We start from the raw sequence: 57,671 nt of genomic DNA, 5'->3' as shown, positions 1-57,671 counted from the left end.
TCTCGATCTTCCTCTTCTACCAGTACTTCGACTCGATCCCGAAGGAGCTGGACGAGGCGGCGAAGGTCGACGGCGCGGGGTGGTTCCGGATCTACCGGAGCATCGTCATGCCGCTCGCCGGGCCGGCCGTCGCGACCGTCGCGATCCTCACCTTCCTGCCGACGTGGAACCAGTACCTCTGGCCGCTCATGTCGGTGCAGAGCGAGGAGCTGCGGCCGGTCATGGTCGGCATCGACTACTTCAAGCAGCTCAACACCTCGTGGGGGCAGATCATGGCGTACGCGTCGATGATCACCGCGCCCGTGCTCATCCTCTTCATCGCCTTCCAGCGGTCGTTCATCAACTCCATCGCCAGCTCCGGCGTGAAAGGCTGAATCGTGTTTCGTCTCCCCGAGGCGTGGGTGTGGGACTTCTGGCTCGTCGACGACGGCGAGCAGTACCACCTCTTCTTCCTCTACGCGTCGCGGGCGCTGCGCGACCCGCACGCCCGGCACTACAGGGCCTCGATCGGGCACGCGGTGTCTTCTGACCTAGTCCACTGGGAGCGCGTGGTGGATGCGCTCGTGCGGTCGGACGCGCCGGCCTTCGACGAGCTCGCGACGTGGACCGGGTCGGTCGTGCGGCACCCGGACGGGCGGTGGTTCATGTTCTACACCGGGGCCCGCCTCAACGAGCACGGCGCCAACGTGCAGTCGATCGGGTATGCCGTGTCCTCCGACCTCTACACATGGGACAAGGCGCCGGGGCCGGTGCTCGAGGCGGACGGTCGCTGGTACGAGAAGTACGCGCCGCCGCCCGAGGGGAACTGGCACGACGAGGCGTTCCGCGACCCGTGGGTGGTGGCTGATCCGGACGGTGATGGCTGGCACATGCTGATCACGGCTCGGTCTGCTGCGGGGCCGGCTCACGATCCGTCGGATCGGGTGGACCGCGGTGTGGTCGGGCACGCGTGGTCGGCGGACCTGGAGAACTGGGAGCTGCGGGCGCCGTTGTCTGAGCCTGGGGCTGGGTTCGGGCAGCTCGAGGTGTTTCAGACGCACGTGGTGGACGGGAAGCAGGTGCTGCTCTTCAACTGCGCGGTCGGGGACATGCCCGAGGCGGCACGGGCGGCCGGCATCACCGGCGGGGTATGGATCGCGTCGGCCGAGTCGGTGCTGGGGCCGTACGACCTGGCCGGCGCTCAGGAGATCGACGACCCGACCCTCTACGTCGGCAAGTTCATCGACGACCGCGAGACGGGCGACACCAAGTTCCTCGCCTTCCGCAACGAGACCGGAGGCCAGTTCATCGGCGAGATCACGGATCCGTATGCCGTGCGCTGGGACGGCGACTGCCTTGCCCTCACGCCTGCGCCTTGACGGATAAAGCGCGCAAAATGCGTCGAGGGACTCACGGCTTGTATTCGCAAGCGACGCCATCGTGGTCACGGTCGAGGCCGGACCAGCAATCGGGGTCCTTTCGGTGTATCGGCGCGACCGCCGCAGCCTACGCATCGGGTCGCCGGGGCCGGTGCTGTCGGCGGACCCGCGGTGGATCGAGAAGCATGCCGACGGGCACTGGCACGACGATGCGTCCGTGATTTGTGGGTGCTACCCGACCCGGACGAGAGCGGTTGGCACGTGCTTGTCACGGCGCCAACCACGGCGACGTTATGGATCGCGGCGTGGTCGGGCACGCGTGGTGAGCCGACCTGGAGCGCTAGCAGCTGCGGGAGCTGCTGTCGTCACCGCGGCACGGTTTCGGGCAGCTGGAGGTGCTGCAGCCCTTCGTTGACGGCCGCCAAATGCTGCTCTTCAACTGCATGGTTGGTGACATGCCGGAGGCCGCTCGGGCCGAAGTGGTCACGGACGGGGTGTGGATCGCGGACGCGAAGTCGCCGCGCTGCCCTACGACACCGCCGGCTCCCAGGCCTTCGACGACCCGTCGCTCTACGCTGAGGTTGACCATGTCGGCAAGTTCATCAATGACCGCGAGACCGGGGACCAGGTTCATGCCCATCCGCACGAGACAGGCGGTAGTTTCTCTGCGAGACCACGACCCTGTTGCTTTAGCTCACGTCAGAGCAGGCCTCGCCCAGTTGGCGGAGGGCCAAGCTACCTGTGATTTGATTGTGCCGATACGGGATCGCTGGGAGGAATATTGTCCACTGGGTTTGGGTTTGAAACGAAAGACTTTGTGGCCTCGGCCTCTGACTATGCGTATGAAGCTATCCAAGATTATGAGCGTTCAAGATGGAATCTGCTGCCCCTTCATGCCGGCGCGGCAACGGAATTTCTAGCAAAGGCAGCGCTCGCTAAAGTCAACCCCCTTCTACTTGCGGACAGCGGTGGCCAACTGGGTCATTCGCTCGTTCAACTTTCAGGTGTTGATGGCCGGAGAACTCAGGAAATACGGACTGTGGGACTGCGCGAAGCCATTCACAGGCTTCGACTCGTGAAACCTAGTCTGCGCGTGAAAGAAGAGCAATCTGCCTTGCTCGCCGAGGCGCGCAACTTGGCAGCCCATATAGGTGCGGCGAGTGACGGTGGCGGAAGAACGTTTCTGGCGTTCTTGTGTGTGGCCAATGCCATTCTCCCGCACTGTGGAATCTCGGGCCCATCGTTCTGGCGAGAATATGACAAGGCTGTCAACCAGGTGGCCACCTTGCGCTTCGGACAGGAAGACTTTGACGCCCTGTCGAGGATTGCTCTCGCAACGGCACATGCCTCGAAAGCTGACCATTCTCGAATTCGTGTGGCCCGTTCTGAGGTCGCGGTGCGGCAAGTTCTTGGCGACCATCAGGAGGCCGGCGACTGTCCTATCTGCGAGTGCCAGGCAATCTTTGACGGCAGGTATGAGAAGAATTGTGACGTATGGATCTTCATTCCAGAGTCTCTGGATTGCCATGGCTGCAGAGTGAAGTTGCGCGCCGCCGACGTGGAGGCAGTGCCGAGTCAGACGATACGCGGGGCGCTAATGCCTCGCGCACCTCTGAGGAGCGCGTCGGAGTTGGCCAGTCCTCCGGAGCTTTGGCGCCAGAGAACGTCCTAAGTGGGTAGGGAGAGATCAATGGCGGGCTGAGTGCTTGAGGTACGGAGCCTCACCAGATCAGACCTGATTTACCAGTATGGCTGCTCGCAACGCCCGATCGTCCAGCGAGGTGGGTCCCCTTGTCGATCTCTAGTTGGGGGCGCTGAACTCAACGTTGAGCTCGGCGGGGACTTTCACGAGTGTCCTTCTCGCGATGTCATAACTCTGCGACAGGACGCTGGGGGTGAGCGCCGGTCCCGTTCAAGGGCACATTGGAGGCTCTGTGGCCTGAGAGCCTCCTTCAGACCGGACCGAGACAAAGAGCCGATCCCTCGCGGACCCGCACCAGTCGAAGCGTGACCTTCCGGGCCCCATCGGCGCTCGCCCCGTGATGTTCGGCCGGCTTCTTCCGTCTGGGCGAGTCACTGCCGCCTGCCATCACGGTTCTTGCCCTCGTTGATGTAGACCACGCCAAAGGACTTCACCTGGCGGTACTGCTGTAATCTGACCGAGATGTCGAAGGCGTCGCTGGACACGTACTGGTACATGTCCAGGCCTCGGCCTAGGTTGATGCGCCAACCGTTATTCGCGACGATCGAGCGGTCGTGGATGCTGGAGTCGAATGACACATCGAAGGTGATACCCGCCACAGCGGCTGCCTGCTTCACCTTGATCAGGAATTCGTATTGCTTCTGAAGCTTCTCCGCTCCCTCGGTGGTCTCGGTCGTTACGAGGCAGACCTTCATCTCGTCAGCAGGATCCTTGGCTGCGGCCAGTGCCTCGACGAGCTCCATGAGGTTGCGGGCCTGGTGGAATTGGCGAATGTACGGATCGGTAATGGTAATTTCAGACGCGTCGCGCAGGTAGGGCAATAGCAGGGTCTCGTACGAGACGCCGCGCTGGTTCTCCTGGAACTCGCGATGGCCCTCGAACAGCGGCTCGGGCCGTGGGTTGGATTCGACCGCGGGCGCCGCCGCAGTAGCTGTCCCGGTCGTCGTGCCCTCGGTGAGCTCCTTGGGCTGGCTGCCCCCACAAGAGCGGTGGTAGTAGTCCGGGTACTCGTCCTCCTCCAGCGTCGTGACGACATGCCACTCGCCGGCATGGTCCGAGTAGCCGAATCTCACCTCGCCCATGGTCGAGTCGATGCGCAGGATCTGGTCTTTGACTCGCTTGCGGCCCTCGATGGCGAACTGGAGGATCTCCTCGACCTCCTCCTTCGCCGCGTCGCCTTCCGGATGGATGACCTTCATCAGGCCGGAGAAGGTCTTGTGGATGCCGTCTCGATCGCGGGTGGAAATGTCTGAGCCGAGTGTGAAGTGCTTCTGGTAGCGATCGGAGTAGTCCGAGTTGCGCATCGACTTGAGCACCTCGGCGATGTAGTCGACGACGAAGCCGTAGCCGTCCGAGAACATCTCGCTGCGGATGGTGTCGACCTCCCAGCCCGGGATGTAGAAGTGCAGGCGGTCGAGGTAGGCAGAGTCGTGGTAGCTCTCGGGGAGTTCATCGAACAGGTCGGAGTGCTTGAGCATGTACGGCACGTTGTGCGACGTGTTGCCGACGAAGACCATCGACGCCTCTGCCCCGAGCGTCTCGATGCCACGGCTGAACGACTTGTTCGCCATGTAGTTCTTCATGATGTCGACGAGCGCCTTGTCGGTGCGCTTCTTCTTCCCAGCGAACTCGTCGAAGGCAACGACATCCCAGTAGCCCACCAGACCGATGCGACCGTTGGAGTTGTTGACGAAGAGCTTGGGTACGGTGACCTCACCGCCAGAGATGAGCATCCCGTGGGGCGAGAACTCCGAGAAGATGTGGGACTTGCCCGTGCCCTTCGGTCCGAGCTCGACGAGGTTGTAGTTGCGCTCGACGAACGGGATGAGGCGCACGAGCTGGATGAGCTTGGCGCGTCGGCCGAACAGTTCAGGATTGAAACCGACGGACTGGATCAGCAGATCGATCCACTCGTCGGTGGTGAACTCGCGGCGAGAGGTCACGTATCCGTCGAAATCGAAGTTGGAGAGCTGGATCGGCTTGATGGAGCCGAGAATCCACGGGACCACGCGAGGGTTGTCGCTGTGCTGGTACTCGATGTCGCAGATGCACCACACTCCGCCCACCAGGAGTTTGGGGTGGGCCTTGATCGTCGACGGCGAGACGAGCACCTGCTTGATGCCGAGGTTGGCGAACTCGGCCTCGTAGGTGTCGTCCTTCTCGTTGAGCTGGACCTGCACCTTGTCGATGACGCGGTAGCGGCCCTTCTCGCGGATGTTCGACTTGATGAGCTCGGACTGGCTCCGGTGGACGTAGTGGTCCGCGAGGATCTTTCGAACGCTCTCGATGCCGGACTGGATCGTCGCCTCGTCGTCGGAGGCGGCGTACTGGCCGAGGAGATATTCCAGGACGAACGAGGGCACAATCGCGTTGCCCTTGACCGCCTTGACCAAGTCCTTGCGCACGACGGCTCCGCCGAAGACGTCGTTGATCTTCTGGTCGAGGGCGGACTTCACGGGCGCAGTGGCGGGGGCTGGCGCGCCGCCGGGGCTTGAAGGGGTGTCGTCGACCACGGCAAGATCGGCCTGTTCGGTCATCGCAAGATTCTCCTAGAAGTCGAAGTCCGTCGTGAACGAACGCTTGATGGTGTAGTTGCCCTTCGAGAAGGACTTCCACTGGGTCGTGTTCGGAATGGGCTCTTCGAGCCGCAGTTCCACCTGTCGGTTGTTGAAGTCGTCGGCCTCTTCGCTGAGGTAGAGCGTTGCCGACTGATAGCGCTCCCGCTGGTCGTCCGAGGTGCTGTCGAAGGTCAGGATGGGCCGATCAGATATAGGTGTCTCGCCGGCGTACAGCCCAACGCGTACCTGGCGCGACTGGATCTTGTCCGTCACGGCCTCGCGTTGAAGAAGTTTGACCGTGAGCTGGCCCGTCGTGATTTTGTCGGTTTCTGGCATGAGGTCGACGGTGACCGGGCGTACGTCGTTCTTGCGCTTCTTGTTGACCGTGATGACGGGGACGACGATCTCTTGGAGCGAGGCGCCGCCGTGAACGTAGCGGGTGCCCGCTCCCGCCAACGGAATGCGCTGGATCGACTTCGGGATCTGAACGTCGACGTCTCCCACAAGCCCCACCTGTGCCGACGTGAACGTCATGAACGATGGGGACGGCTTAAGCGACTTGCCGAGCACATAGCGACGGTTGGTCTTTGTGACCGCGTCACCTTGGGGCTTCTCAGACACGTAGTACGCCGGCTCGAGTGGGGTGTCTTGGTAGAGGAAGCCGTGGTCTGCGGTTAGCAGGATGTTTGTCGCATTGGCGCTCGCCCACTTCTTCACAAGGAGCAGCAGTTCTCGAAGCGATTCCTGGGCGGCCTCGAAGACGGTGCGCTCCGTCGCGGCCTTGTCGCCGGCAGCGTCGATTCGGTCGTGGTAAACGTAAAAGATGTGGTGCTGCTTGTATAACGCCCGCAGCTCGTCGCTGGTCATCGACAGCACATCACTGGCGGCGAGTGCGTGACCGTTGACCGATTGCAGGACCTTGTTGCGGTTGGCCGTGCCGTTCGTCGGCTTCCCGTCCGCAAGTACGGGCAAGGCGCTCGGGTCGAGTTGCAGACTCGAATGAGGAAGCAGCGCTGCCATGCCGAGCTGGGTGTAACTGGGCAACGATCCGAGCACGGCCGACATGGAGGCGTCGAAGCGGTCCACGCCACGGATCATCGATGCGAGCTCATCCGCGATCTCGTAGCGCATGCCATCCGAGATGATCACCACCGCCTTGCTGCGTCCGTCCTTGACGACGGGGGCGACGTATCGGTCGAAGAACGCGGCTTGTGGCATGAGGGAGGAATGCTTCCACTCCTGGGTCTTGCCGAGAGCCTGCTGCCACACCCCACCGAAGTCGTATAGGTACTTATTCGCGTATTGCTTATCGACCGCGGTCTTGAGTGCTGCAAGTGGCTGCTGGAAGTCGGCGGTCTGGCACGCGTAGGTGAAGCGACGGTACAGCTGGTCGATGCGGAACCAGTCATCCCGGTACAGCTCCAGCCCGGTATCGGCCGACACAATCGCCTGAGGTAGGGCGTTAATGGCGGCGAACAGTTCCGACGCGCTCTGGATAGCCTTGTACACCTTGGCGTATGCGGCGTTCCACAGGCTCTCCTGGCGCTGTCGCACGATGTCAGACACCTCGCGTGGTGTCACCGACTGAGCGGCGACGTCGGCGGCGAGGTCGACGATGACCCGCCGGTCGACTTCCTCGAAGATGGTGACTCCGACAAGGTCGCGGGCGCTCCGGCTGGAGATCTTCGACTCCAGGTCGAGTGCTTTGCCTGCGCGCTCAGCGAGCGTCCTCATCGTGTCCTGGGTGCGCACGTCGTAGCGCAGGCTGTTGAAGTCGCTGCGGATGTTGCGGAGCGCATTGGGGGTGGGAGACGCAAAATCGACGAAGGCCCGGCTGAACATCCAAAGGACAAAATCGTCGATCGAGGGGGACTCGCTGGTGTACCTGTAGATGCTCGCTAGCCCGTCCCAGAGGAACTGGTCGAGGCCGAACGTGACCAGATCGTCAAACTTCGCGGCCTTGCCTGCGGCGTTCTCGACGAGGAGCTCTTGCGTGATGTCCGTCAGCTTGCTTCCGGCCGCCTTGACCAGGACCCGGCACATCTTGGCTCGGACGCGGGTGGCGTCGTCCCCGTCGGCTAGGAGCTTCTCGAGTGCCTGCTTCCGGCTCGCGGCCCCAAAGAACTTCTGATGCTGCTCGATGAGCGGCCCGAAGGCCGGGTCCTCGAGGCCAAGCTCGCGCTGCAGCATCGAGGTCTTGTCTGCAGTGAAGACGCCGTAGGCGAGCTCCAAATCGAGGAGCCAGTTCGCCGTGCCGCGTGGGACATCTCCGGAGCGGTACACGAGGTGCTTCGTGACTCCATCGGCGAGGACGGTGCTTTTCACACTGAACTCGTTGTCCAGCACCCGAATCACGTTCACGTCGTCAAGATCGAGCGCGTCGAGCTCCGAATCGTAGTCACCGGCCGGGTCATGCCAGAACACGACCCGTTCGGCGTCGAGTCGACGCAGGAGGACATCTCTGATGGAGCTCAGCTCACTCACCGGATGCCTCCAAGCCTGCGATCGTCCTCAGCGCAGTGCCGAACTTCGGGTAGTTCGCCTTGACCCCATCGTCGAGGTCAATGACGACGTTCTCGGACGCCTTGGGGTAAAGCGTGTCGTGCTCGTACGCGTTGAGCTCGACGAGGATCTTACGGAGCCGGTCGGCTTCCTTGGCGTTCCCGGCGCGCTCGGCGTGCTGGAGTGCCGACTCCAACTTGGTGATGAACTCACGCAGGTACGTCAGCACCGTCGAGACGGTAGACGACGTATAGCGGTGCATGTAGATCAGGGCGTTGAACGACCCCTTGGGGCTGGAGAAGAGCCAGTAGATCGGCCGCTTCTTGTACCGCTGAACGTGGTCGTCGTAGAACTTGGACCGCCCCGCCCGAGTGATGAAGTAGTCCCGCAAGTTCTTCACCCCGAGTGATTCGGTGACGAACGTGAGGTTTTCCTCAAAATGCTGATCACCGAACGTCGCCCGGAGGAACCGACGGAAGAGTCCACCCATGTCGTCCTCGAACCAGTCCCCGTCCACGATCGGAATGACGTTGTCCGCGTCCGGAGCGAACGTCGGGCTCGGCACCTTCGCGAGATAGTCCTCAAGGGTCGCGCCCTGGTCGGCGACGATCAGCCCCTGCTCATCGAGACTGTAACGACCGAACATGCAACCGACGGCATACGAAATGAGGTCGCGCACGAGTCGCGCGTTCAAGGCCTTCCCGGTTGCCGCGTCGGCACCCGACGCGAAGCGCAGCGTGACGGCCAGCTCCGGCCCCGGGGGGAGCCCGTAGAGCGAACTGACCAGATTGTCCAACGCACTCTGAAGCGCAGTGACCCGCTCGGCGTTGGCGAAGGCGCGTTGCGCGGAGATGGCGGTAATCCTCCGGAGCGACTCCATCGCTGCGGAGGGAACCAACATACTTTCAACGAAGCCAGGGGCGGATTCGTCGGCGTTCCAGTCTTCGCGATGGATAGCGATTAGCTCCTCCACCAGCTCGTGAAGACTACTTTCGGCTTCGCTCGAAACTGCCGCTGGCAGCGGAATGTCTCGCAGTGAGCCAACGTTGAAGTCGAGTGTCGCGCCCATAAACTCGAGCAACTCGCCAGCAACCGACGAATTAAAGATTGCCAGCACGAGATCTCGGGCGAGCCTGTCGGTCGGAAAGGCGCAGGCTCCCTTTGCGCTGAAGGTGCTCCCGATTCCCGCGTAGCGGGCCCCGAAGTCTCCCGAGGAAAGGGCTGACCAAGTTATGCTGTCAAGAAAGTATAGCGACCGTGACGGTAGCTTGTTTCCGAGCTTGCTTAGTGCGGAATAGGACGCAGGATCAAACGCAACGACGTACTCGTCGTTACCGAACCACTTCCGGAATGACCCGCCTTTGAGGTATGGAGCAAACTTAGACCCAGAGGAGCGAAAATCGGCGGTAGAATTAGCGTCGAATCGGATTGTGTTGCGAGACACCTCGTACCAAAAGCGCATGAACCGGTCATTGTCGCCAGTTTGGAAGCCCTGACGAACGGGGCAGACGTCTTCGACGCGTCTACCACTTTTGAAGGTTCCCAACAGCGCGTCTGACGCCCAGTATGCGATCGGTGCTCCCGGAATCTCCAAAAAGCGCTTCTGGTTTGCCGTGAACTCGTGATCGACAGTGCTCCCCATGGCGGCAGAACGGATTATGCTGGCCTTCTCAATGGGCGAATCGATATCGACCAACCTGAGATATCTTCCAAGCGTCGTCGACCTGCTCTTCGCCACGCACGTGGCAGCAACTTGAACCACTTCTCCGCCGATACTCTCGAACGCACGGGATCCGAGATGTACCATGCTTTCGATCGAGTAATGATGCAGTAGATCGGTTCGGAAATCACTGTAGCGTGCCAGGAACATCCACGACTGCATCGTAACCATGGCCGCGATGCCATGGGGCGAGACGAGTGCAAGGCCGCGCTCGAAGAACATGGCGAACAAGTCATAGCGGGTCTTCGGATACTCGCTTTGCGCCCATTCTTGGAGGCGGCCTCCCATGTTCTTGCTGCCCATATAGGGCGGGTTCGCGACCACCACGCTGTACCTCGGGGAAAGGATCTCTGCCTGGTGGATTGCCTGCCGAGCCCAGTCGAGTGCGTCGGCTTTGTACATGTCGCCGTCGTCACTGAGCGTCTCCAGGTGACGCGAGAGACGCTCAACGAGAGCCGGGTCGGGGGTGATGAGCGATCCGAAGGTGTCGGCCTCGGCCGATTGGTTCCAGAAGGCTTCTTCTGCGTGGCGATCCCCGTCTGTGGTGACGAGGTAACTCAGCTCGTCGGGGGTGAAGGAGATCGGGTCGAGCACGCAGATGTTCGGCTCGACCGGGTTCTTGAGGAAGAGCTTGCGTTTGGCGGCGGCCTTCATCGTCAGGGCGAAGGCTGCGAGTGCGCCGGCTCGCGGATCGATCTCGGTGCCGTAGAGGTTGTGGGTGAGTATCAGGCCCGGGATCTCCGACGGCGCGTACCCCTCCTCCTCGTAGATCGCATAGAGGAGGTCGAAGGCGTAGGTGAGCATGTGGCCCGAGCCACAGGCAGGATCGATGACCTTTAGCTCTTCGGGCCTGGTGATCTTGAGGAAGTCGCTCTCTTCGTCGACTGGGGCGATGTAGTAGTCCATCTGGCTGGCCAGACCGGACGATGGGCGGTTGAGCAGCCAGAGGCGGCCGAGGGAGTTCTCGACGAGGTAGCGGACGATCCAGTGCGGGGTGAACAGCTGGGTCGCGGCCGGGATCTCGTCGGCGCCGGCCTTCTTATTCTTCTGGAACCCGGCGAAGACTTCGGCCTTCCGCTCCGAGATGTAGAACTGATAGAGCCAGCCGATGACCTCGACGTCCTGACAGACATCTCCGGTGAGCACCGCGACGGAGCGGCTGAGCACGGAGTCGTCGGCGAGCAGGTTGGCCGGAATGAGCAGCTCGGTGTAGTCACCTTCGCGTTCGAACATGAAGGGCATGGCGGTGTTCCAGAATCGGCAGTAGTCCGCTAGGAGCAGCGCGTACGCCTCAGCCTGGGCGTCGACGCCGGGGCGCGGCTGGCGGGTGCCGTTGAGCAGCCCCGTGATGGTCGCGGCGTTCGCGGTCTTGACGATGGTGGTGTCGACCTGGCCGCGCTTAGCGGCGGACAGCACCTCGGGCTGGCCGACCTGGTCGGCCGCTGGCGAGACGACGCCGATCCCGGTGTAGCCGTTGGCGTCCATGAACCTCAGCGCGATGATCCGGTTGAACCAGGTGTAGGCCACCTTGTCCGCGACATTCGCCCTGCCCGAGTCCCCACCACCGACCGCGGCTATGGCCCGCTCCAGCGCCACGACAGCGTGCGGCCGTTCGACACGTTCGGGAGACCCCTGGGCGAGCACGGCCGTAACCCGGGCCCTCACCTCACGGATCAGCTCCGTGCGCGCCGAGACAGCAAACGACTTCAGCGGTCCAGTCTCCATCAGTTGTCTGCCTCCAAGCCTGCGATCTTCCTTAGCGCGGCGCCGAACTTCGGGTAGTTGGCCTTAACGCCGTCGTCGAGGTCGATCACAACGTTCGCGGATGCCTTGGGGTAGAGCGTGTCGTGCTCGTACTCGTTGAGCTCGACGAGGATCTTACGGAGCCGGTCGGCTTCCTTGGCGTTCCCTGCGCGCTCGGCGTGCTGGAGTGTCGACTCCAGTTTGGTGACGTACTCACGCAGATAGGTCAGCACCGTCGACACCGTGGATGGCGTGTAGCGGTGCAGGTAGATGAGGGCGTTGAACGACCCCTTCGGGCTGGAGAAGAGCCAGTAAATAGGGCGCTTCTTGTACCGCTGGACGTGGTCGTCGTAGAACTTGGACCTCCCGGCCCGGGTGATGAAGTAGTCCCTGAGGTTCTTCACGCCGAGGGACTCGGTGACGAACGTGAGGTTCTCCTCGAAGTGCTGCTCTCCGAACGCGGTCCGGAGGAACCGGCGGAAGAGCCCGACGAGGTCGTCCTCGAACCAGTCGCCATCCACGATCGGGATGACGTTGTCCGCGTCCGGCGCGAATGTCGGTGATGGAACCTTTGCCAGGTAGTCCTCCAAGGTCGCGCCCTGGTCCGCGAGGATCAGCCCCGGCTCGTCGAGGCTGTAGCGGCCGAACATGCAGCCGACGGCGTACGACACAAGATCCGAAATGAGTCCTGCAGACGACCTGCTGTCTGTCACTAGGTCTGAGCTCGTCGGCCCCCGCAGTCCGGTTGCCAGCAGCGGGCCAACAATCGCGTCGATCTCGTCGGCAACCTTGAGTTGCATCGATTGACGTTCAGAATCCTCGGTCAGCACGAACTCAATCGCCTCGCTCACCGAACCGCCGTTGGCGACCGCGAGCATCCTGGGGTGCGCGAAGTCATCTGCCGTCTCGCCGGATTCCCACTTGCCCTTGGCCAAGTCCAACATTTTCTGTCCAAGTCGCGTCAGACCAGACTTGGCGTTGTCCGGCCAATCAGGCTCGGGTAATTCGAGAACGTTCGCCACCTGGGTGTTTATCGTCGGGTTGAGGACGGCGACGAGAGCGCGCACCTCGCTTGAGTTGAGGTACGCCAACAGCGGTAGGACATCGTCCTCGCAGGCAGGCAGCAACGTCGGCGATGCCGAATCGAACTCTTCGTCCGCGTTCTTGATGCGGAAGCTTAGCCGCCCGATCTTCGTCCAGCAGATTCCCGCAACACCTCGGTTCTCATTGGGGTACAGCCCGCCATGGCCCCGGTAGAACTCGACAGCTGCTGACGAAAAGTCGACGACGAAGTCGCGGTTCCCGTAGAAGGGCTGGAAGTCTCCCCCCTTGATTAGAGGACGCCACCTATCGCTGTTCCTGCAGACCTCCCACCAGTACCGGATGTAGCGCGCGCCGTCGTGTGTCTTGAGACGCCCGCCAGAGCGCCAACGTGCTGAGACGCGCGGGCCACGGAAGACTTCGAAGTTCTGAATCGTGTGCGCGAAAGGGGCACCGGGAAGTTCCAAAAACCGTTCGGCGGGCAACTGGCGCCTCAGCACTGAGGTCTCCGAGTTGACTGCCTCTGCAAGTGCGCGACTCTTGGCCCGCTCGTCCCTTCCCGCAGTCAGGTCGACAAAGACTGACTGGCGCTTCCCCCCTGGGGCGTTCTCGATCACGAACGCAGCAGTCGACACGACTGCTCCGCCGATGCTGTCGAAAGCGGCAGTGCCAAGCTGCAGAAGGCCAACGACATGCCGTCGTTCCAGAACAGACCTGCGGAGCGCCTCGTACGTCGCGATGAACAGCCACGACTGCATAGTGATCATGCCAACGAGAGCGCCCTGTGTACTCAGCGCTAGGCAACGCTCGATGAACATGGCAAACAGATCTGCCTTGGACTGGCGATACTCCACCGTCGCGAACTCACTCAGAACCGAGGACATGCTCCCGCTGCCCATGTAGGGCGGGTTAGCGACCACCACGGAGTACCTCGCCGACAGCACCCCCGCTTGGCGGATCACCCGCCACGCCCACTCGATCGCGTCGGCCTTGTACATGTCGCCGCCGTCGTCGAGCGCGTTCAGGTGACGTGCAAGGCGAGCACACAGCGCGGGATCGGGAGTGATCAGCGATCCGAGCGTGTCGGCCTCTGCGAATTGGTTCCAGAACGCCTCTTCGGCGTAGCGGTCTCCGTCCCTGGTCACGAGGAAGTCCAGCTCGGAGGGGCTGAAGGAGATCGGGTCGAGAACGCAGATGTTCGGCTCGACCGGGTTCTTGAGGAAGAGCTTGCGTTTGGCGGCGGCCTTCATCGTCAGGGCGAAGGCTGCGAGTGCGCCGGCTCGCGGATCGATCTCGGTGCCGTAGAGGTTGTGGGTGAGTATCAGGCCCGGGATCTCCGACGGCGCGTACCCCTCCTCCTCGTAGATCGCATAGAGGAGGTCGAAGGCGTAGGTGAGCATGTGGCCCGAGCCACAGGCAGGATCGATGACCTTTAGCTCTTCGGGCCTGGTGATCTTGAGGAAGTCGCTCTCTTCGTCGACTGGGGCGATGTAGTAGTCCATCTGGCTGGCCAGACCGGACGATGGGCGGTTGAGCAGCCAGAGGCGGCCGAGGGAGTTCTCGACGAGGTAGCGGACGATCCAGTGCGGGGTGAACAGCTGGGTCGCGGCCGGGATCTCGTCGGCGCCGGCCTTCTTATTCTTCTGGAACCCGGCGAAGACTTCGGCCTTCCGCTCCGAGATGTAGAACTGATAGAGCCAGCCGATGACCTCGACGTCCTGACAGACATCTCCGGTGAGCACCGCGACGGAGCGGCTGAGCACGGAGTCGTCGGCGAGCAGGTTGGCCGGAATGAGCAGCTCGGTGTAGTCACCTTCGCGTTCGAACATGAAGGGCATGGCGGTGTTCCAGAATCGGCAGTAGTCCGCTAGGAGCAGCGCGTACGCCTCAGCCTGGGCGTCGACGCCGGGGCGCGGCTGGCGGGTGCCGTTGAGCAGCCCCGTGATGGTCGCGGCGTTCGCGGTCTTGACGATGGTGGTGTCGACCTGGCCGCGCTTAGCGGCGGACAGCACCTCGGGCTGGCCGACCTGGTCGGCCGCTGGCGAGACGACGCCGATCCCGGTGTAGCCGTTGGCGTCCATGAACCTCAGCGCGATGATCCGGTTGAACCAGGTGTAGGCCACCTTGTCCGCGACATTCGCCCTGCCCGCGTCCCCACCACCGACCGCGGCTATGGCCCGCTCCAGCGCCACGACAGCGTGCGGCCGTTCGACACGTTCGGGAGACCCCTGGGCGAGCACGGCCGTAACCCGGGCCCTCACCTCACGGATCAGCTCCGTGCGCGCCGAGACAGCAAACGACTTAAGCGGTCCAGTTTCCATCAGTTCGAGATTCGCTTTCCGTCGTTGATCGTCCTAACCAACGCCAGGCGGAGTGCTGCGAGGTAGGCGTCCACGTCCGACTCGGTCTCGATGAGCGTCGGTCCACCGGATGCCTTGATCGTGGCGACGCCCACTGTGGGCTTGTGCGGGTCGTCGTCATCCGAATCCTGGTCAAGCAGCCGCTCGATGAGACTGGGGTAGACAACTTGCTCGAAGCGCGCCTTGCTCTGGTCAAGCACGGCGATGAGCTTCTGACTAGCGGCCTCGGACACGAAGTGGTGCGCTGTGGTCTCGACTTCGACTCGGACGTCCTCGCTTGCCGATGCAAAGTAGGTCTCAAGGCGAAGCGACGTCATCCGCGTGTCGACCTCGGTCTTCACTGCCGCAAGAGACTCGGCGATCCTGGCTTCCACGGCACTGACAAGAGAATCTGACGCGTTCTTGAGCTGGTTCATCTTGTTGCCGCGGAACGCGTTGGGGTCCGCAAGGAGGGCCTCGACCGTGTCAGAGCTCCCTTCCGGGAGATAGCTGAGATTTGCGGTGTTGACGCTGAGCACGGCCTGCGCCTCGTCGAAGATCTTGGCTTGCTGCCCGCTGAGGAACGACTTGATCGGGTCGACGAGGTTCTCCTTGGCCTCGATGAGCTCGTCGGCCTTGTCGAAGTCGACGAGGTACCACTCCGCCGGTTTGCCGGTCACCTGGTCGAGCAGCGTGACCGCCCTCGACAGCTGGCTCACGAACGGGTACCGGCTGCTGATCACCAGAGCGTTGAGCTCTTCCTTCTTTGCGGCGAGCTTGTCCTTGCCGAAACGGGCCAGCTCGGTCGGATCGCTCGGCACTGCCCCGTCATCAAAGAAGTCGGCACAGAACTTCTTGAAGGCAGCGACCTTCGTCGTGTCGTACGCCTTCTGAGGCGCGACGACCGTGTGCGAGTGCTTGCCCGTGTTGCGGATCAGGGCGGCCGCCTCCGTGCGCACGATCGGGTTGGCGTCGACGCTGAGCATCACCTTGCCATTGCCGACCAGCCAGCCCAGCACGACCTCGATGGAGCCGAGATCCCACCCGTAGGGCTTGGACTCAAAGCGATCGACGATCTTCTTCACCGTGACCTGCTCTCCCAAGCTCGTCTGGGAGATGATCCAGGACTCCATCTCGGTGCCGGGCGTCGTCAGCGCACTCAGATTCTCGGTGCCGAACAAGCCGGTCTCGCTCTGGATAACTGCCGCTACCTGTGGTTCGGAGTAGGTCTTTCCCCCGAGCAGCGCCAGGCTCGTGTACGTGCGGCCGACGAGATCCTGGAAGCCGTCCGAGACCCGTGTCACGGCGTCCTGCGACGTCGAAGGCACCTCGGCCGCGTTAATGACTAGTTGCGCCTTGGCGATAGCCTGCCGGAGCCGCTCGATGAGCTCCTTCTCGCGATCCGCGTTCAGCACCTGCTTGGACTGAAGGATCGCCTGCATCGATGGGGTCGCCCCCGAGTTGGTGCGCTGTTTGGTGTACTTCTCGGTTTTGAGGAGAAGCCGGAGGTCGGCAAGCAGTCGCCTGTCGCGGCCGAGGAAGACGCGCAGCTCGTCCTTCCCAGCGCTCTGCATCTTGATCTCTTCGTCGGTGTAGTTCGTCTCCGGCGAGATGAAGTGGATGGTCAGCTCACGCTGGTTGCCGTGGACGATGTCGTCGAGCTTGTATCCGAAGGCGAAGTCTTGACCGTTCTTGAGGTACTTCAGCTTGTTCGCCTTGAGAATGTCCGAGGCTAAATACTTGAAAAGCTTGCTGGAAACCTCCGAGGAGTCGATGTCGACGCCCTTGATCTCCTTCTCGATCTCCTGCTCTTCGTTGGTGAGGTATTCGTAGAGGTTGCCATTTCGCTGGACGTACGACTGAGTCTCGAGAAGGTTGAGTGCCTCCTGCACTTGCTTACCCAGTGCCGTCAGATCGAGCCCGAAGCGGTCGTAGACGAGAACGGTCAAATTGCGGGGCGTGGCCTTGAAGGTGTCGACGTACTTAACGAGGAACAGCGCCTTCAACAGGCGGTTGGCCAGGATGGTGACCTCGGAGGTTGGATCGGGCAGGTGCTTCTCGGCCTGTAGGACGGCACTCTGCGCGGCCGATTTCAGGGCTGCGCTGATGCCCGCGAACATCTGGTCAAAGGTAGCGAGGTACCCGACCCGTTCGGCACCGATGCGCTTTGCAACCTCTTGAACGACACCCAGCATGGAGCGCTCGCCGACCGAGCTGTTCTTACCCTCGAACATGTTGTGGTCCGACAGGCCTTCGATCGCGGCCTGAAACATGGGGATCTGATACGTGACGAACGGGTAGGTGCTGATGAACCTGCCGCCGTCGACGTAGTTGCGGTACGTCTTCGCACCGTCGACGAAGTCGAAGATTGTCTTGAAGTTCTCCGCTTCCTTCGCATGGAGCGCCATCAACTCTGCCGCGCCTTGCTGGTTCTTCTCCAGAAGGCGCTTGCTGATAACCTCCTCTACGTCCTGACTCGTGAGCTTCACCTTGGCGCTGAACCGGGCCTGGATCTTGGAGAAGTCGTTGCCCTGCTGCCTGGTGCGGTCGCCGATGACCTTGTCCATGTCCTCCTGGGAGGTGACGAAGACCCACGACTGTCCCTTGCACTTCGTGTTGAGGGACTCGGCGATGGTCTGGAGGTTGAGCATGAGCTTGACGTCGTCGGCGATGAACTGGCCGACCTCGTCCACGAAGAAGTTGAGCCGGAATCCTGGGTCCTGCGTGTCGATATAGGCCTTGACTGCGGTGGCGAAGTCCTCGATCGAGACCGCGTAGGACTTTTGGTACTGAGCGATGATGCCCGGGTTCGCGTCGCCGTTGACCTCGGCGAAGGCCTTGTCGATGTTGTGGCCTTCGAGCGCAGTCTGCTCGCGCCCTTGAGACCAAGCGATGCCCGCGTGCTTCTGGAAGGCGGTCTTGAAGGCGTCGTACTGGCCGCGCTGATCGAGATCTTCCTCGAAGCGAGCGACTGCGCCGTCGTTTCCGAAGTACCCACGGCTCTCGTCGAAGACCTTGACGAACACCTTGAGGAGGGCATCGGACTGGTCCTTCGCAATCAGCGTCGCCTTCTGGTCGATGTTGAACAGCAGGCTCTTGGCGGGGATGGACGCCGCCTTCTTCAGCGATGCGGTGAGCATCGCGTCGTCGGTCTTGCTGAGGAAGCTGACGCTCACGTGAGCGCGGGGGAAGTCCTGGCCTTCGACATCGCCCAGGAGATGCGCAAGCATCTTCAGCAGGTGTGACTTACCGGAGCCGAAGAAGCCCGAGATCCACACGCCGTTGGCGGTCGTGTAGTTGGTGTACTCCTCGAGCAAGGGAGCGACGCCTTTGGCTGCGTCGTTGGTGAAGACGTACTCCTCGACCTCGACGCCGAGGTGGTCGACGTCGTCGGCCTTGACGACACCCTCGATTGAGCGTGTGACGTCCTTGAGGAAGATCTCGTTGAGTTTCATCGGGTCATGCTTCCTGGTCGAGGATGCGCTTTGCGCGGTAGAAGGAGTCGTCCTTGAGCTGGCCGAAGAGGACCAGCGCTGAGCCCTGAGTGGCCGACACTTCGTAGCGACCGGGGAAGAACATCAGCATCGGCTTGTGGGAGACAACAGTTTGAAGGTTGTTCAGTACGGTGTGCGACCGTACGAACGGGAAGACCTCGCCGATGCCAGTAAGGAAGAGGATCTCAAACGACTCGGCCTCGATGCGCGCCTTGATGGCCGGCGCGAGATGCATTTGGGGGTCGAGCATGTTCTGGAGCATCCGGAGGAAGTCTGCCTTGTCCATGGTTGGCTCGGCGGCTAAGACGCGGCCCCAGACCTTTCGCTCCTTGAGCAGCTCGACGCAAAGGTCGTAGAGGTTGATTTCGAGCACCTTGATTCCCAGTTCGGTGTCGAGCCTGGTCTTAATGCGCTTCCTTGCCTGAGCCACCTCGAGCGCCCACGTGGGGTCGTAGTCGTAGATGAAGTGAGCGACCTCGTTCCCGAGCCCCTCCATTCTGAGGAAGCGTTCGCTGCTGAGCACCCGAAAAAGGTGCCCCTCCTGCTGAGACAATGTCGTCTTGGGCTGCACGGTCGTCAGGCCACCTTGGTCGGAAAGAATCGGATGTCGCTCGGCGTGCGCTTGCTGAGGCATTCGGCGACGCGGGCCGAGAGAAGCGCAGGCTGGATATGACCTTGCTTGGTCAGCAGTGTGGCCTCCGCCATCATCCTGAACAGCACCTGTCGAAGCTTCCTGTACGTCGCTTCGGTGACTTCGTCGAGCTCGTCGTGCCACATCGCTTTGGAGCGGTAGAAGGAGTCGTACTCCTTGTAGGTGACAGTGCCGGCCAAAGTGAGGAAGCGTTCCCGGAGCACTTCCTCAGCGAACTCGCCGATCAGGTCGTAGCGTCGGCACGTCGCAGCCCACATCAGGTGGCTTCGTTCGGTGGACGTGCCCTCTGCGACGATCTCAAGCTCGTCGCCGGTCAAGAGCTCGAGGCGGGGGCCGAGGGCGCGCAGCGCGCGAGTGTTTGTGCTGGCAACTCGGCTCTGGAGCAGGTTGCCTTCCGTGATGACTGAACGCACAGCCGTCCAGTCTCGAGTACGCAGATAGAGCGGGGCTGCGACCGACGCCTCGCGCGCGAGCAATGCGCCCGATGTGAACGACAGGGCGTATCTCCCCGCTCCCGAACCACTTGACACGCGTTCCTCCTCAGATACCGCAAAGTAGGAAAGCGTATCGCTCGGCTCCGACAGTCCCGGGTACTCGCGTCCTCACTCCCTGCCGTCCGATCGAGTGGCAGCGCCGCCGCGCCGGACCCAAGCGTCGACCTCGGAGACCTGGAACTTCCACAGGCGACCCACTTTGTGTGCTGGCATCGCCCGCTCTGATACCCAGGCGTAGACCGTGTCCTTGGTGACCCCTAGGTGAGCGGCGATGTCGTCGGCAGAGAGCCAGGGCTCCGTCATATGTAACTCCAGGTTGGGCGGCAACTAGCGCATTCTAGCCAGTCTGACCCGGTTTCTCAGGGTTTCGTTGGTGCCCAAGGCCGGTAGCCGCGGCATGCACTCGGCCGCCTGGGTTGAACGAGATGCGCCATCAGACCTTCGGAGGTTCAGATTCCCTCGCAATGATTCCGGGTCCCGCCTCGCCGCCCACGAGTTCGGCCAGTCGAGCCACAACTGCGGGCCAGAGTTCGGGTGCCAGCGCTTGGCGGATCTCCGAGGCGAGCATCTCGGCGGCTCCCTCCACCACAGCCCGATTCAGCAGTCCCAGGCCCGTGTGCGGGGCGTAGTCCGGGTGCGCCGCCGCGGCGGCATGGGGCGGCCCGGCGTACCCGGTAGGCGTGGCGACAGATGCTGCCGGATCGTTCCCCTGTGGATCTGAGACGAGGACCGACTGCGGTGCCAGATGTGGCATGGGGAAGAGTTCGCTCTGCTCAAGACCGCGCACCTCCGCGATCTCGAGGAGAGCGTCGGGCACTTTCTCGTCCTCGGGCACCGGTAGGGGGTTGCCAGTGTGTACGACCGTCAGGTACTTGGTGGTTCGTGTGAGAGCGACATATAGGTGCCTCAGCCCCCACTCTGACTCGGCGACGATCGAGGCGGGATCGATGATGACGACGGCGTCGAACTCGAGTCCCTTGGCCTCAGCGGGGCGTGCCACGTTGATGGAGGCGTCCAGTTGGCCGGCACCGACGTTCGCCCACTTGACGTCGTGCCAGGTGAGTTCCTCCTCGAGCTTCTGCCGATACCGGTCCGGGCAGATGAGGCCGACGAAGCGGCCGCTGCCGGCGTGGCTGCGCGCAGCCGCCAACGCGTGCGAGACGACCTCCCATTCGTCGGCGCGGACCAGCTCGGGGTCAGCAGGACCTGATCTAACGACGGTGGGTGGGGTCAGGCCGGGCGCGGTGTACGGCAACAGTTGAGCGGCGAACTCGTAGATCTGGCGTGGCACGCGGTACCCGAGCTCGAGTTGTTCGAAGACGACATCTACCTCGACGGTGAGTGCGACGCGAATGTCATCCCAGTTGTGGCGCGCCCATGGGCCGGTGGACTGAGCGATATCCCCTACGACCGTCATCGACCCGTTTGTCGACCTGCGTCGGATCGAGCGCAACTGCATGGGCGAAAGGTCTTGGGCCTCGTCAACGACGATGTGCCCGTACGTTGCCGTGAAACGTCCGTTGATGAGCTCGTCGGCCTCGTCTAGAAGGGCGACGTCGGCATCGGACCACTGCTCGTCGGACACCTTGTCAGAGGCTGTGCGCGAGAGTCTGCGGACCTCAGCTGCAGTGAACTTGTCTCCCGCAGCCGCTAGTAGCCGATCGCGTGAACCCAACAAGTCGCGCAGGAAAGTCGTGGTCGTAAGCGACGGCCATACTCGATCGACCGCAGCGTCCACGATGGCAGCCGGGATCACCATTCCCCGTGGGGCTCGTGCCGAGGACTCCCGTTGGATGAAGGATCGCAGAGAGGACCGTCCGGCGCTGTAAGAACCTCGGCCACGGTGCCGCGGAAGTTCGGCTTCGATTTCCTCCCGCGTGAAGCGCGGACTGCCGAAACCACTCCCCACCTCGAGCGTGTCGGTGCGTTCCGGAAACCGCACCCGTTGCCACAAGGCAGTCTTAAGTAAGTCGGCCATACGAAGCTCGCCCTTGATCCGCCGCACAAGCGTGGCCTCGTTGCGACCGTTCGATCGCTGGGGTCCCAGCGATCGAAGATCGCGGTACTCCACGTTGTCGTCGCCCAGTCCGGGAAGGACTCCCCGGATGTACTTGGTGAAGGTGTCCGTTGGGCCAACTACCAAAACATCTTCCGGAGGGAGCGCCTCTGCATGGTTGAAAAGCAGCCATGACACTCGGTGAAGGGCCACGGCGGTCTTGCCGGTGCCAGGGCCACCCTGAATGACAAGGAGCCGATCCAGAGGGCTGCGGATGAGCGCGTACTGCGCCGCGTGGATGGTCTGAACCATGTCACGCATCTCGCCGGTACGGCCTGCTTCGAGGTCGCGCAACAGAGCATCATCAACCCCCCATCGCTCCTCGTCTGTGGCGCTCAGCTCGGCCACTCGTCGTGCGAGCTCCTCGAAAATTAGGTCGTCGAAGTCTTCGATCTCGTTTCGCGAGCATCTGAACGTTCGTTTGAGCGCGACGCCCAGGGCGTCTTCGAAGGACGCTTCGAAGTACGGAATGGCAGCGGGAGCCTGCCAGTTAATGACCAGCAGATCCCGCTCGTCGTTGGAGATCGCGTGCCGACCGACGTACAGCGTCTCGCCCTGAATGTCGATGCGACCGACAGCAACCGCCTCGTCGGAGTCGCCGAGCTTCAGCATGGCGGATTCTGCGGCCCGACGTACGGCGGCAGCGGCCTTCTTCGGCCCACCAGCTGCCTCGCCGGCGCCAGCGAGAGTCTTGCGCGTCGTCTCTCGAGCATGCCAAGCTGCATCGAAGTGCGCCTGCTCAGCCTTGAGCACATCCTGATCAACCGCCAACAAAGTCCCCTGTAACTCTTCCACGCTGTTGCTGGCGTCACCGTAACTTGGCCATGGTCAGCTCGGGGGATGAATCGCCGCATCGTGTCGGCCGCTTCGCTGTCGCCGCGTTCTCCTAAGCTCGTGGGGTGCATCAGGGGAAGCTGGTTATTCCGGTCGTCGGGGCCGTCATTCACTCCGACGGCAAGGTCCTGTGTGCCCGCCGGGCAGCACCCGGGAGGCTCGCCGGCTACTGGGAGTTCCCCGGCGGCAAGGTCGAACCCGACGAGTCGCCCCGCGACGCGCTCGTCCGCGAGATCGACGAGGAGCTGCGCTGCGAAGTCGTGGTGGGCGCCGAGATCGAGACGACGCGGCACGCGTACGACTTCGCGACCATCGTGCTCACGACCTTCTACTGCGAACTCATCGCCGGCGAGCCTCGCCTCACCGACCACGATGAGGTGCGCTGGTGCACCCCGCTAGAGATGAGCACGCTGGATTGGGCACCCGCCGACCTGCCTGCGGTGGAGCTCGTGAGGCGTGATCTCACCCATGGCCACTGACTTCAACTGGCTCGGCGACCTGTCACGTGACGTCCAGTTCGGCTACCTCGGCACCGACCAGCTGGCACCCCGGCGGCGCCACCCTCAGCTCGTCTACAACGACGCCGACAACACAGCGCTGCGTGTGATCCGCGAAGAGCTCGCCACGTGCGACAGCTTCCTGTTCTCGGTCGCGTTCGTCTCGCCGCGAGCGATCGCCCTCTTGCTGACGGACCTGCTCGAGTTCGAGGGGGAGGGACGGATCGTCACCTCCGACTACCTAGCCTTCAACTCACCGGCCGCCTTCGCCGAGCTGCTGCGTCTGCAAGAGCACGGCATCGACGTGCGCATCCATCGCTCGCCGGCCTTTCACCCGAAGGGCTACGTCTTCCAGCACGACACCTCAGTGACCGCCATGCTGGGCAGCTCGAACCTCACCGAAACGGCCCTGGTGAGAAATCACGAATGGAACCTGCGCGTCTCGGCCGCGAGCACGAGTGACCTCGGCAAGCAGCTGCGCCAACTCAGCGAGTATCAGGTCAGGGACTCCGTTCCGTTGACGCAGGACTGGGTCGACGCGTACGCGGTCGGCTATACGGCACCCCCGCCCCGCCCACGACGCCAGCCGACCGGTTTGGCAAGCGTCAGCCAGATCGACGCCCAGGATCGACTGGGCCAGAACCCCGACGACTGGCCCACGGCAGACGGCGGAGACGACGGCTTAACTGCCGGCGGGGCGCACCCGCTCGTGCTGCCAAACCGGATGCAGCGCGACGCGCTCGCTGCGATTGCCGACGTGCGAGCCAACGGTGCCCGGCGTGCTGTTGTCGTCTCCGCGACGGGCACCGGCAAGACGATCCTGTCGGCGCTCGACGTTAAAGCGGTGAAACCGAAGCGCATGCTCTTCATCGTTCACCGGGAGCAGATTCTTGACCGAACGATGCTCGAGTACGCCCGCGTGCTGGATCGACCCTTGAGTGACTTCGGCAAGCTCGCTGGGGGCTCACGGGAGCTTGACCGGCCCTTTGTGTTCGCCACGATCCAGTCGCTCTCCAAGGCCAGCACCCTCGCCAGCATCGATCCCCAAGCCTTTGACTATGTCCTCGTTGACGAAGTGCACCGCGCCGGCGCCCAGAGCTATCGCACGGTCCTCGACCACCTCGAGCCAGCCTTCCTGCTGGGCATGACGGCGACACCGGAGCGCACGGACCGTTTCAACGTCTACGAGCTCTTCGACTACGTCGTCCCGTACGAGATCCGCCTGACCAAGGCGCTCGAAGAAGAGATGCTGGCGCCCTTCCACTACTACGGGGTTGCCGACATCTCCTTTGATGACGGAAGCACGACCAACGACTACACGTTGCTGGCCAAGCTGACGTCTCCTGAACGCGTACGCCATGTGCTCGCTGGCATCGAGACGTATGGCCAGGCGGGAGTTGCCCCTCGGGGACTGATCTTCTGCAGTCGCAAGGAGGAAGCGCACCAGCTGTCGCAGGCCTTCAACGGCGCGACCTTGCGAGGACGACGGCTCAGGACTCTCGCGCTCACCGGTGATGACAGCATTCCAGCGCGAGAGTCCGCCGTCGAGCGCCTCGAGCGCGGAGAGCTCGACTACCTTCTGACGGTCGATGTCTTCAACGAGGGCGTCGACATTCCGAGCGTCAACCAGGTGGTCATGCTGCGGCAGACGCAGTCAGCCATCGTGTTCACGCAACAGCTCGGCCGCGGCCTGCGCAAAGCGGCTGGCAAGGACTACCTCGTCGTCATCGACTTCATCGGCAACTACGCCAACAACTTCCTCATCCCCGTAGCGCTTTTTGAAGACGAGTCGCTCAATAAGGAGTCGCTCCGGCAGAACCTCATTGGCGCAGAAGAGGTCGGCGTCGTCGCTGGGCTCTCGAGCGTCCGCTTCGACAAGCTGGCTGAGGCGCGCGTGCTCTCGTCCATCAGCCAGACCAGGCTCGACGACATGCCCAAGCTGCGAGCCGCGCTGACGGCGATGCGCGACCGCGTCGGACGCACGCCGCGGCTGGGAGATTTCTGGCGGTTCAAATCCACCGACCCCGTCGTCCTCGCCACCCGACGAGCCCACTATCCGAGCCTGCTGCAGGCCGCGCTCAAGGAGCCGGCCGACCTGACGCCGCGGCAGGCCAAGGCCCTTGAGCTGCTTTCGCACGAGGTCCTCCCGGCCAAGCGCGCCGGCGAAGCACGCCTCCTTCGGGCCTTGCTCACCACGCCGACTCTGAGCCGGGCCGACGCCCGCGACGCAGTCGGTGACGATGGCGGGACGGTGCCGGATCGGCGCCTCGACAGCATCATCGACACATTCACCCTCCACGGGCATGCGGAGGCTGACCAGAAGCGCTACCAGACCGGGATCGTCGAACGCGGCGACGACGGCCGCATCGGCCTAACGCCGGAGTTCCGCTGGGACTACGAGCGATCGCCGTCATTCCGGGCTCACGTCGACGACATCGCCGAAACCGGCAATGCGATGGCCACCGCTCTCTACGAGTCGTCGAGCCCCTTCACGGCAGGCCGGCAGTACTCGCGCAAGGAAGTGTGCCGGTTGCTCGGGTGGCCGCGGAAGTTCACGTCAACGATTTACGGCTATCGGGCCGATCCGGCGACCGGGGACTGCCCGATCTTCGTCACCCTGCATAAGAGCGAGGGCATCACCTCGAGCACCGCCTACGAGGACGCCCTCCTCGACCAGTCGACCATGCTTTGGTACACCCGCGCTCGGCGCACGCTGGCCAGTGCAGAGGTCGACAACATCGTGAAGGGCCGGGTGAAGCTCTACGTCTTTGTGAAGCGGGACGAGGCGGAGGGATCGCAGTTCTACTTCCTCGGCGGGGCGACCCCACTCGACTTCGAGGAGACGACCATGCCTGACGACGACGGGAAGGCCCTACCGGTCGTGCGTATGCGGCTGGAGTTCGATCAGCCCATCCCGGCCGGGCTCTTCGACTACTTCCATCCCCTCATCACGGTGTAGGCCTTCCGCGCTCGCGCGCAAGGGGTGGCCTGCGGTGCAGCGTCGCTGCGCCAGCGGCCACGCGCATGACGTCATCTCCCGCGGCGCAGCCTGAGACCTCAGCACGCCTGCTTGTCGGCTCCGTGGCAGTCGGTCCGCTCAGTCGCAGTTGGGGCAGGGGCCGGAGACGGGCATCTCCATGAAGCACGTGGGGCAGACCGCGCCGCGACGCGCCTCGGTCGCTGCCGTCGCACGCGGCGTGCTCGCCCGGACGACCCGGGCCTTGGCGTGCACGGTCGGCACCGCGTCGGCGGGCACGTCGGCTCCCCAGTGGCGATAGCACTCGAGCCGAGACGCGGCCGCGTGGTTCTCGCGCTCGAGCGGGTCGGAGATTGATGACTCGCCGGCGACACGAAGCACCTCGTCGTAGCCGACCCCAACCCGCCCGTCGTCCTTGTGCACCACCAACGACGTCAGCGGCGGCTCGTTGCGCACGTGGTTGACCTTGACCAGGTCTGCGAGAAGCGCCCCGATCCAGTTGCGCATCTGCGACTTGGTCCGCAGCGACGAGCGGCGCTGGACCTCCTCGGCGAGCTCGGAGTAGGTGATGACGGCGTTGTAGCGGCCCGCCGTCTCCACGAGCACCTCGTAGGCGTGCTTTGCCCAGTACTGCTGGGCGAACTTGGGCGTCACATACGTCTCGTGGTCGGTCATGTCAGCCATTCGGTGAGCCCTCGTGTTCCGTCGTCGAGCCTCCAGTCTCCTCCCTTTCACGGGTGAGCGGTGACGCGGGTGCCACGCGCGCCCCGCGGCTCGACCGCCGGCCACAACGAGACGAGGTATGCCGCCGGGCTGGGCCAGGCGGCATACCTCGTCGTTTCCCCCGGCGGAGAGCGTCAGCACGTGGCGGGCGCGTGGTCGTCCGGCGGCGGCCGGAAGTTGCCCTTGGACTTGGTGCCGTTGATGAGGTTGGTGCTCATGCCGTACGACAGGGTCGCGTAGGCGACGGCGTCGCTGTTCTCCGCCAGCGCCAGGTCGTTGTTGTTGGCGTAGGTGTCGCATGCCTGGTGGTAGCAGGGGTCGTAGGCCTGGCCGGCCGTGCCACCCCAGAGCGCTGCCTCCTCCGCCGTCTTGATCCCCTCGGCTCCCGTGAAGAGCCCACCGCTGGGCACCCCGGAGGCGATGAAGGGCCCGTAGTCCGAGCGACCGCTGAAGTCGGTGCCCTTGAACGGCAGGCCACGCGAGGTGAAGTACGCCTCGAACGTCTTCTCGATCTGCGCCGACCCGGCAGGCCCGGCCCCCGCGCCCACGCCGTCGGAGTCGTCACCGTCGTAGATGAAGAAGACGTGGTTCGGCGAGCCGATCATGTCGAAGTTGAGGTAGAGCGCGATCCGGCTCAGCTCGGCCCGCGTGAGGTTGTTGACGTAGTAGGTCGACCCGACGAGGTTGGACTCCTCGGCGCCCCACCACGCGAGTCGGATCGTGTTCTGCGGCTTGACCTTCGACAGGTTCTCCGCGAGCTCGACGAGGGCGGCGGACCCGCTGCCGTTGTCGTTGATCCCCGGACCCGCGTTGACCGAGTCGAGGTGTGCCCCGGCCATGACGACGTTGCCCTGGTTCTTGCCCGGCAGCTCCGCGAGGACGTTGTACGTCGTGGCGATCCCGCGCAGGGTGTCGGTCTTCAGGTGCAGGACGAGCCCCGGGGTGTTGACGAGCTGGATCCCGAGAGCCTGGGTGATGCCGACGGCCGGGAGGTCTGCCGTGAAGGTGGCGCCGAGGGTGCCGTTGAGCGGACCGGCGGCGTTGTTGTAGACGACCAGCCCGACGGCCCCGGCGGCCAGCGCGTTCTGGGCCTTGAGGGCGAAGGTGCAGGCGACCGGCAGGGTCGGCGGCGTGCCGCGCGACACGAGCGCGATGTTGCCGGCAGGGAAGCCGGCCCAGTCCGCGGGCTCACAGCCGCGGAAGTCTCCGCTGGGCGTGCTCACCGCTGCGGTCACGTCTCCACTGCCCGAGTAGGACATGCCGCTGTGCGGCAGCGGCCCGACCGGAGCCGGAGAGACCTGCTCGAGCACCGACGGCGTGAGCGAGACGAACGTCTGGAAGTCGAACGCCTGCCTCGTGACCTTCCAGCCGGCGGCCCTGACCTTCGCCTCGACGTAGTCGACCGACTGGTCGTAGCCCGGCGAGCCGGACACGCGGGTCGACCCGTTGGCGTCCGCGATGGCCTGCAACGCGGCCTGGTGGGCGCGGACCCCGGCGAGGTCCGTGCACTCGAGCAGCCGGGCGATGGTGTTGTTGACTCTCGTGGCGCAGGCGGCGGGGGCAGCCGTGGCGTTGATCGTCGAGGCGCCGGCTCCGGCGACGACGAGGGCGGCGGTGCCGAGCACGGCCGCAAGACGGGTGGTGCGCAATCGCATGTGAGTGCTCCTTCTGGGACGTCACGCGCGTCGGCCACGAGGCCGGCGGCATACGGAATCCGTTGATGCGAGGGCCAGCTCGTCGGTCAGGGGCGCCCTCCAGTCACGGCTGTGCCCCGGAGCAGGGGCTGCCGGATCGGCGCAGCGGCGACTGTGCGCGCATGGGCGACCTTGGATCAGCTGTCGGCGACGTCCCCTGACGTTCCGAAGGTAGCGGTGCCGCGAGCCCGGCGTCACGACTTCTGTCGAGTCACCGTGCGGGCCAGGTCACATCTCCGGGTCCGGCGTGGTCTCCGCAGCGATCACGTGCATGACGGCGTTGATGAGCGCCAGGTGGGTGAACGCCTGCGGGAAGTTGCCGAGGTGGCGCCCCGTGTGGGTGTCGATCTCCTCGGCATACAGCTCCAACGGCCCGGCGAACGACAGCAGCTTCGCGCACAGCTCGTGCGCCCGCTTGTGCTCGCCGATCTCCGACAACGCCGACACGAGCCAGAACGAGCAGATCGTGAAGGTCCCCTCCTCGCCGGAGAAGCCGTCGTCCGTCTCGTCGACGCGATAGCGCAGCACGAGCCCGTCGACGGTCAGCTCGTCCGCGATCGCGAGCACCGTCGCCCGGATCACCGGGTGGTCCGGCGGCAGGAAGCGCACGAGTGGCGCGAGCAGCAGCGACGCGTCCAGCGCCGACGCCCCGTAGTACTGCGTCAGCACCCCACGCTCGTCGACCCCGTGCTCGAGGATGTCGGCCATGATCTCCTCGGCCGCCAGCTCCCACTCGGCGGCCTGCGAGTCCTCGCCGATCATCGACGCGAGCTTTGCGCCCCGGTCGACCGCGACCCAGCACATGATCTTCGACGACGTGAAGTGCTTGAGCTCGCCGCGAACCTCCCAGATGCCGGCGTCGGGCTCGCGCCAGTGCTTGAGCGCCGTCCGCACCTGCTTGCCGAGGATCGGCCAGATGCGCCCGTCGAGGTGGTCGGCCACCTTCGAGTGGAGATAGACCGAGTCGAGCAGTGCGCCCCAGACGTCGTGCTGCACCTGCGAGTGCGCGGCGTTGCCGATGCGCACGGGGCGCGACGCGGCATACCCCGGCAGGTGGTCGAGCTCGAACTCCGGCAGCTCCCGCTCCCCGCCGATGCCGTACATGATCTGCAGGTCCTCGTCGCGCTCGGCCATGTCGGCGATGAACGAGAAGAAGTCCACGGCCTCCCAGTCGAACCCGAGCGAGTACATCCCCCACAGCGCGAACGTCGCGTCGCGGATCCACGTGTAGCGGTAGTCGTAGTTCCGCTCTCCACCGATGGTCTCCGGCAGCGACGTCGTCGACGCGGCGGCGATCGCACCCGTCGGCGCATACGTCAGCCCCTTGAGCGTCAGCGCACTCCGCTGGAGGTAGCTGCGCCACGGGTGGTCGGGGAAGCGGCCGCGGGCGAGCCAGTGCTGCCAGTGGTGGGCCGTCCACACGAGCCGCTGGTACGCCTGCCCGAAGTCGGTCGGCGGCGGCTTGTCACCCCACGAGAGCGCGATGTAGCGGACGTCGCCCTCCCTGAGCAGCGTTCTGGCAGCCGCCTGCCCGCCCTCGAAGCCGAGCCGCAGGTCCGTCGTGAGCGTGAGCACCACGTCCGACCCCTCGGCAGTGGCGCGGCCCTGGTGGTAGCCGAGGTCGGTGTAGTCCCACGTCACCGGCTTGCGCCCGTAGTCGAGCACCGGCTCGCACTCGATCACCGTCTGCACCTCGCCCGACACGCAGCGGATCGTCCGCAGCAGCGTGTGCTCCGCGTCGTAGTCCATCGGTGTGCGCCGGTGCTTGGGGGAGACGTCGGCGTCGTGCCGCCACGGCCCGATGAGCAGCACGTCGCGCACGATGATCCAGCCCGTCGGGGTGCCCCAGCTCGTCTCGAGCACCATCGTGCCCGGCAGGTAGCGCCGCGCCGTCGGCACGCTGACGTCGGACGGCCCCAGCCGGAAGCGCCCCGAGTGCCGCCCGAGCACCGCCCCGAAGACGCTCGGCGAGTCCAGGCGCGGCAGGCACATCCAGTCGACGTCGCCGCCCGGCGCAACGAGGGCCGTCACCTCACCGTCGGACAGGAACCCGTAGTCCGCGATGGGGACGGCCCGGGCATGCGCGATGGGAGGAGCCGGTGCCGCGACGTCGCCTGATCCGTCCATGTCCTCAGACTGCTCGCGGTCCCCGGCGCGCACAAGGGCGGCCCCTCCGAGCACGTATGCCGTCCGGCGCGGTCGGGCGGCCGTGCCGCGGCGTGCGTCCGCTTCCGCAAGAGCCCGACAAGAGTCCCGCAAGGTCTCTCGAATTCGGACATTTCGCCACGCGGGCGGGTCTCCACTGGAGGGAGTCGTCCACCGACGACACAGACTTCGGCGGTTGGCCCGTTGTGGTACGTGAACCGTCACGGGGCCCGAGCTCGCATCGCGAGGCGGGCCCCATCGTCATCCGGGCCGCTCCCGCGACAATGTGGCGGCCCCGTGCAGCCGTGACGCGGGGCACCGCCGGCCAGGAGCGACCGAGCCCCGTCAGGCGACGGCGATGTCGACGAGCAGCTCGGTGGCCAGTCGCTCCAGATCGGCCCGCAGCGCCGCGGCGTCGGACCCGCCCGGCACCCGGACGACGACGTGCGCCTCGAAGAGCAGCCCGCCCGCCATCGGCGCCTCGCGCGTCCCGGTCGTCATCGTCTCGATCGACAGCTCGTGCCGGCTCAGCACCGACGACACCTCGCGCACGATGCCCGGGCTGTCGTTGCCGAGCAGGTCGATCGTCAGCCGCTTCGCGTCGGCGTCGTCGGCGACCACCGCGGCGTCGGCACCCGGATGGGCCGCCACCTCCAGCAGGCCGTCGAGCTCGCCCAGCGCCGCGGTCAGCTCGTCCACCCGACCAGCGGGCACCCCGACGACGACGATGCCGGCGAACTTGCCGGCCAGCTCGGCGAGCTGGCTGTCCTCCCAGTTGCCGTCGTGCGCGGTGACGACGTCCGCGAGGGCACTGACGAGGCCGGCGCGATCGTCGCCGATGACGGTGAGCACGAGTCTGGGCACATCCGCAGCCTACTGACCACACGCATCCGCGCGCCTCCCCACGGATCCGGACGATTTCGCGGCGCCGCGCCCGGGCACGGTGCTATCAAAGGAGGGTTGCACGGGGACCCATTCCCGCAGGCTGCGACATCGGGGGAGCGGCCGGCTCTGATCGGAGGTCGCGATGTCGCGCGCCAGTGCCAGCTCGAGTCCCGTTGCCCGACTCCGTCCCCTGCACCGGCTCCACCGCATCGCCGCCGCGTGCGCGCTGCTCCTCGTCGCTGCCCTGATCGGCCCCGGAAGCTCCGCCACGGCGGCCCCCAGCGCGGGCGAGATGTCCTACGCCTGCGCGCTCAAGAGCAACGGCCTCCTCCGTGCCGTCACCTCCTTGAGCGAGTGCAAGAGCAACGAGACCAAGGTGACCCTCAAGCCCGGCCCCGTGCTCGTCTGCATCCAGCCGTCCGGCTCGACCCGCCTGACGAAGAACGCCCGCGACTGCAAGCCGCCGGCCACCTTCAAGACGCTCCCGCCGCTGGCCGGCACCGTCTACTTCTGCGCGGCCCTTCCGTCCGGCACCCTGCGCTACGTCACGGGTCCGGGGCAGTGCCTCACCGGCGAGGTCCAGGTCCAGGTGACCCCCAACGACGCCGCGCCCAGCGTCACGTCGACGGCACCGGCCACCAGCGCGACCCACGTCAGCACGTCGGTGACGCCCGCCTTCACCTTCAGCGAGCCGGTCACCGCCACGGTGGGATCCTTCGCGCTCGTCTGCGACACCGCGTCGATCCCCTTCACCGTCAGTGGGTCCGGCACGACCACGGTCACGCTCGACCCGACCGGATCGCTGCCCCAGGGAGCGAGCTGCTCCGCCACCGCGTATGCCGCGGGCATCAGTGACGTCGACACGCTCGACCCGCCCGACAACCCCGCCGCCGACCGCACCTTCTCCTTCACGACGGACACCGCGCCCAGCCTCGTCTCGTCGACGCCGCTCGCGAACGCCACCGGCGTCGCCACGTCGGCGAACGTCGTGCTCACCTTCAGTGAGCCCGTCGACGTCGCCACCGCAGCCTTCACCCTCTCCTGCGGGGGCGGGTCGCTGCCGTATGCCGTCACCGGCTCGGGCACGTCGACCGTGACCGTCAACCCCGGCGCCGACCTCCCGCAGACCGCGACCTGCACCCTGACCGCAGCCGCCGCGCACATCACCGACGTCGACGCGGGCGACCCGCCGGACGCGCTCGCGACCCCGATCAGCCTGTCCTTCGTGACGGTCGACGCCGCGCCGACGCTGGTCTCCCTCTCGCCCGCGGACGGCGCGACGAACGTCGCGACCGACGCGAACATCGTCATGACCTTCTCCGAGCCGGTCAGCGTGCCGAGCGCGGCCACCTTCTCCCTCGAGTGCCCGTCCGGCGGTGCGCCCCAGGGCTTCACCGTCCTCGGCCTCAGCGGGACGACCCTGACGATCGACCCGGCCGCCCCGCTGCCCGAGGGTGAGACGTGCCGCTTGACCGGCGACGCCTCGACCATCACCGACGTCGACACGGTCGACCCGCCCGACACCCTCACCGCTGACATCGACTCGACCTTCGTCGTCGACAGCCCGCCGACCGTCGCCTCGACCAGCCCGGCCGACGGGGCGGCCGACGTGGCCGTCACGAGCGCGCTCACCGTGACCTTCAGCGAGCCGGTCACCGTCGCCCTGGACTCCTTCGAGCTCGCCTGCGACAGCGCGCCCGTCGCGTTCACGCTCGGCGGCTCGGGCACGGCGACCGCGACGCTCACCCCGAGCAGCGCCCTGCCCGGCACGGCCTCCTGCACGCTCACCGTGGTCGCGAGCAAGGTCCACGACGTCGACGCGGGCGACCCGCCCGACACCATGACGGCGAACGTCACGGCCACCTTCACCACCGTCGACGCCGCCCCGAGCGTCGTCTCCACCTCACCGGTCGACGGCGCGACGAACGTCGCGTCCGGGGCCACGATCACCGTGACCTTCAGCGAGCCGGTCACCGCGGATGCCGGCGCCCTCGCCTTCGAGTGCCCGACCGGCACGACGACGGCGTTCACACCGAGCGGCTCTGGCACCGCCACCCTGACGCTCACGCCCGATGCCCCGCTCCCGGCCGACACCGTCTGCCGCCTCACCGTCACCGGCAGCAAGATCCACGACGTCGACACCGTCGACCCGCCCGACGCGATGGCAGGCACCGTCACCGCCGGCTTCACCACCGCGGCGAACAGCGCACCGACCGGTCTGGCACTCTCCGCGTCGACGGTCCCCGAGAACCGCCCGTCCGGCACCGCCGTCGGCACGTTCACGAGCACCGACCCCGACCCGGGCGACACGTTCACCTACGCCCTGGCCGCCGGCGCCGGCGACACCGACAACGGCTCCTTCTCGATCGTCGGCGACGAGCTGCGCACCGCCGCCTCGTTCGACGTCGAGAGCAAGGCGACCTACTCGATCCGCGTCAGCACGACGGACTCAGCGGCCAACGTCTTCGCGAAGACCTTCACGATCACCGTCACCGACGTCAACGAGGCGCCGACCGACATCACCCTGACCAGCAGCTCGGTCCCCGAGAACCAGCCCGTCGGCACCGTCGTCGGCACCCTCGGTGCCGCTGACCCGGACGCCGGCCAGACGCATACCTTCTCGGTCGTCACCGTCGCGTCGACGGGCTGCGGGGGCACGTATGCCGACGGCTCCGCCTTCGGTGTCAGCGCCGGGTCGCTCGTGACCGCGGCGTCGCTGGACTTCGAGGGGAAGCCCTCCTACAGCGTCTGCCTGCGCACGACGGACGACGGCAGCCCCGCACTGTCCTTCGACGAGCTCTTCACGATCGTCGTCACCGACGTCGACGAGGCCCCGGTCGTCGGCGCCGACAGCTACACCGGCGCCGTCGGCAACACGCTCGCCGTGCGTGGCGTCACGGCGACCGGGCCGGCCACCACCCTGACGGGCCCGCTGCCGCTCGCCAACGACTCCGACCCCGAGGGCCAGACGGTCTCCGTCGTCGCCGGGACGGTCGCGACGACCGGCGGTGGCAGCGCGAGCATCAACGCCGACGGCACCTTCAGCTACCTGCCGGGCGTCGGCGACGTCAGCCAGACCGACTCCTTCACCTACACGGTGACCGACGGATCACTGACCGCCACCGGCACCATCAGCGTCGCCATCGGGGCCGACCGCGTCTGGTGGGTCGACGGCGCCGCCCCCGCCGGCGGCGACGGCCGCTCGAGCACCCCCTTCGCGGCCCTGACCCCGCTCAACGGGGCCGGCGGCTCGGGTGACCCCGACAGCGCCGGTGACCACGTCTTCGTCTACGCGGCCGCCGGGTCGTATGCCGGTGGGCTGGCCCTCGAGACCGGCCAGCGGCTCCACGGCCAGAAGTTCGGCCTCGCCATCGGCGGCACGACGCTGGTCCCGGCCGGTGCGACGGCCCCGACGATCACGAACGCCGCCGGCAACGGCCTGACGCTCGCGAACGGGGTCGACGTCCAGGGCGTCACGGTCTCGGGCGCCTCTGCCGACGGCATCCACGGCGACAACGTCACGACGGCGACCATCGGCGCCACCGTCACGGTGAGCGGGAGCACGGCCGACGGCATCGACCTCACGGGCGCCGCCACCGGCAGCATCGACGTCGCAGCGGTCATCTCGGGCAGCACCGCCCGATCCGTCAACGTCAGCAACCGCAGCGGCGGCACGACGACCATCTCGGGCACGGTCTCCGGCCCCGAGGTCGTCCTCTCCGGCAACACGGGAGCGACCGTCGCCTTCACCGGCGCGCTGACGATCTCCTCCGGCGCAGACAGCGCCTTCAGCGCCACCGGGGGCGGCACCGTGACGGCCACCGACGCCACGTCGAGCCTGACGAGCACGACCGGCACGGCCCTCGTCGTCGACGCGACGACCATCGGCTCCGCGGGCCTGAAGTTCCGGTCGGTGAGCGCGAACGGCGCGGCGAACGGCATACGGCTCAACAGCACCGGCAGCGCGGGCGGCCTGACCGTGGTCGGCGGGGGCAGCACGTCGCTCGGCGGCAACGCGAGCGGCGGCACGATCCAGAACACGACCGGCGCCGGCGTCTCCCTCACGAGCACCGCCGCCGTCAGCCTCAACAACCTGACGGTCTCGGGCACGCCGAACTCCTCCGGAGTCCTCGGCACCCAGGTCGACGGCTTCTCGTTCACGAACGGGACGGTGACCAACAGCGGCCAGACGAGCAAGCGCGCGTCCGACTCGAGCATCGCCCTCACCTCGGCCGGGTCGACCAACGTCACCGGCGCCGTCACCGTGTCCAACAGCGCGCTGTCGAGTGCCTACCAGCACGGCATCCACCTCCAGAACCAGAGCGGCACGATCTCGTCCCTGCACCTGGACAACAACGCCATCACCAGCGCGGCCTCGACGACGAACTCGGCCGGCAACGGGATCTTCCTCCAGGTCAACGGATCCGCGGGCGCGGCGGCTTCCGTGACGAGCGGGACGGTCTCGGGCAACGCCATCACGGGCTTCCCGAGCGGCAGCGGGGTCGTGGCCCTCGTCGGCAACGAGAGCGTCGCCGGCGTACCGTCGGTGACCTTCGGCACCGGCGCGGGCACGAGCGCCGTCGCCATCAGCGGCAACCGGGTCTCCGGCGCGAGCGCCGCGTTGCCGATGGGCGGCAAGTGCATCCAGGTGTTCCTCACCGGGCGCGCGACCGGCTTCGCCGACGTCACGAACAACGGGACCGTGGCCAACCCCCTCGGGCTCAACAAGGGCAGCTGCATCGACGTCGCCGCCGACGGCGCCGCCCAGCTGACCTCGCAGATCACGGGCAACACCGTCAAGCCGCAGGCGCAGCTGGGCGGGACCTACGGGATCACCGGCGGCAGCGACAAGCACGACTACGGCGCCGCGGGCTCGCTCGACTCGGCTGTCCTCCAGGCCAACGTCTCCAACAACAACGTCTCCTCGACGACGGGCATCGGCATCTACCTCGTCGCCAACAGCACCGGCACGAGCAAACTCAAGGTCCAGAACAACTCGGTCGCGGCCCCGATCGACCTCGTCGCCCGGCCCGGCATCCGGGTCGACTCCGGCACGAGCGTCGGCAGCGCCGTCAACACGACCGTCTGCCTGACGATCTCGGGCAACACGGCGACCGGTGCCACCGGCGGAGGCGACACCTATCCGGGCATCGGGCTGCGCAAGCAGGGCAGCCTGTCCACGACGAACACGTTCGGGATCACGGGGCTCAACCCCAGCCCGGCCACGGGTGCGCAGATGGAGGCCTACGTGTCCGGCCAGAACCCGACCAGCGCGTCCGGCAGCTTCGGGGCCGGCGGAGTCGCGAACGTCAGCGCCTCCGGTTTCAACTACATGTCCTGCACCATGCCGGCCTTCTGACCGGCCCAGCACCCGACCGCAAGGAGCGTGTGACCGATGGGCGATCCCTTCCTCGGCGAGATCCGGCTGATGAGCTTCGGCTTCGCGCCGAGGGGCTGGGCCCTGTGCGACGGCCAGCTCCTGGCGATCAACCAGAACCAGGCCCTCTTCTCCATCCTCGGGACGACCTACGGCGGCGACGGTCGGACGACCTTCGCGCTGCCGAACCTCCGCGGCCGGGTGCCCGTCCACACCAGCAGCAGCTTCAGCCTGGGCCAGCAGGGCGGTGAGGCCAGCCACACGCTGACGACCAACGAGACGCCGACGCACACCCATGCGTGGAACGCCTCGAGCGCACCGGCCACGAGCGGAAGCCCGGCGAACGCCGTCCTCGCGGCGAGCGTCGGGACGGCCGCGTTCGCGCCGCCGTCGTCGCTCGTCGCCATGGACCCCGCGGGCGTCGCGCCGGCGGGCGGGAGCCAGCCGCACGAGAACACCCAGCCCTACCTGACCGTCTCCTTCTGCATCGCCCTCCAGGGGATCTTCCCCTCCCGCAACTGAGGAGTGCACCACCCATGTCGAACCCCTTCATCGGCGAGATCAGGATCTTCGCGGGCACCTTCGCTCCCAACGGCTGGGCGCTCTGCCAGGGACAGGCGATGGCCATCGCCGAGAACGACGCGCTCTTCGCCCTCATCGGGACGACGTACGGCGGCGACGGTCAGACGACCTTCAACCTCCCGGACCTCCGCGGCCGGGTGCCGGTCCACCGCGGGACCGGTGGCATCGGGAACCCGGCGCTCGGCCAGGCCGGCGGCGTCGAGACCGTGACGCTGACGACTCCCCAGATCCCGGCGCACAGCCACGGTCTCAACGGCTCGTCCACGACGGCGACGACGTCGGGACCTTCCGGTGCCGTCCCCGCGACCCTCTCGGGGGTGACGACGTTCGGCTACGGCGCGGACGCGCCGCCGACGACGCTGGCCCCCCAGAGCCTCGCCCCCTCGGGCGGCAACCAGCCGCACGACAACCTGCAGCCCTACCTCGCCGTCAACTTCATCATCTCCCTCTTCGGGATCTTCCCGAGCCAAGGCTGAGGAGCCGACCGTGACCGATCCCTTCCTCGCGGAGATCCGGATGTTCGGGGGCAACTTCGCTCCGGTGGGCTGGGCGCTGTGCAACGGCCAGCTCCTCCCCATCGCGCAGAACACCGCCCTCTTCTCGCTGCTCGGCACCACCTACGGCGGCGACGGCAGGTCGACGTTCGGCCTCCCCGACCTCCAGGGTCGGGTGCCGATCCAGCCGGGCCAGGGCCCCGGACTGTCGCCCTACGACCTCGGCCAGGTGGGGGGAACCTCGACCACCTCGCTCATCGCGTCCGAGCTGCCGTTCCACACGCATCTCATCAATGCCTCCGCGACCGACGCCGGGGACCGTTCACCCGCCGGCGAGCGTTTCGCCGTTGGGGTCGGGGGCGTCAACGAGTACGCGTCCAGCCCCGACGGCACCGTGCTCGCCCAGCAGGCGGTGTCGGCCGTCGGCGGCGGTCAGCCGCACAACAACCTCCAGCCCTACCTGACGCTGACCTTCATCATCGCCCTGCAGGGCATCTACCCGCAGCGGCCATGACGCCGCCGACGCTGCGTGTCGAGACGGACGCCGACCGGGGACTGCTCGAGACCCTCTTCGCCGACCTTCGCGCCAGCGAGCTGTCCCTCCTGCCGGATGCGTCGATGCGCCGTGCCTTCGCCCGTCAGCAGGTCGAGGCCCGTGAGCGCGGCTGGCGCGACGCATGGCCGGACGCCGACCGGCTCGTGGTCGTCGTCGACGACGAGGCCGTCGGGCGACTGCTCGTCGACGTCGCCGCCGACCGGGTCCACGTCGTCGACATCGCGCTCCTGAGGGGGCACCGGGGGAGGGGCCTCGGCACGCACGTCCTCGACGCCGTCCTCGCGCAGGCGGACGCAGCCGGCCTCCCCTGCGAGCTGTCCGTCGATCGCGGCAGCCCCGCGAAGCAGCTCTACGACCGGCTCGGCTTCGTCGACGCCGGCGGCGACGAGCTGCGCCACCGGATGTGCCGGCCCGCGACGAGCGCTCAGGCGAAGGCCGCCTCGTAGCGGTGGAGCCCGTCGGCGCCCGGTCCGACCGGCACGAGGAAGAGGGCGAGGTCTCCCAGGTGCGGATGGTGGAGGGTCTGGATCCCCTGCGGCAGAACGGCATTCGCGTCCGTCGTGAAGATGAGCGAAAACTGCTCGCGCTGCGCGCCGGGACCGTGCCGGGTGACGTCGGCGAGGCAGAGGTCCGTCCCCTCGACGTGCGCGAAGGTCGTGCCGACGTGGGCCAGGAAGTCGTCAGCGGTCGCTGCCCCGAGGTCGAGCATCAGGTGCGGTTCACCGTCGCGACCCAGGACCGCCGGTCGGGGGCGGCGACGACGAAGACCGGCGTCGCGCTGAACCCGGACCGGCTCACCGCGTAGGTGCCGTCCGCGCGCCCGGGGCGCGACGCCGAGAAGAGGAGCGCGAAGCGGGTGTCGGACCCCGGCGGCGCCCCGACGATGTCGCGGACGTCGTCGAGCCGGGCGTCCCAGGACCCTGACCCGTCGGCGAGGACGAAGGTCCGGCCGACGAGACCGGTCCAACGGGCGCGGCCCAAGGGGTCGGTCGGAGCCTTCGCGGCTGCAGCGGTCCCCGCCGGAACGGCCGCGGCGACAGCAGCCGCGGGGACGCCCTGCAGCAGACGTCGACGAGTGATGACGACCATGCGCTCCGCCTCTCGACACCCCCGGGCACCGGTGCTCTCCGGCATCCTCGCATCGTCCCGCGCGGGCCCGCGGGCGTCAGCCGAACGGCATACGCCATCGGGCGACCCCGCCATCGGCGTGGGGCGGGCAGGTAGGCGCCGGGCCGGGTGCACCCGCTTCTTGAGTGCAACCCGGCCCGGTCAAAGGTGGCCGCTCAGCTGGCGGCCTGGGCCCCGACGAGTTCATCCGGCTCGTCGGGGGTCTGGGGGGAGCCCGACGGGGTGTCGGGAGGGGTGTCGGACGGGCGGCGCTCGGCGAGCCCGGCCATGCCCCAGCGCACCGCCGCCGTGCCGAGGTGCCCGAGCGGCCGCGCCACGAGCGTCGAGACGACGCCGGGCAGCGGGATGCCGAGCATCTCGCGCGCCCACCCGGGCAGCAGGGACACGCCGCCGGAGGCGAGGGTCCCGTAGCCCGGACGGGCGTAGAAGGGCAGGGGCGGGTCGAGCAGGAGGAAGCGCGCCGCCTCGCGCGCGGCGGGCGACGTCTCGAGCTCGGGACGGTAGGAGGCGAGGACGGCCCGAAGCTCGGCGACCGAGGTCGGCGGGTCGATGACGCCGAGCCGCCCGGCCGGGATGCCGGCCTGCGCGACGTAGACGTCGGCCTCGTCGTCGGTCAGGGGCGTGTCGCCGAAGGTCTGGTAGCCGCGCAGGAACGAGTCGATCTCCGCCGCGTGCACCCACATGAGCAGGTGCGGGTCGTCGGCGCGGTAGGGCCGGCCGAGGTGGTCCTTGCCGCGCACCCGCTCGTGGATCGAGCGGACCATCGCGATGGCGTCCTCGGCGTGCTCGATCGTGCCGAAGGTCGTCGTCGCGAGGTAGTGGCTCGTGCGCTGGAGACGGCCCCACGGGTCGCTCTTGTAGCCGCTGTGGCCCGCGACCCCGGCCATCGCCATGGGGTGGAGCATCTGCAGCAGCAGCGACGTGACGCCGGCCGGGAACATCGAGGCGTCCGCGTGCACCCGCCACACCGGGTCCTCGGGCGTGAACCACCGCTCGCCCTGCGCACCCCAGATCCGCTGCGCGCGGTCCGGCGCGTCGTCGCCGGCGACCTTGCTGCGCAGCATGACTCCCAGCTGGCGCTGGACCAGCCGGGCTCCTGCGGTGGGACTCATGCTCGACAACATAACCGCAGGTCAGCGGCGCGCGGAAACGATCTGTACAGGGTTTGGGACGGCTCGGTCGAACGTGTGTCCACCCCGACCGTGCAGGCGCGTCAGGACGCGTGCGGTTGCGTGCTGTTGTCTGGCGTCCTCACCGTGGCGCAGACCACAGCCGTCGTGCGTGTGGCGGGGCTCAGTCGAGCGTGATGCGGATGCCGGCGCGCGGGGCACGCGGCCGCACCCTGTCGGTGACCGCCGCGATGGCGTCGCCGAGCCGCGCCATGACGTACTTGCGGCCCATGGCGCGCTTGACCGCGGCGACGCCCTCCGCGCTGCGGTCGACGACGGCCGTGCCGGCATACGTCGGCGCCCCCTCGGGCACCCGCCCGCGCATGTCGCACGGGCGCAGCTCGACGCGGGAGGTGTGCGCGAGCCGCTTGAGCTTGCCGCTCGGGTCGACGGTGATGACGACGAGCTCGCCCCCGTCGCGCGCGACCCACACGGGCGAGCTCACCGGGACCCCCGTCCGGCGGAACGTCGTCAGCGACACGTAGCGGTTGGCGTTGACGACGTCGAGGTCGTCGGGCATGGGGCTCACGGGCCCAGCGTAGGCGGCACGCTCGTGCGCACAATGGGCCATGGCGCTCGCGCTCTGCCTCCTGCTCGACCGCACGTCCGACCGTCTCGTCCGCGAGCTGTGGCAGCGGCTCGAGGAGGCCGGCGTGCCGACGCTGCTCACCCACACCCACGGCCACCACGTGCCCCACCTGTCGTATGCCGTCCTGCTGGCCTGGGAGCAGGAGGCGGCCCGTGCCGCCGTGGCTGGGCTGGGCGACGGCGGGCCCGCCGAGGTGTCGGTACAGGGCACGGTGGTCTTCCCTCGTGGACGCGTGGCGCTCGCCGGGTCCGCCTCGGTCGCTCTGGCCACGCGCCAGGCCCGGGCGGTCGAGGCGCTGCGGGCGACCGGTGCGACGATCCACCGCCACTACGAGCCCGGCCACTGGATGCCGCACGTGTCGGCCACGACCGGGGTGCCGGGGTCGCGCCTGCAGACCGTCGTCGACGCGGTGTCCGACCGGCTGCCGCTGACGCTGCGGTGCGACCGGGCCGCGCTCATCGACACGACCGACGGGACCACGTGGGACCTGCCGGTCGTGCCGTGAGCGGTGGGTGCCGGCGGCGCCGGTCAGGGAGTCGAGCAGACGACGCCGACGCACTGGGCGAGGTCGCCGTTGCCGACAGCCTTGTTGCCGCCGCCGTCGGTCACGTCGTCGGTGGCGCGGATGCCCAGCTGTGCGTTCCAGGTCGCGAGGTTCTGCGCCAGGGTGCTCGTCCCCGCCGCGTCGATGCCGTCGCCGCCGTTGAGCGTCACGGTGTTCTGGCTGACCTGCGTGCCCGTGGTGTCCGCGGCCACGTTGATGCCGTCGGCCCGACCGCTGCTCACCGTGTTCTGGCTGAGCGTGATCCCCGTCGTGCCGCTGAAGACGGCGAGGCCGGCGTTCTCGGTGCCCGTGACGACGTTGCGCGTGACACTGACGGTGCCCGCGAAGTCGGCGACGTAGATGCCGAAGACGTTGTCGGTGGCGACGTTCTGGCTGATGAGGCTGTCGTCCGAGCCGCCGACGCGGATGGCATCGCCCCCGTTGGCCCACAGCGTGTTCCGCATGACGAGCAGGTGGTCCCCGTTGGCCACCTCGACGCCACGGACGTTGTGGTGGGCCGAGATCTTGGACACCGTCGTGTAGTGCGTGGTGTCGACCACGACTCCGTGCTCGAAGCCCGACACCGTCCCGTTCGTGATGGTCACGCCGGTGCGCTCGGCCGCCCGGACCCCTGCGCCGGTGCTCGGCCCCGCGCCGGGTCCGGTGATGCTGTGGCCCTTGAGGTCGAGCACGACGTTGTCGGCCCCGATGACGAGCGCGTCACCCGTGCCGGCGCAGACGAGGTCGGTGGTCAGTGCCGTGCTGGCCGTGATGACGGAGCCGCAGGTGACCGGTGGCGCGGCCTGCGCGGCCCCGGTCGCGAGCGTCGCTCCGAGCCCGGCGACGGCCGTGACCCCGAGTGCGCGGCGAAAGGTGGACGTGGACATGGCTGTTCCTCCCCGCGGGCCACGGCCTGAGACCAATCCCCAGCGGCAACCGCGTCCGCTCACCGAGTCTGCTCGTGACGCACCCGACCTCGCTGGGGTTCGCCGTATCCGGGCATCCGCAGAGGGTGTTCTGAGTACGAATGCCCAGTATCGACCGGGCCGCCCGCGTCTCTTCTCCCCGACCAACCAAACCTTCGGGGAAAGACACACGACCATGCGCATCAGCTTCACGCCCGCCGAGAACGGCTTCGCCTTCAGCAACGGTTTCACCAACCACGTCATCCGGATCCCGGCCGTCGGGGTCGACATCACGACCCGCGGCCGCTGCGGCGGCATGGCCGCCGCGGCCATGGACTACTGGCACGCCGGCCTCGCCATGTCGACGAACGGCACCCTGCCGCAGGACGGCTCGCTCGTCGCCGACTACATCTACTCCCGCCTCATGGACACCTTCGTCGACAACGGCCTGAAGTTCGTCCAGTACGCGACGAGCCTCGACCACCCGACGTGGCTGCGCGGCAAGGGCGTCGCCCGGATGACCCGCGAGGACGAGCTGCCCAGGCTCAAGGCGCGGCTCGACTCCGGCCAGCCGGTCCTCCTCGGCCTGACCCAGGCCCGTTCCCTGACCGAGCTCGGCAACGACCACCAGGTCGTCGCGTACGGTTGGGAGCAGGACAGCCGCTACACCTACGTCCTCGTCTACGACAACAACAACCCGGGCCGGGAGGTCCGGCTCCGGCTCACCACCGTCGACGACCCGGCCGAGCGCGCCATCACCGGCAGCAACGGCAAGACGTGGCGCGGGCTCTTCGTCGAGAGCTACACCCGCAAGGTGCCGAGCTACCTCGCCGACGGCCGCGTGATCCACGACTCGACCGACCCGCGCATCATGGTGATCCGCGGCGGAGGCCAGTTCTGGGTGCCGTCACCCGCGGAGTTCGACGCGTGCGGCCTGCGGTGGGACTCGGTCGTCTCGGCGAAGCCCGGGTCGATGGCCCACGTCGCGACCCACCCCGGCAACGGCACGCTCGTCCGCGAGCGCGGCACCGACCCGATCCACGTCGTCTACGGCGGGAAGGCCTTCTGGATCCCGTCGCCCGAGGTCTTCGAGGGTCTCGGCCTCGACTGGGGGAAGGTCCGCGAGATCCCGCAGGGGTCGCTCGCCGGCCTGCGCCAGATGCCGCTCGACCGGACCCTGCTGCGCGAGCGGTCGGCCGACCCGGTGTGGCTCGTCGACGGCGGACGCCTCCGTCACGTCACGAGCCAGGCCATCATGGACCGGCTCGGTCTCGAGTGGGGCTGCGTCCGCGTCGTCCCCGACGGTGCGCTCGCCGGCCTCGCGACGGGGTCGCCGCTCACCTGACAGAGGCCCGCGGACTAGTCACTTCTGGTCCGTTTGTGCCATCTTGCGTCATTTCCACGAACTGCGCCGACACCGGCGTGTCACTCTGTCGCGGTCGCCCTGGGGCGGGACACTCGTTCCCAGGAAGACCAAGACTTCGACGGTTGGCCCGTTGTGGTACGTGAACCGTCACTGGTAGCCCGGACTCGCGAACGCGAGCCGGGCTCCAACACTTTCCGGGCCGTCTCGCGTCGTCGACGGTCTCGGCGGATGCCTCGGTCCTCGCCTCGATGGTGACGCGGATCTCGCCGCCCGCCAACGGATTCCGGACTACCGTGAAGAGCATGAGGCGCCTTGTCGCACCCGTGGTCGTCGGCGCCGCGGTCCTGTCCGTGGTGACGCTGCGATGGTCGGCGCTGCACTGGGGCGCGACGACCGAGGAGACGCGCGAGCACCTCCCGGGCGACGACATCCTCCCCGTCGCCGGGCTCGTCGCCACCCGTGCCATCACCATCGAGGCCCCACCCGAGGCCGTCTGGCCGTGGGTCGTGCAGCTCGGCGCCGACCGGGGTGGCTTCTACAGCTACGACCGCCTCGAGAACCTCGCCGGCTGCCGGCTGCACAGTGCCGACACCGTCGTCGACGAGTGGCAGCACCTCGCCGTCGGTGACCTCGTGCGCCTCCACCCGCAGGTCGCGCTCGCCGTCGCCTCGGTCGACCCCGGACGCTCGCTCGTGCTGCACGCCGCGCCCGCGATGCCGGGTGACCCGGAGGGCGCGCCGTACGACTTCACGTGGTCGTTCGTCCTGCGCCGGCACCCGCACCGGGCGACGCGCCTCATCAGCCGAGAACGCTTCGCGAACACGCACCGCTGGTCACCGCTCCTCGTCGAGCCGGTCTCGGCAGCGAGCTCGCTCATGAGCCAGAAGATGCTCCGCGGCATCCGCGACCGCGCCGAGCGCGCGACCGTGACGTAGGCCGCGCGCCCGACGCAGGACGACGGCGAGGCTCAGGTCCCCGTGCCGGTGCGCACGTTCCATGTCGCCGAGATGGTCTCGTCCGCCCCGCCGGTCGCGCTCTGGAGGTAGATCGAGTAGCGGATGCTCCCGTAGGCGAGAGCGAACTCGTCGACGATCGAACCGTCCTCGCCGGCCTTGACGTCGTAGGAGGCGACCGCCACGTCACGCAGCTCGACCTCGAGGTAGGTGCTCGGGCTGTCGCCGCGTGACACGCCCTGGAGCAGGGCGCCGGCGCTGCGTCGGCCGTTCACGGTGCGCAGGAACAGTCGCGGACTCTGCGACCCGCCCTGCGCGGAGAGGGACACCGTGTCGACCCTGGGCTTGCTCGAGGACCAGCCGGACGAGGTCAGCATGGCGCCGTTGGTGGCCCCCGTCGACCAGTCGTTCAGATCGATCCACCCGGCGTGGTCGGCGTCCACGCTGTCGCCGGGGACACCGTCGAGCCGGAGGAAGAAGTTGCCACCCGTCACGCCCGCCAGAGCGGCGACGGTGCCCATCGAGGGAAGGCCTGCCGCGGAGGCCGGAGCGCTGCTGCCGAGCGCGAGGGCCCCGGTCAGGCCGCCGAGACCGAGGGCTCCGGTCTTGAGCGCCCCGCGGCGGGTGGGAGTGAATGCATCGTTGCCGTCGACCATGTCGTCCTCACAGGAGTCAGGTGGCCCATGATGGCCACGGATCTCGATCGTGGCGCGAAACGGCAACAGGCGCAGTCGAATCCGATTCCTGCAACGCGCTACATACAACCGATGTCAGATCTTGTCGGTCGATGTCACGACACTGCGTCCGAGGCGGTGACCCGCCGTCCCCGGGTGAAGTAGGCGATCGGGCCCACGAAGTTGATGGCGATGATCGCCGCCCACTTCCCCTTGCTCCCCACGATCTCGCTCGCCGGTCGTCGGGCCAGGTCGGCCCACGCCGTCGCGGCCAGCGACAGCTGCACGCAGCCCGCGACGAGGATCGCCCGCTGCTGTCCGCTCGTCAGGTCAGACCACTTCTTCCGTGCCATGACGCCTCCTCAGGTCTCGAGGGCATTCTCCCTCCCTCCGGCCTAGCAGGTCCCCACGCGCCTGACTACGTGATGTGACGGACGAGACGGCCGATGGCACAGTCGGTCCACTGCATCGGTGTCACGTTGGAAGCGGCAGGGGGGAATCGGTTGGGAGTCATCATGAAACGCGCCTTCGTCGCCGCGGCCGTCCTGGCCGTGCCGCTCGTCCTCGGACCCCTCACCGCCGGGTCCGCCGGGGCCGCACAGCCCCGGATCTACCACACCATCGGCTCCACCTCGGCGTCCGCGGTCATCGCCTCGACGCAGGGCTGCGAGCTGACCGAGGTCTTCGTCTCCTCGAGCACGGCCATGTATGCCGCCCAGCCCGGTCCCGTGGGCAAGCAGGGTCTGACATCGGTCTTCGTCCGCGTCACCGACACCTGCACAAGTGTCACCCGGACCGGCACCGGCGGGGTCACGGCGGCCGCCGGAGGTGGTGGCGGCACCGTCATCTTCGAGGCGGACGCGCAGAACGGGGCGCCGCTCGTCGTCGACCCGCGCCTCACCCGTGCATCCGTCACGACGAGCCTCGCCGGCACCGACGGTGACGGCGTCCCCGTCACGGTCCGTCTCGCCGCGACGTGGACCGGCACCGGCCCGCTCGAGCACACGACGGTCTCGAACCACGACCACTTCGGTGACGGCAACGTCAACGCGACCGACAACAACCTCCGGCGCGACGCCTCGGCGCGTGTCTCCGTCCAGGTGGCCGGGCGCTCTGCCACGGCACGGCGACCGACGCGGTCATCGAGCAGTCGCGCTCGCGCTGCATCGAGGTGCCGCGTCCCGGCGTCGAGGGCTTCTACCCCTGCTTCGGCTTCCCCGGCTGAGCCGGGCCGGCCGGACCGGCAGGTCACGAGCGACGCGCGGGCGGGGACGGCATACGGCCCCCCGCCCGCGTGCACCGTCCCCCCGTGCCGCTCGGGGCCGCTCGGTGCCGCTCGGTGCCGATCGGTGCCGCTCCGCTCAGCGCAGGATGGCGCGGAAGGCGTCGAGGAGGATCTCGAGCTCCATCTCGCCGATGACGAGCGGGGGAGCGATGCGCACCGTCGAGCCGTGCGTGTCCTTGACGAGGACGCCGTGCTCGAGCAGGCGGTGCGACGCCTCGCGCCCGGTCATGAGGCTCGGGTCGATGTCGACGCCGGCCCAGAGGCCGCGGCAACGCACCGCGTCGACGCCGTGCCCGAGCAGCTCGCGCAGCCCGTCGTCGAGGAGCGCACCGAGCTGCCGAGCCCGCTGCTGGAACTCGCCGGTCGCGAGCAGCCCGACGACCGCCTGCCCGACGGCCGCACCGAGCGGGTTGCCGCCGAACGTCGAGCCGTGGCTGCCGGGCGTGAAGACGCCGAGCACGTCACGGTCCGCGACGACCGCCGACACGGGGACGATGCCGCCGCCGAGGGCCTTGCCGAGCACGTAGATGTCGGGCACGACGCCCTCGACGTCGCACGCGAAGGTCGTGCCCGTGCGGCCGAGCCCTGACTGGATCTCGTCGGCCACCATGAGCACGTTCCGCTCCCGCGTCAGCCGGCGCACGTCGCGCAGCCACCCCTCGGGCGGGAGGATGACGCCGCCCTCGCCCTGGATCGGCTCGAGGAGCACGGCCACGGTCTCGTCGGTCACCGCGGCTTCGAGCGCCTCGAGGTCGCCGAAGGGCACCAGGTCGAAGCCGGGCGTGTAGGGGCCGTAGTGGTCGTGCGCGAGCGGGTCGTCGGAGAAGCTGATGATCGTCGTCGTGCGGCCGTGGAAGTTGCCGGCCATGACGACGATCCGGGCCCGGCCGTCCGGCACGCCCTTGACCTCGTAGCCCCACCGTCGCGACGTCTTGATCGCCGTCTCGACGGCCTCGGCGCCGGTGTTCATCGGCAGCACGAGCTCCTTGCCGGCGAGCGTCGCGAGGTCCCGGCAGAAGGGCCCGAGCCGGTCGCTGTGGAAGGCGCGGCTCGTCAGCGTCAGCCGGTCGAGCTGTGACCGAGCCGCGGCCACGAGCGTCGGGTGCAGGTGCCCGAAGTTGAGGGCCGAGTAGCCGGCCAGCGCGTCGAGGTAGCGGCGACCGTCGACGTCGGTCACCCACGCACCCTCGGCGGAGGCGAGGACGACGGGCAACGGGTTGTAGTTGCCCGCGATCCAGCTCTGCGCCAGGGAGACGTGCTCGTGTGTTGCCTCGGTTCGTGCCGCCGTGTCGCTCACCCCTCGATCGTGGCACCGGGCTGCGTCGGCGGCACCCGAATGTGACTCGAAACCGGGGTGATCCCGCTCTCGGACCGTCGCCGCCCCGACACCCCGGTGGGACACTCGAAGAGGCGGGTCCCGCAGCCAGGACTACCCGCGGTGGGGTGTGTCGGTCACGTCGGTGACCCAGCCGGTGGAGATGGCCATGAGCACCCCCAGCACCGACACTCCCCGTGCCTCCCGGACCCGCGTCGTCATCCTCGGCGCCGCCGGTCGCGACTTCCACGACTTCAACGTCGTCTTCCGCGACGACCCGGCCTACGAGGTCGTCGCCTTCACCGCGACGCAGATCCCCGAAATCGACGGACGGCGCTACCCGCCCGAGCTCGCGGGACCCTTCTATCCGCAAGGCATTCCGATCGTGGCCGAGTCCGAGCTGACCGACCTCGTCGAGCGGGAGCACGTCGACGTCGTCGTCTTCGCCTACTCCGACGTGCGGCACGAGCAGGTCATGCACCTCGCCTCGCGCTGCATCCCGGCGGGCGCCGACTTCCGCCTCCACAGCGCGCGGCGCACGATGCTGCGCAGCACGAAGCCCGTCGTCGCCGTGACCGCCGTGCGCACGGGCGTCGGCAAGAGCCAGACGACGCGCTACCTCGCGCGGATGCTCATCGACCTCGGCCTCCGCGTCGTCGCGGTCCGCCACCCGATGCCCTACGGCGACCTGGCCGCCCAGGCCTGCCAGCGCTTCGCGACCTATGCCGACCTCGACCGCCACGACTGCACCATCGAGGAGCGGGAGGAGTACGAGCCGCACCTCGACGCGGGTGTCGTCGTCTATGCGGGCGTCGACTACGAGCGGATCCTCCGCGAGGCCGAGCAGGAGGCCGACGTCATCCTCTGGGACGGCGGCAACAACGACCTGCCGTTCTACGTCCCGGACCTCCACGTCGTGCTCGCCGACCCGCTGCGCCCGGGCGACGAGGCGGCCTACCACCCCGGCGAGGCGAACGTCCGGATGGCCGACGTCGTCGTCATCGCCAAGTGCGACTCGGCGCGGACGGCCGACATCGAGGCCGTCGAGGCGTCGGTGCGCTCGCTCAACCCGAGGGCCACGGTGCTGCGCGCCGACAGCCCGGTCACCGTCGACGACCCGGCCGCCGTGCACGGACGCCGCGTCATCGTCGTCGAGGACGGCCCGACCCTGACGCACGGGTCGATGACCTACGGCGCCGGCGTCGTGGGCGCCCGCGCGGCCGGTGCGGCCCTGCTCGTCGACCCGATGCCGTATGCCGTGGGCTCGATCGCCGCGACGTACGCGACCTACCCGAACGCGCGGGGTGTCCTGCCGGCCATGGGCTACGGGGCCGAGCAGGTGCGCGACCTCGAGGCGACGATCCGGGCGGCCGTCGACGCGGGGGAGTGCGAGGCGGTCGTCAGCGGCACGCCGATCGACCTGACGCGCGTGCTGTCGGTCCCGGCGCCCCTCGTCCGGGCGCGCTACGAGCTGCGAGAGGTCGTGCCCGGTGGCCTGGCCGCCGCGGTGCGGGCCACCCTCCCGCTCGACGTCCTTGCCGTCCTCGGCACCCATGCGGGTGTCTCGTTCACCGGGAGCGCATCATGAGCACGCCGACCGAACACCTGCCCTCCGACTCGCGCGACCACCACACGGGCCACCAGCTCGACCAAAGTGACCCCGCACCGGTGCGGGGCCGTCGCGCGGCCTACGCCGGCTCGCTCCTCACCAGCCTCGTCATGCTCCTGCTCATCAACGTCTGGCCGGGCTGGGAGGTCGTGCCGTTCCTCACCCCTCGCACGGTCCTCGTCCTCGGCGCCGTCAACGCCTCGATCGTCGCCCGGGCGAGCGCCGACCTCGTCAACGTCGTCGTCGACCTGCCACGTCCGCGGGCCTTCGGCGACATCATCTCCATCGGCTTCGGGCTCATCGCCATCACCCAGGTCTGGCGGGTCTTCCCACTCGATGTCATCGGCACCGGCTGGGAGGTCGTCGCCCGTGTGCTGCTCGTCATCGGCTTCGTCGGCAGCCTCATCGGGATCGTCGAGGCCATCGTCAGACTCGTCACCGGCCGCTTCCCCAGGATGTGATCACCATGACCGCCACCACGCCCATGCTCCCCGACCCCCGCACTCCGCCGCCGGGCCGGACGGATGGGTACCACCCGGCCGGGCGGCACATCGCCGCCCTGGTCATCGGGTGCCTGCTCCTCCTGCCCGGGCTCGGCCTGCTCCTCGGCGGAGCCGGCCTCGGCATCACGTATGCCGTCGGGCGGGACGACGCGGGCTACCTCTCCCTGACGCTGCCCGCCCTCTCGAGCCCGACGCCGGCCATCACGGCCGAGGACGTCGTCGTCGAGACCGGGCCCGACGTGCCCTCCTGGGTGCTCGACCGCCTCGACCTCGACCTCCGGCTCACCGCACGACCGATTGCCTCCGGGCCGGACGTCTTCCTCGGCATCGCGCCCGCGAGCAGCCTCACGGCATACCTCGAGGGTGTCTCCCACGACCAGGTCGTCGGCATCACGAGCGCGCGCGACGGCACCCTGCGGGCCGCCGTCCTGCGCTCGACCCCGGGCGCGGCGACCGTGGCCGCCCCGACGTCGCAGACCTTCTGGACCACGTCGGCCACCGGCGCCGGCCAGCAGGAGCTGGCCTGGCGCGTGACGGGCGGGCAGTGGGCCGTCGTCATCATGAACGCCGACGGCAGCGCCGGCGTCGCCGTGAGCTCGACGATCGGCGTCCGGGCGGGCTTCCTCCTGCCCCTCGCCCTCGTCATGCTCGGCATCGGTCTCGTCATGACCGGGATCGCCATCGCGCTCATCATCCGAGGCGCGAGCGGCACCCGCCCGCCGACCCCGGCGACCCTGCCTCCCGTTCCCGTGCCGGTGGCGCCTCTCGGGGGCGACGTCGCGACCGCTGGACCCGGGGCGGCCACGGCCCCCGCCTCGTGGCCGAGCCACCCTCGGGCCGTCAGTCCCGTCGCCCTCGACGCGCGTCTCGACGAGCCGTTGTCCCGCTGGCTCTGGCTGGTCAAGTGGTTCCTCGCGATCCCGCACTTCATCGTGCTCGGCTTCCTGTGGCTCGCGTTCTCCGTCGTCAGCGTCGTCGCGTTCTTCGCGATCCTCTTCACGGGGCGCTACCCGCGCGGGCTCTTCGAGTTCAACGTCGGGGTGCTGCGCTGGTCGTGGCGCGTCTCGTACTACGCCAGCAGCGGCGGACTCGGCACCGACCGCTACCCGCCGTTCAGCCTCGAGCTCGAGCCGGACTACCCGGCGCGGCTCGACATCGCCTACCCGGAGCGGCTCTCGCGCGGCCTCGTCCTCGTCAAGTGGTGGCTGCTCGCGATCCCGCACTACCTCATCGTCGGTCTGCTCGTCGGTGGCGGCACGTGGGCGTGGAGCTGGGCCAGGGACGTCAACGGCAACGGGCGCCTCGACATCCTCAGCGGAGGCCTGCTCGGCCTGCTCGTCCTCGTCGCCGGTCTCTCGCTCCTCTTCGCCGGCCACTACCCGCGGGCCCTCTTCGACCTCGTCATCGGGCTCAACCGCTGGGTCTACCGCGTCATCGCCTACGCCGCGCTCATGACCGACGTCTACCCGCCCTTCCAGCTCGACGAGGGTGGTGCGGAGGTGCCGCCGGGACCGCCGCCCCCGCCGACGCTCCCGCCACCGACGGTCCCGCCACCGACGGTCCCGCCACCGGCTGATGACGTGGTGCCGACCGACGACGTCGTCCTGGCCGACCAGTCGGACCCCCGTCAGCCGACCGCCTGAGCTCGTCGCCGGGCTCGCGCCGCCCGGTCAGGGTCGGCGGCGCGGCCGCGACAGCGCCAGCCCGAGACCCGCGACGGCGACGATCGGCCCGATGACCGCCCACAGCGTGTTGCCCGACATCGCGCTCCCGCCGACGTAGCCGAGGCCCTGCAGCGTCCACAGCGCCCCGACGAGCAGCACGAGGACGCCGATGACGACACGGACGGGGCGGGTCATGACCGGACTCGCAGGCAGGTGCTCATGCCCCCGACGCTACGTCCCCGGACCCTCCGCGTCACCCTGCGTCACCCCGCGCCACCCTGCGTCACCCCGCGCCACCCTGCGTCAACCCGCGCGCTCGCCGGGACCCCCGAGGCCGTATGCCGTCTGCCGCGCCCTGCGTCACTGCTCCGCCACACGGAGCACTGACGTAGCGCGCAGGCCATCCGCCCCTCGCCCCCTACGTCACTGCTCCGCCACACGGAGCACTGACGTAGCGCGCAGGCCATCCGCCCCTCGTCTCCTACGTCACTGCTCCGGCCAGCGGGGCAGTGACGTAGGGCGAGGTCGCGACCACCATCGGTCACGCGGCCGCCCGATGCCGGTCGACGCGTACGCCCCTGTCGGTCACCGGGCGGGCATAGCCTCCGGACCATGACAACGCCGTCCCTCGACCGGCGCACCCTCCTCAAGGGTGTGGCCGCGGCCACCGCCGCCCTCGCCGTCCCTCGCGTCTTCGACCCCGCCGCCGCTGCGGCGCCCGCGAGCCGGGGCATCTTCGGCTACGGGGTCGCCAGCGGCGACCCCACCGCCGACTCCGTCATCATCTGGACCCGCGCCACGCCGCCGGCCCGGCCGGGCGAGCCCGTCGCCGCGCCGGGCAGCGGTCTCGGCCGCCCGATCCCCGTGCGCTGGCAGGTCTCCCGTGACCAGCGCTTCACCCGCGTTGCCGCGCACGGCACCGTCATGACCTCGCCCGACAGCGACCACACGGTCAAGGTCGACGTGACGGGCCTCGACCCCTACACGCGCTACTACTACCGCTTCCAGTCGCTCGGGGAGTTCAGTGACGTGGGGCGCACCCAGACCGCCGGCGACATCGCGGGCGAGACCCACGCGCTGCGGATGGCGCTCGTCAGCTGCAGCAACTACACGGGCGGCTTCTTCACCGCCTACCGCGCCATCGCCGCCCGCGACGACCTCGACTTCGTGCTCCACGTCGGCGACTACATCTACGAGTACGGCAACGGCGACGACCGCTACGGCCCCGCTGCGCTCGTCGGCGTCCGCGACAGCCAGCCGCCCACCGAGACCATCGACCTCACCGGCTACCGGCTGCGCCACGCGCTGCACAAGGCCGACCCCGACGCGCAGGCCGCCCACCAGAAGCTCCCGTGGATCACGATCTTCGACGACCACGAGGTCGCCAACAACGCGTGGGCCGGCGGCGCCCAGAACCACCAGGCCGACGAGGGCGCCTACCTCGAGCGTCGTGCCCAGGCCATGCAGGCCTACCTCGAGTGGATGCCGTTCCGGATGCCCGACCAGTCCGTGCCGCACCGGGGCACGCGCTTCTTCAAGCGGTTCACGTTCGGCGCCCTCGGCGACCTGTCGATCCTCGAGACCCGGCAGAACCGAAGCGCCCAGGTGACCGTGCCCGGAGTGCCCTTCGACGGCTTCGTCCCGATCGGCAACCCCGCGATCGACGGCGCCCTCGCCTCGCCGGCGCGTCACCTGCCCGAGCCGGAGCAGCTGACGTGGCTCAAGGACGGCCTCGCCGAGCAGGGCCGCCAGTGGCACCTGCTCGGCAACCAGGTCATGGTCGCGCCGGTGCTCTACCCCGGCGCCGCGCTCGGCGCCCCGGGCTACACCTTCGTCAACGCCGACCAGTGGGACGGCTACACCGCCGACCGCACGAGCCTGCTCACCCACCTCGCGGCGCAGCCTGCGTCCGCCGGCGACGCGGTCGTGCTCACCGGCGACATCCACGCGTCGTTCTCGTGCGACCTGCCCGTCACGTCGTCACCCGGCCAGACGGCATACGCCTCCGCCGGGGTCGAGTTCGTCTGCCCGTCGGTGACGAGCGACGGCTTCTTCGAAGTGCTCGGCGGCACGCCGCAGCTCGCCGGCCAGCCGCCCGAGGTCGTCGTCGCCGTGACGCGGCAGGCCATCGGCGCGGCGCAGCAGCTCAACCCGTGGCTGCGCTACATCGACGGCGTCAGCCACGGCTACGTCGTCATCGACGTGACGCCCGAGCGAGTGCAGGCCGACTACCACCACACCCCGGTGCCGACGAGCGCCCAACCCGACCCGCGCGTCGTGCCGACGGTCGTTCCGACCTACACGCGCAGCCTCCAGACGCTCGCGGGCACGCGCCGCCTCTCCTCCGCGAGCGGGCCGGTTGGCCCGCGCTCGGATTTGCCGCGCGGCGCCTGACGCCTGCCGATCGGGTCCCGCCCGACGTACGGAAGTGCCCACTCGACGTTCGTGGTCGAGTGGGCACCTCCGTGTCCGGCGGTGGGGTCAGCCCTGCGCGGGCAGGTGCGCGTCGATCCACTCGACGATCTCGACCTCGACCTCGTCGCGGTTCGTCTCGTTGAGGATCTCGTGGCGGGCCTGGGGCCACAGCGTCACCGTGACGTCCTGGACGCCGAGGCGGCGCAGCTGGTCGGCGACCTTCTGCACGCCCTTGCCGTTCGCGCCGACCGGGTCCTGGTCGCCCGAGGCGAGGTGCACCGGCAGGTCCTTGGGGATGCGTGAGGCCACGCGGTCGGTGTTGACCGCCTCGAGCCCACGCAGCAGGTCGGCGAATCCGCCTGCGCTGAAGACGAACCCGCAGTCGGGGTCGTTGACGTACTTGTCGACCTCGGCCGGGTCGCGCGAGAGCCAGTCGAAGTCGGTGCGCGTCGGCTTGAAGGCCGAGTTGTACTGACCGAAGCTCAGCGTGTTCATGAGGCCGCTCACGTGCTCGTGCCCGCGGAGCCGGGCCTGGGTCGAGGCGAGGAAGACGCCGACCTTGCCGATGGCACCGGCGCCCCCGGCGGTGCCCGAGAGCACGAGGCCGGCGAGCTCGGAACCGTACTGCGCGGCATACCCCCGCGAGATGAACGAGCCCATGCTGTGACCGAGGAGGACGACGGGCAGGCCCGGCTGCTCCTCGCGGGCCTTGTCGGTCACGGCGTGCAGGTCGTCGATGACCGTCTGCCACCCGTCGCGCTCGGCGAAGGAGCCACGCGGGCTGGTCGTCTTGCCGTGGCCCCGGTGGTCCGAGCCGTAGACGGCATACCCGTGGTCGGTGAGGCGCTGCGCGAAACGGGCGTAGCGGCTCGAGTGCTCGGCGAGGCCGTGCGCGATCTGGACGATCGCCCTCGGGTCACCGTCGGGAAGCCACCGGTTGACGAAGACGTCGGTGCCGTCGGGCGTGGTCAGCGTGAAGGTGCTGCTCTGCATGGATCGTCCTCGATCTGCTCGGTGACTGGCCGTCGAGCGGCAGCGTATGCCGTCCGCCGCGTCGCGGGGGAGCGCCTGCCCAGCGGATGGCTCGGTGGTGGCTCGGGCGTCGGGTCGGCTGTCCCGGTTTGACCGTTTCATCGATGTCCAGCCATCAAAACCACAGAAACGGGTGCCCGAATCTATTTACTTCACGCCGAACCGGTGGTTTCCTTGAGGGACGAGCCCCAGAGGGCACGATGGAAACCACACAGGACGAGGGAGTCCGATGTACGCAGCGGAGCGGCAGCAGCGGATCATCGCCGAGGCACGTCGTGCCGGCCGGGTCGAGGTCACCGCGCTCGCCGACTCCCTCGGTGTCGCCGCCGAGACCGTGCGCCGCGACCTCACCGCCCTCGAGCGCCGTGGCTCCCTGCGCCGGGTCCACGGAGGCGCCATCCCGGTCGAGCGCCTCGAGGTCGAGCCGACGCTCGCCACCCGCTCCGGCCGCCTCGCCGACGTCAAGCGGCGCATCGCGGCCCGCGCCCTCGACGAGCTCCCCAGCGGCGGCAGCATCATCCTCGACGGCGGGTCGACGACCCTGGCCGTGGCCGAGATGCTCCCGCCCGACCTCGACCTCACCGTCCTCACGAACAGCCTCGCCGCCGCCACGGTCCTCTCGACGCACCCCGGCATCACGCTCTACCTCCTCGGCGGCCGCGTCCGCGGGACGACCGGCGCCGCCGTCGGCGACTGGGCCACCGGGGCCCTGACCGACGTCGTCGTCGACGTCGCCATCATCGGCACCAACGGCCTGTCCGTCGCCCGTGGCCTCACGACGCCCGACCAGTCCGAGTCGCTGGTCAAGCGCGCCATGGTCGGCGCCGCCCGCAAGTGCGTGGTCCTCACCGACTCGAGCAAGGCCGGCGACGACCACCTGCACCGATTCGCCCAGCTCGCCGACGTCGACGTCGTCATCACCGACACCGACCTCGACGACGACGTCGCCGCCGAGATCCGCGCGGCCGGACCGGAAGTGGTGACCGCATGATCGTCACGCTCACGCCCAACCCGAGCATCGACCGGGCCGTCCTCATCGACGCGCTCCGCCGGGGCGAGGTGCACCGCGCCACGAGCAGCCGCATCGACCCGGGCGGCAAGGGTGTCAACGTCTCCCGCGCCCTGGCCGCGCAGGGCGGCCCCACCGTCGCGGTCCTGCCGAGCGGAGGCCCCGAGGGCCACCTCCTCGAGGAGCTGCTCGACGCCGCCGGTGTCGGCTACGCGTCCGTGCCGGTCCGCGGGTCGGTCCGGATGAACATCAGCGTCCTCGAGCCCGACGGCACGACGACCAAGCTCAACGAGCCCGGACCCGAGCTCTCGGCCGAGGAGGTCGAGTCGCTGCTCGCGACGACCCTCGAGCGCGCCGACGGCGCCCAGTGGGTCGTCGCCTGCGGCAGCCTCCCGCCCGGAGCGCCCACCGACCTGTATGCCGGCCTCGTCGCCCGGGTGCGCGAGCGCGGGCTGCGGGTCGCCATCGACTCCTCCGGCGCCCCGTTCGCCGCCGCCGTCGCCGCGAAGCCGCACCTCATCAAGCCCAACCACGAGGAGCTCGCCGAGCTCGTCGACCACGATCTGCCCACCCTGGGCCACGTCCGCGACGCAGCCCGCGAGCTCGTCGCCGGTGGCATCGACGTCGTGGCCGTCAGCCTCGGCGGCGACGGGGCCCTGCTCGTGACCGCCGACGAGTGTGCGCACGCCCGCGCGACGATCACGGCCCCCCTGTCCACCGTGGGCGCCGGCGACTGCATGCTCGCCGGCCTGCTCCACGGACTGTCCACGGGGCTCGCCCCGGCGGACGCCCTCATGACGGGGGTGACGTGGGGCGCCGCGGCGGTCACCCTCCCCGGAAGCCGCGTGCCCTCACCCGACGACCTCGACGGCATACGCGCCGAGCTGACCCGCGAGCCCGATTTCGACCGTGTCCTGAGTGTCCTGTCCTGACACGGCCCCAGACGCCGAACACCTGATCGTCCCGATCCTCCGAAAGGAAATCCCATGTTCCTGATCACCGAAGACCAGGTCGTCCTCGACCTCACCGGTGCCGATCGCCACGAGGCGACCCGGAGGCTCGGCGAGCGCCTCGTCGCCTCCGGCCGG

General features: G+C 67.9%; 44 protein-coding genes and 1 pseudogene (2 of these 45 cut by a window edge). 19 read left to right on the top strand and 26 right to left on the bottom strand.

Translation table 11 applies throughout. From position 1 onward, the window contains the following. On the top strand, positions 1-374 hold the end of the coding sequence (locus tag ACSSS0_RS09865; RefSeq protein ID WP_487231000.1) for a carbohydrate ABC transporter permease. Its footprint begins 589 nt before the window's first position; only the last 374 of its 963 coding nucleotides appear in the window; the start codon falls outside the window, past its left edge; its stop codon occupies positions 372-374. A 3-nt stretch (positions 375-377) separates the two neighbouring features. Then, on the top strand, positions 378-1,358 hold the full coding sequence (locus tag ACSSS0_RS09860) for a glycoside hydrolase family 68 protein (protein ID WP_487230999.1): 981 nt from the start codon (positions 378-380) through the stop codon (positions 1,356-1,358). 31 nt (positions 1,359-1,389) lie between these two features. On the opposite strand, the pseudogene ACSSS0_RS09855 reads toward ACSSS0_RS09860, so the two are convergent. The 11 genes and pseudogenes from ACSSS0_RS09855 to ACSSS0_RS09805 all read right to left on the bottom strand — a co-directional run. After that, positions 1,390-1,473: pseudogene (locus ACSSS0_RS09855) on the bottom strand (excalibur calcium-binding domain-containing protein); the annotation flags it as partial. An 885-nt stretch (positions 1,474-2,358) separates the two neighbouring features. Next, a complete protein-coding gene (locus ACSSS0_RS09850) occupies positions 2,359-2,886 on the bottom strand; it encodes a hypothetical protein (RefSeq protein WP_487230998.1) in 528 nt (175 codons plus the stop codon). Positions 2,887-3,431: 545 nt separating this feature from the next. Further along, entirely contained in the window at positions 3,432-5,597 is a 2,166-nt protein-coding gene (gene brxL, locus ACSSS0_RS09845; RefSeq protein WP_487230997.1) for a BREX system Lon protease-like protein BrxL, read from the bottom strand. Positions 5,598-5,609: 12 nt separating this feature from the next. Then, positions 5,610-8,102, bottom strand: a complete 2,493-nt coding sequence (pglZ, locus tag ACSSS0_RS09840; protein WP_487230996.1) for a BREX-1 system phosphatase PglZ type A — start codon at positions 8,100-8,102, stop codon at positions 5,610-5,612. Beyond that, the gene (pglX, locus tag ACSSS0_RS09835; protein WP_487230995.1) at positions 8,095-11,565 is read right to left on the bottom strand and encodes a BREX-1 system adenine-specific DNA-methyltransferase PglX; all 3,471 of its coding nucleotides are present in this window, start codon (positions 11,563-11,565) and stop codon (positions 8,095-8,097) included. Before pglX (ACSSS0_RS09835) ends, pglZ begins: the two co-directional genes overlap by 8 nt. After that, positions 11,565-14,945, bottom strand: a complete 3,381-nt coding sequence (gene pglX / locus ACSSS0_RS09830; RefSeq protein ID WP_487230994.1) for a BREX-1 system adenine-specific DNA-methyltransferase PglX — start codon at positions 14,943-14,945, stop codon at positions 11,565-11,567. Before pglX (ACSSS0_RS09830) ends, pglX (ACSSS0_RS09835) begins: the two co-directional genes overlap by 1 nt. Continuing rightward, the gene (brxC, locus tag ACSSS0_RS09825; protein WP_487230993.1) at positions 14,945-18,418 is read right to left on the bottom strand and encodes a BREX system P-loop protein BrxC; all 3,474 of its coding nucleotides are present in this window, start codon (positions 18,416-18,418) and stop codon (positions 14,945-14,947) included. Before brxC ends, pglX (ACSSS0_RS09830) begins: the two co-directional genes overlap by 1 nt. Positions 18,419-18,422: 4 nt before the next feature. Beyond that, positions 18,423-19,028, bottom strand: coding sequence for a DUF1788 domain-containing protein (locus tag ACSSS0_RS09820; RefSeq protein WP_487230992.1), 606 nt, complete (start codon positions 19,026-19,028; stop codon positions 18,423-18,425). A 5-nt stretch (positions 19,029-19,033) separates the two neighbouring features. Next, positions 19,034-19,639: a DUF1819 family protein gene (locus ACSSS0_RS09815; protein WP_487230991.1), complete on the bottom strand. Its 606-nt coding sequence runs from the start codon at positions 19,637-19,639 to the stop codon at positions 19,034-19,036. Positions 19,640-19,711: 72 nt separating this feature from the next. Further along, positions 19,712-19,906 carry a helix-turn-helix domain-containing protein gene (locus ACSSS0_RS09810; protein WP_487231204.1) on the bottom strand — a complete coding sequence of 65 codons (195 nt, stop codon included), beginning with the start codon at positions 19,904-19,906 and terminating at the stop codon, positions 19,712-19,714. Positions 19,907-20,036: 130 nt separating this feature from the next. Then, positions 20,037-22,271, bottom strand: a complete 2,235-nt coding sequence (locus ACSSS0_RS09805; protein ID WP_487230990.1) for a HelD family protein — start codon at positions 22,269-22,271, stop codon at positions 20,037-20,039. Positions 22,272-22,558: 287 nt separating this feature from the next. On the opposite strand from ACSSS0_RS09805, the gene ACSSS0_RS09800 reads away from it, so the two are divergent. Continuing rightward, entirely contained in the window at positions 22,559-22,972 is a 414-nt protein-coding gene (locus ACSSS0_RS09800; RefSeq protein WP_487230989.1) for a (deoxy)nucleoside triphosphate pyrophosphohydrolase, read from the top strand. Continuing rightward, positions 22,962-25,949, top strand: coding sequence for a DUF3427 domain-containing protein (locus ACSSS0_RS09795; protein WP_487230988.1), 2,988 nt, complete (start codon positions 22,962-22,964; stop codon positions 25,947-25,949). The genes ACSSS0_RS09800 and ACSSS0_RS09795 overlap by 11 nt, the downstream gene beginning before the upstream one ends. A gap of 138 nt (positions 25,950-26,087) precedes the next feature. Here the strand turns inward: ACSSS0_RS09795 and ACSSS0_RS09790 are convergent, their stop codons facing one another. The 4 genes from ACSSS0_RS09790 to ACSSS0_RS09775 all read right to left on the bottom strand — a co-directional run bounded on the left by ACSSS0_RS09790 (position 26,088) and on the right by ACSSS0_RS09775 (position 31,393). Beyond that, complete coding sequence (locus ACSSS0_RS09790; RefSeq protein ID WP_487230987.1) at positions 26,088-26,651, bottom strand: hypothetical protein; 564 nt, start codon at positions 26,649-26,651, stop codon at positions 26,088-26,090. A 173-nt stretch (positions 26,652-26,824) separates the two neighbouring features. After that, positions 26,825-28,345 (bottom strand): M28 family metallopeptidase, encoded by a 1,521-nt coding sequence (locus ACSSS0_RS09785; RefSeq protein WP_487230986.1) that lies wholly within the window; start codon positions 28,343-28,345, stop codon positions 26,825-26,827. 267 nt (positions 28,346-28,612) lie between these two features. Next, positions 28,613-30,511: a glycoside hydrolase family 15 protein gene (locus ACSSS0_RS09780; RefSeq protein ID WP_487230985.1), complete on the bottom strand. Its 1,899-nt coding sequence runs from the start codon at positions 30,509-30,511 to the stop codon at positions 28,613-28,615. A 363-nt stretch (positions 30,512-30,874) separates the two neighbouring features. After that, positions 30,875-31,393, bottom strand: coding sequence for a glycine cleavage system transcriptional repressor (locus ACSSS0_RS09775; RefSeq protein WP_487230984.1), 519 nt, complete (start codon positions 31,391-31,393; stop codon positions 30,875-30,877). A gap of 163 nt (positions 31,394-31,556) precedes the next feature. Here ACSSS0_RS09775 and ACSSS0_RS09770 point away from each other — a divergent pair, with 163 nt between their 5' ends. Genes ACSSS0_RS09770 through ACSSS0_RS09750 form a run of 5 tightly spaced genes read left to right on the top strand, consistent with a single transcriptional unit; the run spans position 31,557 to position 38,869 of the window. After that, entirely contained in the window at positions 31,557-36,773 is a 5,217-nt protein-coding gene (locus ACSSS0_RS09770) for a beta strand repeat-containing protein (protein ID WP_487230983.1), read from the top strand. A gap of 36 nt (positions 36,774-36,809) precedes the next feature. Next, positions 36,810-37,313 (top strand): phage tail protein, encoded by a 504-nt coding sequence (locus ACSSS0_RS09765; RefSeq protein ID WP_487230982.1) that lies wholly within the window; start codon positions 36,810-36,812, stop codon positions 37,311-37,313. Positions 37,314-37,327: 14 nt separating this feature from the next. Further along, positions 37,328-37,849: a phage tail protein gene (locus ACSSS0_RS09760; RefSeq protein ID WP_487230981.1), complete on the top strand. Its 522-nt coding sequence runs from the start codon at positions 37,328-37,330 to the stop codon at positions 37,847-37,849. A gap of 10 nt (positions 37,850-37,859) precedes the next feature. Continuing rightward, the gene (locus ACSSS0_RS09755) at positions 37,860-38,381 is read left to right on the top strand and encodes a phage tail protein (protein WP_487230980.1); all 522 of its coding nucleotides are present in this window, start codon (positions 37,860-37,862) and stop codon (positions 38,379-38,381) included. Then, on the top strand, positions 38,378-38,869 hold the full coding sequence (locus ACSSS0_RS09750; RefSeq protein ID WP_487230979.1) for a GNAT family N-acetyltransferase: 492 nt from the start codon (positions 38,378-38,380) through the stop codon (positions 38,867-38,869). The genes ACSSS0_RS09755 and ACSSS0_RS09750 overlap by 4 nt, the downstream gene beginning before the upstream one ends. On the opposite strand, the gene ACSSS0_RS09745 is transcribed toward ACSSS0_RS09750, so the two are convergent. The 4 genes from ACSSS0_RS09745 to ACSSS0_RS09730 all read right to left on the bottom strand — a co-directional run bounded on the left by ACSSS0_RS09745 (position 38,848) and on the right by ACSSS0_RS09730 (position 41,240). Further along, positions 38,848-39,132, bottom strand: a complete 285-nt coding sequence (locus ACSSS0_RS09745; RefSeq protein WP_487230978.1) for a DUF6916 family protein — start codon at positions 39,130-39,132, stop codon at positions 38,848-38,850. The two genes, ACSSS0_RS09750 and ACSSS0_RS09745, sit on opposite strands and share 22 nt — an antisense overlap. After that, the gene (locus ACSSS0_RS09740) at positions 39,132-39,512 is read right to left on the bottom strand and encodes a DUF6916 family protein (protein WP_487230977.1); all 381 of its coding nucleotides are present in this window, start codon (positions 39,510-39,512) and stop codon (positions 39,132-39,134) included. Before ACSSS0_RS09740 ends, ACSSS0_RS09745 begins: the two co-directional genes overlap by 1 nt. Before the next feature lie 194 nt (positions 39,513-39,706). Continuing rightward, entirely contained in the window at positions 39,707-40,663 is a 957-nt protein-coding gene (locus ACSSS0_RS09735; protein WP_487230976.1) for an oxygenase MpaB family protein, read from the bottom strand. 181 nt (positions 40,664-40,844) lie between these two features. Continuing rightward, positions 40,845-41,240, bottom strand: coding sequence for a PPOX class F420-dependent oxidoreductase (locus ACSSS0_RS09730; RefSeq protein WP_487231203.1), 396 nt, complete (start codon positions 41,238-41,240; stop codon positions 40,845-40,847). A 49-nt stretch (positions 41,241-41,289) separates the two neighbouring features. On the opposite strand from ACSSS0_RS09730, the gene ACSSS0_RS09725 reads away from it, so the two are divergent. Next, the gene (locus ACSSS0_RS09725) at positions 41,290-41,814 is read left to right on the top strand and encodes a 2'-5' RNA ligase family protein (protein ID WP_435984186.1); all 525 of its coding nucleotides are present in this window, start codon (positions 41,290-41,292) and stop codon (positions 41,812-41,814) included. Between the two features lie 23 nt (positions 41,815-41,837). Here the strand turns inward: ACSSS0_RS09725 and ACSSS0_RS09720 are convergent, their stop codons facing one another. After that, complete coding sequence (locus ACSSS0_RS09720; protein WP_487230975.1) at positions 41,838-42,740, bottom strand: right-handed parallel beta-helix repeat-containing protein; 903 nt, start codon at positions 42,738-42,740, stop codon at positions 41,838-41,840. A gap of 214 nt (positions 42,741-42,954) precedes the next feature. Between ACSSS0_RS09720 and ACSSS0_RS09715 the strand changes: the two genes are divergently transcribed. After that, on the top strand, positions 42,955-44,103 hold the full coding sequence (locus ACSSS0_RS09715) for a hypothetical protein (protein WP_487230974.1): 1,149 nt from the start codon (positions 42,955-42,957) through the stop codon (positions 44,101-44,103). A gap of 323 nt (positions 44,104-44,426) precedes the next feature. After that, positions 44,427-45,059 carry an SRPBCC family protein gene (locus tag ACSSS0_RS09710; RefSeq protein WP_487230973.1) on the top strand — a complete coding sequence of 211 codons (633 nt, stop codon included), beginning with the start codon at positions 44,427-44,429 and terminating at the stop codon, positions 45,057-45,059. Positions 45,060-45,091: 32 nt separating this feature from the next. Here ACSSS0_RS09710 and ACSSS0_RS09705 read toward each other — a convergent pair whose 3' ends face one another. The 4 genes from ACSSS0_RS09705 to rocD all read right to left on the bottom strand — a co-directional run bounded on the left by ACSSS0_RS09705 (position 45,092) and on the right by rocD (position 48,333). After that, positions 45,092-45,733 carry an Hcp family type VI secretion system effector gene (locus tag ACSSS0_RS09705; protein WP_487230972.1) on the bottom strand — a complete coding sequence of 214 codons (642 nt, stop codon included), beginning with the start codon at positions 45,731-45,733 and terminating at the stop codon, positions 45,092-45,094. A gap of 134 nt (positions 45,734-45,867) precedes the next feature. Then, positions 45,868-46,104, bottom strand: coding sequence for a PLDc N-terminal domain-containing protein (locus ACSSS0_RS09700; protein WP_487230971.1), 237 nt, complete (start codon positions 46,102-46,104; stop codon positions 45,868-45,870). A gap of 257 nt (positions 46,105-46,361) precedes the next feature. Continuing rightward, positions 46,362-46,487 (bottom strand): hypothetical protein, encoded by a 126-nt coding sequence (locus ACSSS0_RS09695; protein WP_487230970.1) that lies wholly within the window; start codon positions 46,485-46,487, stop codon positions 46,362-46,364. Between the two features lie 625 nt (positions 46,488-47,112). Then, the gene (gene rocD / locus ACSSS0_RS09690; RefSeq protein ID WP_487230969.1) at positions 47,113-48,333 is read right to left on the bottom strand and encodes an ornithine--oxo-acid transaminase; all 1,221 of its coding nucleotides are present in this window, start codon (positions 48,331-48,333) and stop codon (positions 47,113-47,115) included. A gap of 187 nt (positions 48,334-48,520) precedes the next feature. On the opposite strand from rocD, the gene ACSSS0_RS09685 reads away from it, so the two are divergent. Genes ACSSS0_RS09685 through ACSSS0_RS09675 form a run of 3 tightly spaced genes read left to right on the top strand, consistent with a single transcriptional unit; the run spans position 48,521 to position 52,106 of the window. After that, complete coding sequence (locus ACSSS0_RS09685; RefSeq protein ID WP_487230968.1) at positions 48,521-49,939, top strand: cyclic 2,3-diphosphoglycerate synthase; 1,419 nt, start codon at positions 48,521-48,523, stop codon at positions 49,937-49,939. Further along, a complete protein-coding gene (locus ACSSS0_RS09680; RefSeq protein ID WP_487230967.1) occupies positions 49,936-50,421 on the top strand; it encodes a hypothetical protein in 486 nt (161 codons plus the stop codon). The genes ACSSS0_RS09685 and ACSSS0_RS09680 overlap by 4 nt, the downstream gene beginning before the upstream one ends. A 5-nt stretch (positions 50,422-50,426) precedes the next feature. After that, complete coding sequence (locus ACSSS0_RS09675) at positions 50,427-52,106, top strand: DUF4389 domain-containing protein (protein WP_487230966.1); 1,680 nt, start codon at positions 50,427-50,429, stop codon at positions 52,104-52,106. Between the two features lie 27 nt (positions 52,107-52,133). On the opposite strand, the gene ACSSS0_RS09670 is transcribed toward ACSSS0_RS09675, so the two are convergent. Next, the gene (locus tag ACSSS0_RS09670; RefSeq protein ID WP_435984198.1) at positions 52,134-52,322 is read right to left on the bottom strand and encodes a hypothetical protein; all 189 of its coding nucleotides are present in this window, start codon (positions 52,320-52,322) and stop codon (positions 52,134-52,136) included. Between the two features lie 417 nt (positions 52,323-52,739). On the opposite strand from ACSSS0_RS09670, the gene ACSSS0_RS09665 reads away from it, so the two are divergent. After that, complete coding sequence (locus tag ACSSS0_RS09665) at positions 52,740-54,521, top strand: alkaline phosphatase D family protein (protein WP_487230965.1); 1,782 nt, start codon at positions 52,740-52,742, stop codon at positions 54,519-54,521. 87 nt (positions 54,522-54,608) lie between these two features. Here the strand turns inward: ACSSS0_RS09665 and ACSSS0_RS09660 are convergent, their stop codons facing one another. Then, a complete protein-coding gene (locus ACSSS0_RS09660) occupies positions 54,609-55,535 on the bottom strand; it encodes a lysophospholipase (RefSeq protein WP_487230964.1) in 927 nt (308 codons plus the stop codon). 268 nt (positions 55,536-55,803) lie between these two features. On the opposite strand from ACSSS0_RS09660, the gene ACSSS0_RS09655 reads away from it, so the two are divergent. The 3 genes in view from ACSSS0_RS09655 to ACSSS0_RS09645 are tightly spaced (at most 54 nt apart) and all read left to right on the top strand, a layout consistent with a single transcriptional unit that may run on beyond the window. Further along, positions 55,804-56,565 carry a DeoR/GlpR family DNA-binding transcription regulator gene (locus ACSSS0_RS09655; protein WP_487230963.1) on the top strand — a complete coding sequence of 254 codons (762 nt, stop codon included), beginning with the start codon at positions 55,804-55,806 and terminating at the stop codon, positions 56,563-56,565. Further along, complete coding sequence (gene pfkB, locus ACSSS0_RS09650; RefSeq protein ID WP_487230962.1) at positions 56,562-57,515, top strand: 1-phosphofructokinase; 954 nt, start codon at positions 56,562-56,564, stop codon at positions 57,513-57,515. The genes ACSSS0_RS09655 and pfkB overlap by 4 nt, the downstream gene beginning before the upstream one ends. Before the next feature lie 54 nt (positions 57,516-57,569). Continuing rightward, on the top strand, positions 57,570-57,671 hold the 5' end (the start) of the coding sequence (locus ACSSS0_RS09645; protein WP_487230961.1) for a PTS fructose transporter subunit IIABC. The gene runs 1,983 nt beyond the window's last position; only the first 102 of its 2,085 coding nucleotides appear in the window; its start codon is at positions 57,570-57,572; its stop codon lies beyond the right edge, outside the window.

This window comes from Terrabacter sp. R4-6, assembly GCF_057529065.1.
This window is presented reverse-complemented; position numbering and strand designations above follow the sequence as displayed.

Coding starts and splice junctions, on each gene's coding strand:
- ACSSS0_RS09850 (WP_487230998.1), bottom strand. CDS start 2,886: ATGGCAATCCAGAGACTCTGGAATGAAGATCCATACGTCACAATTCTT.
- brxL (WP_487230997.1), bottom strand. CDS start 5,597: ATGACCGAACAGGCCGATCTTGCCGTGGTCGACGACACCCCTTCAAGC.
- pglX (WP_487230995.1), bottom strand. CDS start 11,565: ATGGAGACTGGACCGCTGAAGTCGTTTGCTGTCTCGGCGCGCACGGAG.
- pglX (WP_487230994.1), bottom strand. CDS start 14,945: ATGGAAACTGGACCGCTTAAGTCGTTTGCTGTCTCGGCGCGCACGGAG.
- brxC (WP_487230993.1), bottom strand. CDS start 18,418: ATGAAACTCAACGAGATCTTCCTCAAGGACGTCACACGCTCAATCGAG.
- ACSSS0_RS09810 (WP_487231204.1), bottom strand. CDS start 19,906: ATGACGGAGCCCTGGCTCTCTGCCGACGACATCGCCGCTCACCTAGGG.
- ACSSS0_RS09805 (WP_487230990.1), bottom strand. CDS start 22,271: ATGCTGAAGCTCGGCGACTCCGACGAGGCGGTTGCTGTCGGTCGCATC.
- ACSSS0_RS09795 (WP_487230988.1), top strand. CDS start 22,962: ATGGCCACTGACTTCAACTGGCTCGGCGACCTGTCACGTGACGTCCAG.
- ACSSS0_RS09790 (WP_487230987.1), bottom strand. CDS start 26,651: ATGGCTGACATGACCGACCACGAGACGTATGTGACGCCCAAGTTCGCC.
- ACSSS0_RS09785 (WP_487230986.1), bottom strand. CDS start 28,345: ATGCGATTGCGCACCACCCGTCTTGCGGCCGTGCTCGGCACCGCCGCC.
- ACSSS0_RS09780 (WP_487230985.1), bottom strand. CDS start 30,511: ATGGACGGATCAGGCGACGTCGCGGCACCGGCTCCTCCCATCGCGCAT.
- ACSSS0_RS09770 (WP_487230983.1), top strand. CDS start 31,557: ATGTCGCGCGCCAGTGCCAGCTCGAGTCCCGTTGCCCGACTCCGTCCC.
- ACSSS0_RS09765 (WP_487230982.1), top strand. CDS start 36,810: ATGGGCGATCCCTTCCTCGGCGAGATCCGGCTGATGAGCTTCGGCTTC.
- ACSSS0_RS09760 (WP_487230981.1), top strand. CDS start 37,328: ATGTCGAACCCCTTCATCGGCGAGATCAGGATCTTCGCGGGCACCTTC.
- ACSSS0_RS09750 (WP_487230979.1), top strand. CDS start 38,378: ATGACGCCGCCGACGCTGCGTGTCGAGACGGACGCCGACCGGGGACTG.
- ACSSS0_RS09745 (WP_487230978.1), bottom strand. CDS start 39,132: ATGCTCGACCTCGGGGCAGCGACCGCTGACGACTTCCTGGCCCACGTC.
- ACSSS0_RS09740 (WP_487230977.1), bottom strand. CDS start 39,512: ATGGTCGTCATCACTCGTCGACGTCTGCTGCAGGGCGTCCCCGCGGCT.
- ACSSS0_RS09735 (WP_487230976.1), bottom strand. CDS start 40,663: ATGAGTCCCACCGCAGGAGCCCGGCTGGTCCAGCGCCAGCTGGGAGTC.
- ACSSS0_RS09730 (WP_487231203.1), bottom strand. CDS start 41,240: ATGCCCGACGACCTCGACGTCGTCAACGCCAACCGCTACGTGTCGCTG.
- ACSSS0_RS09725 (WP_435984186.1), top strand. CDS start 41,290: ATGGCGCTCGCGCTCTGCCTCCTGCTCGACCGCACGTCCGACCGTCTC.
- ACSSS0_RS09720 (WP_487230975.1), bottom strand. CDS start 42,740: ATGTCCACGTCCACCTTTCGCCGCGCACTCGGGGTCACGGCCGTCGCC.
- ACSSS0_RS09715 (WP_487230974.1), top strand. CDS start 42,955: ATGCGCATCAGCTTCACGCCCGCCGAGAACGGCTTCGCCTTCAGCAAC.
- ACSSS0_RS09710 (WP_487230973.1), top strand. CDS start 44,427: ATGAGGCGCCTTGTCGCACCCGTGGTCGTCGGCGCCGCGGTCCTGTCC.
- ACSSS0_RS09705 (WP_487230972.1), bottom strand. CDS start 45,733: ATGGTCGACGGCAACGATGCATTCACTCCCACCCGCCGCGGGGCGCTC.
- ACSSS0_RS09700 (WP_487230971.1), bottom strand. CDS start 46,104: ATGGCACGGAAGAAGTGGTCTGACCTGACGAGCGGACAGCAGCGGGCG.
- ACSSS0_RS09685 (WP_487230968.1), top strand. CDS start 48,521: ATGAGCACCCCCAGCACCGACACTCCCCGTGCCTCCCGGACCCGCGTC.
- ACSSS0_RS09680 (WP_487230967.1), top strand. CDS start 49,936: ATGAGCACGCCGACCGAACACCTGCCCTCCGACTCGCGCGACCACCAC.
- ACSSS0_RS09675 (WP_487230966.1), top strand. CDS start 50,427: ATGACCGCCACCACGCCCATGCTCCCCGACCCCCGCACTCCGCCGCCG.
- ACSSS0_RS09670 (WP_435984198.1), bottom strand. CDS start 52,322: ATGACCCGCCCCGTCCGTGTCGTCATCGGCGTCCTCGTGCTGCTCGTC.
- ACSSS0_RS09665 (WP_487230965.1), top strand. CDS start 52,740: ATGACAACGCCGTCCCTCGACCGGCGCACCCTCCTCAAGGGTGTGGCC.
- ACSSS0_RS09660 (WP_487230964.1), bottom strand. CDS start 55,535: ATGCAGAGCAGCACCTTCACGCTGACCACGCCCGACGGCACCGACGTC.
- ACSSS0_RS09655 (WP_487230963.1), top strand. CDS start 55,804: ATGTACGCAGCGGAGCGGCAGCAGCGGATCATCGCCGAGGCACGTCGT.
- pfkB (WP_487230962.1), top strand. CDS start 56,562: ATGATCGTCACGCTCACGCCCAACCCGAGCATCGACCGGGCCGTCCTC.